This window comes from Pseudomonas sp. LSJ-87 (genome assembly GCF_032971465.1).
Taxonomy (GTDB): domain Bacteria; phylum Pseudomonadota; class Gammaproteobacteria; order Pseudomonadales; family Pseudomonadaceae; genus Aquipseudomonas; species Aquipseudomonas putida_Z.
This window is the reverse complement of record NZ_JAWJYQ010000053.1, coordinates 1-47,773: the sequence shown is the minus strand read 5'-3', so window position 1 is coordinate 47,773 and position 47,773 is coordinate 1. Positions and strand designations below refer to the sequence as shown.

Annotated in this window: 37 protein-coding genes; 14 read left to right on the top strand and 23 right to left on the bottom strand. The window is 64.9% G+C overall.

The window, feature by feature from the left end:
- Nucleotides 1-306 precede the first annotated feature (306 nt).
- The 15 genes from RYH74_RS23750 to tagH all read right to left on the bottom strand — a co-directional run bounded on the left by RYH74_RS23750 (nucleotide 307) and on the right by tagH (nucleotide 19,370).
- On the bottom strand, nucleotides 307-768 hold the full coding sequence (locus RYH74_RS23750) for a hypothetical protein (RefSeq protein WP_317410316.1): 462 nt from the start codon (nucleotides 766-768) through the stop codon (nucleotides 307-309).
- Nucleotides 769-799: 31 nt separating this feature from the next.
- Nucleotides 800-1,240 (bottom strand): hypothetical protein, encoded by a 441-nt coding sequence (locus tag RYH74_RS23745; protein ID WP_317410315.1) that lies wholly within the window; start codon nucleotides 1,238-1,240, stop codon nucleotides 800-802.
- Entirely contained in the window at nucleotides 1,237-2,130 is an 894-nt protein-coding gene (locus tag RYH74_RS23740) for a hypothetical protein (RefSeq protein WP_038408275.1), read from the bottom strand. Before RYH74_RS23740 ends, RYH74_RS23745 begins: the two co-directional genes overlap by 4 nt.
- 125 nt (nucleotides 2,131-2,255) lie before the next feature.
- On the bottom strand, nucleotides 2,256-3,161 hold the full coding sequence (gene tagQ / locus RYH74_RS23735) for a type VI secretion system-associated lipoprotein TagQ (RefSeq protein WP_075046086.1): 906 nt from the start codon (nucleotides 3,159-3,161) through the stop codon (nucleotides 2,256-2,258).
- A gap of 71 nt (nucleotides 3,162-3,232) precedes the next feature.
- Nucleotides 3,233-5,029: a formylglycine-generating enzyme family protein gene (locus RYH74_RS23730; RefSeq protein WP_075046087.1), complete on the bottom strand. Its 1,797-nt coding sequence runs from the start codon at nucleotides 5,027-5,029 to the stop codon at nucleotides 3,233-3,235.
- Nucleotides 5,022-6,224, bottom strand: a complete 1,203-nt coding sequence (locus tag RYH74_RS23725) for an ABC transporter permease (RefSeq protein WP_317410314.1) — start codon at nucleotides 6,222-6,224, stop codon at nucleotides 5,022-5,024. The genes RYH74_RS23730 and RYH74_RS23725 overlap by 8 nt, the downstream gene beginning before the upstream one ends.
- Nucleotides 6,224-6,928 carry an ATP-binding cassette domain-containing protein gene (locus RYH74_RS23720; protein ID WP_075046089.1) on the bottom strand — a complete coding sequence of 235 codons (705 nt, stop codon included), beginning with the start codon at nucleotides 6,926-6,928 and terminating at the stop codon, nucleotides 6,224-6,226. The genes RYH74_RS23725 and RYH74_RS23720 overlap by 1 nt, the downstream gene beginning before the upstream one ends.
- On the bottom strand, nucleotides 6,928-9,927 hold the full coding sequence (locus RYH74_RS23715; protein WP_317410313.1) for a serine/threonine-protein kinase: 3,000 nt from the start codon (nucleotides 9,925-9,927) through the stop codon (nucleotides 6,928-6,930). Before RYH74_RS23715 ends, RYH74_RS23720 begins: the two co-directional genes overlap by 1 nt.
- A gap of 14 nt (nucleotides 9,928-9,941) precedes the next feature.
- Nucleotides 9,942-10,661 (bottom strand): PP2C family protein-serine/threonine phosphatase, encoded by a 720-nt coding sequence (locus tag RYH74_RS23710; protein WP_317410311.1) that lies wholly within the window; start codon nucleotides 10,659-10,661, stop codon nucleotides 9,942-9,944.
- A complete protein-coding gene (gene tagF, locus RYH74_RS23705; RefSeq protein WP_075046092.1) occupies nucleotides 10,658-11,314 on the bottom strand; it encodes a type VI secretion system-associated protein TagF in 657 nt (218 codons plus the stop codon). Before tagF ends, RYH74_RS23710 begins: the two co-directional genes overlap by 4 nt.
- Nucleotides 11,311-14,820, bottom strand: a complete 3,510-nt coding sequence (tssM, locus tag RYH74_RS23700) for a type VI secretion system membrane subunit TssM (protein ID WP_317410308.1) — start codon at nucleotides 14,818-14,820, stop codon at nucleotides 11,311-11,313. The genes tagF and tssM overlap by 4 nt, the downstream gene beginning before the upstream one ends.
- Nucleotides 14,817-16,124 (bottom strand): DotU family type VI secretion system protein, encoded by a 1,308-nt coding sequence (locus RYH74_RS23695; protein ID WP_085619145.1) that lies wholly within the window; start codon nucleotides 16,122-16,124, stop codon nucleotides 14,817-14,819. Before RYH74_RS23695 ends, tssM begins: the two co-directional genes overlap by 4 nt.
- Before the next feature lie 6 nt (nucleotides 16,125-16,130).
- Nucleotides 16,131-17,465 carry a type VI secretion system baseplate subunit TssK gene (gene tssK, locus RYH74_RS23690; RefSeq protein WP_317410306.1) on the bottom strand — a complete coding sequence of 445 codons (1,335 nt, stop codon included), beginning with the start codon at nucleotides 17,463-17,465 and terminating at the stop codon, nucleotides 16,131-16,133.
- Between the two features lie 15 nt (nucleotides 17,466-17,480).
- On the bottom strand, nucleotides 17,481-17,978 hold the full coding sequence (tssJ, locus tag RYH74_RS23685) for a type VI secretion system lipoprotein TssJ (protein WP_317410304.1): 498 nt from the start codon (nucleotides 17,976-17,978) through the stop codon (nucleotides 17,481-17,483).
- Nucleotides 17,979-18,017: 39 nt separating this feature from the next.
- Nucleotides 18,018-19,370: a type VI secretion system-associated FHA domain protein TagH gene (gene tagH, locus RYH74_RS23680; RefSeq protein WP_317410302.1), complete on the bottom strand. Its 1,353-nt coding sequence runs from the start codon at nucleotides 19,368-19,370 to the stop codon at nucleotides 18,018-18,020.
- Nucleotides 19,371-19,766: 396 nt separating this feature from the next.
- On the opposite strand from tagH, the gene tssA reads away from it, so the two are divergent.
- From tssA to RYH74_RS23610, 14 genes are all read left to right on the top strand, one after another.
- Complete coding sequence (gene tssA, locus RYH74_RS23675) at nucleotides 19,767-20,804, top strand: type VI secretion system protein TssA (RefSeq protein WP_075046096.1); 1,038 nt, start codon at nucleotides 19,767-19,769, stop codon at nucleotides 20,802-20,804.
- 72 nt (nucleotides 20,805-20,876) lie between these two features.
- Nucleotides 20,877-21,392, top strand: a complete 516-nt coding sequence (tssB, locus tag RYH74_RS23670) for a type VI secretion system contractile sheath small subunit (protein ID WP_025340314.1) — start codon at nucleotides 20,877-20,879, stop codon at nucleotides 21,390-21,392.
- Nucleotides 21,393-21,403: 11 nt separating this feature from the next.
- Nucleotides 21,404-22,900 carry a type VI secretion system contractile sheath large subunit gene (gene tssC / locus RYH74_RS23665; RefSeq protein ID WP_085706379.1) on the top strand — a complete coding sequence of 499 codons (1,497 nt, stop codon included), beginning with the start codon at nucleotides 21,404-21,406 and terminating at the stop codon, nucleotides 22,898-22,900.
- Between the two features lie 71 nt (nucleotides 22,901-22,971).
- Complete coding sequence (locus RYH74_RS23660) at nucleotides 22,972-23,460, top strand: Hcp family type VI secretion system effector (RefSeq protein WP_025340316.1); 489 nt, start codon at nucleotides 22,972-22,974, stop codon at nucleotides 23,458-23,460.
- Between the two features lie 70 nt (nucleotides 23,461-23,530).
- Nucleotides 23,531-23,971 carry a type VI secretion system amidase effector protein Tae4 gene (locus RYH74_RS23655; protein ID WP_025340317.1) on the top strand — a complete coding sequence of 147 codons (441 nt, stop codon included), beginning with the start codon at nucleotides 23,531-23,533 and terminating at the stop codon, nucleotides 23,969-23,971.
- On the top strand, nucleotides 23,968-24,408 hold the full coding sequence (locus RYH74_RS23650) for a hypothetical protein (protein ID WP_075046098.1): 441 nt from the start codon (nucleotides 23,968-23,970) through the stop codon (nucleotides 24,406-24,408). Before RYH74_RS23655 ends, RYH74_RS23650 begins: the two co-directional genes overlap by 4 nt.
- On the top strand, nucleotides 24,402-24,917 hold the full coding sequence (gene tssE, locus RYH74_RS23645) for a type VI secretion system baseplate subunit TssE (protein WP_317410300.1): 516 nt from the start codon (nucleotides 24,402-24,404) through the stop codon (nucleotides 24,915-24,917). The genes RYH74_RS23650 and tssE overlap by 7 nt, the downstream gene beginning before the upstream one ends.
- Nucleotides 24,914-26,776 carry a type VI secretion system baseplate subunit TssF gene (gene tssF, locus RYH74_RS23640; RefSeq protein ID WP_025340320.1) on the top strand — a complete coding sequence of 621 codons (1,863 nt, stop codon included), beginning with the start codon at nucleotides 24,914-24,916 and terminating at the stop codon, nucleotides 26,774-26,776. The genes tssE and tssF overlap by 4 nt, the downstream gene beginning before the upstream one ends.
- The gene (gene tssG / locus RYH74_RS23635) at nucleotides 26,773-27,789 is read left to right on the top strand and encodes a type VI secretion system baseplate subunit TssG (RefSeq protein ID WP_046616250.1); all 1,017 of its coding nucleotides are present in this window, start codon (nucleotides 26,773-26,775) and stop codon (nucleotides 27,787-27,789) included. Before tssF ends, tssG begins: the two co-directional genes overlap by 4 nt.
- Complete coding sequence (gene tssH, locus RYH74_RS23630; protein WP_317410298.1) at nucleotides 27,782-30,457, top strand: type VI secretion system ATPase TssH; 2,676 nt, start codon at nucleotides 27,782-27,784, stop codon at nucleotides 30,455-30,457. The genes tssG and tssH overlap by 8 nt, the downstream gene beginning before the upstream one ends.
- 11 nt (nucleotides 30,458-30,468) lie before the next feature.
- Entirely contained in the window at nucleotides 30,469-32,406 is a 1,938-nt protein-coding gene (locus RYH74_RS23625) for a type VI secretion system tip protein VgrG (protein WP_025340323.1), read from the top strand.
- Nucleotides 32,407-32,417: 11 nt separating this feature from the next.
- A complete protein-coding gene (locus RYH74_RS23620; RefSeq protein WP_075046100.1) occupies nucleotides 32,418-32,852 on the top strand; it encodes a DcrB-related protein in 435 nt (144 codons plus the stop codon).
- Nucleotides 32,853-32,861: 9 nt separating this feature from the next.
- Nucleotides 32,862-37,262 carry an RHS repeat-associated core domain-containing protein gene (locus tag RYH74_RS23615; protein ID WP_317410297.1) on the top strand — a complete coding sequence of 1,467 codons (4,401 nt, stop codon included), beginning with the start codon at nucleotides 32,862-32,864 and terminating at the stop codon, nucleotides 37,260-37,262.
- Nucleotide 37,263: 1 nt separating this feature from the next.
- Nucleotides 37,264-37,854 carry a hypothetical protein gene (locus tag RYH74_RS23610; RefSeq protein ID WP_317410296.1) on the top strand — a complete coding sequence of 197 codons (591 nt, stop codon included), beginning with the start codon at nucleotides 37,264-37,266 and terminating at the stop codon, nucleotides 37,852-37,854.
- A 1-nt stretch (nucleotide 37,855) separates the two neighbouring features.
- Here the strand turns inward: RYH74_RS23610 and RYH74_RS23605 are convergent, their stop codons facing one another.
- The 8 genes from RYH74_RS23605 to RYH74_RS23570 all read right to left on the bottom strand — a co-directional run bounded on the left by RYH74_RS23605 (nucleotide 37,856) and on the right by RYH74_RS23570 (nucleotide 47,599).
- The gene (locus tag RYH74_RS23605; RefSeq protein ID WP_317410295.1) at nucleotides 37,856-38,752 is read right to left on the bottom strand and encodes a LysR family transcriptional regulator; all 897 of its coding nucleotides are present in this window, start codon (nucleotides 38,750-38,752) and stop codon (nucleotides 37,856-37,858) included.
- A gap of 174 nt (nucleotides 38,753-38,926) precedes the next feature.
- A complete protein-coding gene (locus RYH74_RS23600; RefSeq protein ID WP_317410292.1) occupies nucleotides 38,927-40,963 on the bottom strand; it encodes a pyridoxamine 5'-phosphate oxidase family protein in 2,037 nt (678 codons plus the stop codon).
- 27 nt (nucleotides 40,964-40,990) lie between these two features.
- Nucleotides 40,991-41,620 (bottom strand): glutathione S-transferase family protein, encoded by a 630-nt coding sequence (locus RYH74_RS23595; protein ID WP_075046104.1) that lies wholly within the window; start codon nucleotides 41,618-41,620, stop codon nucleotides 40,991-40,993.
- A gap of 206 nt (nucleotides 41,621-41,826) precedes the next feature.
- Nucleotides 41,827-42,378 carry a UPF0149 family protein gene (locus tag RYH74_RS23590; protein WP_075046105.1) on the bottom strand — a complete coding sequence of 184 codons (552 nt, stop codon included), beginning with the start codon at nucleotides 42,376-42,378 and terminating at the stop codon, nucleotides 41,827-41,829.
- Between the two features lie 91 nt (nucleotides 42,379-42,469).
- On the bottom strand, nucleotides 42,470-43,459 hold the full coding sequence (locus RYH74_RS23585; RefSeq protein ID WP_317410288.1) for an asparaginase: 990 nt from the start codon (nucleotides 43,457-43,459) through the stop codon (nucleotides 42,470-42,472).
- Nucleotides 43,456-44,610, bottom strand: a complete 1,155-nt coding sequence (locus RYH74_RS23580; protein WP_286100401.1) for a hypothetical protein — start codon at nucleotides 44,608-44,610, stop codon at nucleotides 43,456-43,458. The genes RYH74_RS23585 and RYH74_RS23580 overlap by 4 nt, the downstream gene beginning before the upstream one ends.
- Nucleotides 44,611-44,620: 10 nt before the next feature.
- Entirely contained in the window at nucleotides 44,621-45,517 is an 897-nt protein-coding gene (locus tag RYH74_RS23575) for a nitrilase family protein (RefSeq protein ID WP_286100402.1), read from the bottom strand.
- Between the two features lie 144 nt (nucleotides 45,518-45,661).
- Nucleotides 45,662-47,599 carry a flavin monoamine oxidase family protein gene (locus tag RYH74_RS23570; protein WP_317410286.1) on the bottom strand — a complete coding sequence of 646 codons (1,938 nt, stop codon included), beginning with the start codon at nucleotides 47,597-47,599 and terminating at the stop codon, nucleotides 45,662-45,664.
- Nucleotides 47,600-47,773: the final 174 nt, after the last annotated feature.

Genomic DNA, 47,773 nt, shown 5'->3' with positions numbered 1-47,773 from the left:
CTTGCCCGCTCCCACAGGTACTGCGCTGGCTTCAAGTTCATGGTGAACCTGTGGGAGCGGCCGTGGCCGCGAACACCGGCGCAGCCGGTGCCATGCACCGCGTCGCCTGCTTCGCGGGTGAACCCGCTCCCACAGGTACTGCGCTGGCTTCAGGTTAACGCTGTACCTGTGGGAGCGGCTTTAGCCGCGAACACCGGCGCAGCCGGTGCCATCCACCAAGGCGCGCTTCGCGGGCTTGCCCGCTCCCACAAATGCCGGTGACATCCACAGCTAGTTCATTTGCTTGCCTACAACACCACTGCCCTGCTACTTCCCCTCCCCACCCGGCTCCACTCGCTGCACCACGATCTGCATATGGCTCGCCATGTCGCTCAGTATCACCTCCCCTTCCTTGTACTCCGGGGTGATCATCAGCGAGCGGACAAAATGCTCGTTGCCACCTTCGCGCTTTTGCACGTTCTCGAACGCCACGATGATCGTGTCGTTGCGCCAGTTGCTGATGTCGAAACCGCCCGCAGCAACGAACTCACTAATGTCGCGCTCGTCGTTGAACACATTGGCAGGCAGGATCAGCAGGCGGTCCTTGAGAAACACCTGATAATACTGGCGAGGCCCCACCGGCCAGTTCTGCTCCACCACGTGCTCGATGCGCCAGTGATGGACGTTATTCTCATAGACCACGACACGCTCGACCTTATGGCCATTGCAAGCAACGAGCAAGGGCAATAGCAAACCACCGAGCCAGGTACGCTTTCGGCGCAGATTCATCCCGATCCCCTCGTTACATCAGAGAAAGGTGTCATTTAGAGGTTTTAGCCGCGCGACGGTTGAATTTACGGATCTCCCGATACTCCACCAGGCGCACGCGCATCTCGCGGTAACGCTGGCTGTTGATGATCAGCAGAGCCAGCAAACCGAACACCAGGACGGAAATGTACGCCCCCATGTGCGGGCGATAACCGTAGCTGGGCAATGCGGCGAGCAAGGCAACCACGAGGATGCCGATCACACCGCGCACGCCCCAGGCAAAGCCACGCACCATGGCGATATGCGAGGCGGCGCTCACTACACCGGCTGCCGCCAGCACCATCACCGAGAGTTCAGGGTCTGAGCTGCGCATATAGGTGGAGAACACCAGCGAGACGGTGCCGCCCAGCGCCATGCAGGAAAAGAAAAACTCGGCAATGAACACGCCGAAATAACGGGAAAGAAACGCTTGCAGCTCCTGGTCACGGGTCACTCGGTAATCTCCTCGTAAAGCCCAACGGCAACCGATTGCACGAAGCTACTGCTGCCAAAGCCCGACAAGCCGCCTATCGAGTCTTTGATCAAGGTACGCGTGGCATGCTGAATTTCGGTAGGGGTAAAACGTTTGATCGCAGTACCCGCCGCTTGCTTCAGCTTGAGCTGCTTGGCAGTGAGCGACGGATGCTTGATGAGCAGAAGCTCCTCGGCCAGCGCCTTGCGTTGCTGCCGCGACAGGCTATGGAACAGCTCCCTCCAGCCCTTGCCGGTAGCCGCTTTGCGAGCCTGCAGGAACCGCACGGTGTTCAGGCTCGATGCGCCCACACCTGCCAGCGCGACGCCGTCCAGTATGCTCATCACGGTCTGGACCGTGTCGTTACTGTCGAGCCAGTCGTTCTGCCCTGGGTCGAACACTTCGTTGAACACTCGGTACCCGCCCATCATGCACTGCCCGGTACCCGCAGCCGCGGCGGCATAACCGACCGCCGTCAACACCATGCTGGCGCCGCCAGTGAACGGTACGGCAATGGTGCCACTGAACATGACGACCCAACCAAGATAGGCCGAGAGGCAACCCAAACTGGCGTTCACGGCCTCTGCCATCACCTTGCGCTCACGCGCGCCGGTTTGCAGCTGGGTCATGAACTGTTCAGGTGACTTGTAAGGTGCTGCCTCCTGCAGAATCACACGCTTGGGCGCAATGCTGCAGATAGGCTTGAATTCGCGCAGGACGATCACGTTGTACTCGGCATCGATATAGACAACACCAGCACCCACGATACCCGGGTCGGCATCGATGGCCCTGAACAGCTTCTGCTGGTCGACGGTCAGCAGCAGCCGCTGACGCGCCATTTGCTGCCGGTAGCCGCCCAGGGCGCCGGACATCAGATCAGTCACGACAACTCTCCTTGATTCGAAAAGCCGCTGCGCCGGCCCACGCACGCCCCGTGCAGGTCAGGCGACCTGCCAGGGGCTGCACGTGCACCAGCGCGAGCGCAACGGAGCGTGGGTTACACGTTCGGGCAAGGCACCGGCGCCCAGTCACCCATGTCGGGGCTGCGGCACATCTTGTTGACCTGGTCGACGCCAGCATTGGCCACCTGCTGGGCTTCGGCTTTCTTGGTAGTGGCCTTCTGCAGGGTCTTCTCGGTGGCGACCGCCTCTTGCGGCACGTTCTTGTTCACCTTGACGGCCTGCGTTTTCTTCTTGCCAGTGGTGGTCTTTGGCGGCTCAGCCACGGTTGCCACATCGGTACGGGCCACGCCAACCTGCTTGAGGTCCTGCTCGTAGGCCTGGGTGTAGTTGTCGAGGTTTTCCGCAACACGGCCATTGACGGTGGCCAGCAGCTTGTTCGACTCCTGCAGGCCCGAGACGATCTCGGCCAGGCGTTTGCGCCCTTCGGTGTCGTTGATGCGGTTGGCCTTGCGGCCGTCGATCAGGCTGGTGAACTCACGCTGGTAGCAGCTCTGCGAAGCCTTGGCATAGGCCGTGGTGCGGTCCAGGTCGGCAGCGCTCTTGTCGATATCGGTGGCGTACGAGGCAATGCGCTGCTTGTCGTCACTGATCTGCTTCTGGCGCTCGGTGTAGTAACCGGCCGCACCGCCCACCAGGGCACCACCCGCCGCACCGATGGCAGCGTTACGGCCGCGGTTGTCACCGTCGACCAGGGCGCCGGTCAAGGCACCGCCGAGGGCCCCAATGACGGCGCCTGTGGCAACCGAGCGGGTCATGTCACCGTCGGTGGAGCGCAGGTGCTGCACGGGCTCGTAGCAGCTCGGGTAGTACTCGACCTTGGTCGTGGCACCAACCTTGGACACCGGAGAGCTGGAGCAGCCCGCCAGCAGGACAGTGCTGAAACCGGCGGCGAGCAGCAGGGCGGAACGGGCATGAGTAGCCGTGAAGATGGTCTTGAACATGTCACTTTCTCACGTGGGTGGTTAAAACGGGGGGCTTCATGCCACCCCGCGGTTGCGTCAGGCAGAAGCCACTACGAAGGCCGCGCGGCGGCCGATGCCAGGAGCTCCTTGAGGATCGTTGCCGGGTCGGCCCGCCGGTTCTGGCGGTACTCCCCAACATGGCGAACGAACAGGGTCGCGCGGCTCACCAGGCTCTTGCCCAGGACCGGTTTGCGGTTGAGTTCTTCCTTGACCCGCTGGAACTGCGCCTGGATCACCGCATCGGTGTAGCGCGTACCACTGGCCAGGTTGTCGATGTAGATCGCCACGGCGCCATCGAGGGCGGCGCGGCCGTTGGCGATGGCTGCGGCGTACATGCTCACGGTGGTCTGGTCGCCACGCGCCTTGGCCTCGGCCTGGGTGTTGCGCAGGTTGGTCAGGCGAATGTTGTAGTTGTTGATGGTCTCGGCCACCAGCGCGGCAGACTGGATCAGGTTGCCGGCAGCCTCTTCGCGCTGGCGACCGATCAGCGAAACGCTGCGCTTGAGTTCTTCGTTGACCAGCCCCAGCTCGGCCTGCTGGCGCGGGTCGGCGGTGGCGGCGATGATGCTGTCCAGGCGCTTGGTCGGGTCCTGCACGGCATCAATATCGTCGGTCAGGCTGGCCAGGCGCCCTTCCTTTTGCCACTGCTCGAACAGTTCCTGGTAACGCGAACGGGGCGCCGACAGGGCGCCGATGGCCACCCGGAAGCCCGTGGTCTCGTTGCGCTGCTCGGTACCGTCAGCGCCGAACAGCGGGTACTCGCGGCGCATGCCGGTAAACAGCGTGCCCTCGCCTTCCAGGTAGTTGCCGCCCTTGACCACGAAGCCGCCATAGGCGCCTTGCAAGCGGCCGGCATGCACCAGCTGGAACGACTCCTGAACCATTTCGGCGGCATTGCCGATCACATCGAACAGCCCCAGCGGGTTCGGCAGCCGGGTACCGATCGGCATCAGGCGTGCGGCCTGCCCGGTGCCGCCAGCCACCTGGTTGAACACCGCCCAGTCGCCAAGCGGCCCGTCGCTGTCACTGCCCTGGACCTTACGCGGGAACAGCCGCCCTTCCAGTTCCTGGCGGCTTACTGCAGAGCCGCCACGGGCAGCGAACTCCCACTCCACTTCGGTGGGCAGGCGCACAAAACCGACCCCGCCGTCCTCGGCCTTGCTGCCCCGGCCACTGACCGGCAGCAGGTCACGGTGATGCTTGAGCAGCCAGGCACTGTAGACCGCGGCAAAGCGCTCGGCCTCGAAGCGCGACAGCTTGACCTTGGGCAGGCGCCCGGCCGCCGTGGTATCGGGCTGGCAGGCCGGCGCCGCCTCGCCGCTGGCCAGCGACTGGGCCTGAGCCATCACCTGGGCATACTGCCGGGCGCTGACCTCGTACTTGCCGATGAAATACATCATCGGCTTGAGCGGGCCAGCCTGGTCGAGTTCGGGCAGGTTGGGGGCGACAGCCTTCTGCCATGCGGGCGAAAGGTCCTGGAGGCTGAACTGGCCATTGATGAAGTCACGCCGATAACCGGAAATGAACGACTGCTGGTAGCCGGCCTCGCCCTCGCTGAACGGGTAGCCGAGGTTGACCTCGCGGTCGTCCAGGCTGCCCTGGGCCAGCACGTAGACGCTGCGCAGTACCAGTTCGCCGCCGCATGGCAGCGGCAGGCTGACGTCGCCCGGCAAGGGCTTGGGGTTGTCCAGCTTGCTGGTGTCGACCGGCTGTGCCGGGGCGCTGGCGGCAGCGGCGTTGGCCGGCTTGGCCGACTTGGCAGGCGGCTCGTCGGTACCCGGCGAACAGGCCGCCAGGCCCAGCGTGGTCAGAAGCAGGGCCGTAGCCCCGAGGCGAAGTTCAGACATCACGAATTCCTTGGCTGGCATCGATGCGCGCCACCCGCCAGCCACCCAGGGCAGCAGCGGCTGTGCTGGCCAGCAGCACCGCAGACAACGCAACGAAGTAATGCATGGGCAACAGATGGCTGGCGTATTCGCCTGGCACCTGCGTGAAGATCCGGTTGAGGCCCTGCTCGGCCAGCAAATACAGGCCGCCGGCAACTGCGGCCGCCAGCACGCCGCTGTACAGCGCCTGCAGCACCACGAACAGCAGCAGTGCGGCCGTGCCGAACCCCAGCAGGCGCAGCACCGCCAGCTCACGCTGCTTGCGCTGTACCGCCGCCACCGCGCCAGCGGCGATGGCTGCCGCGGCACCGGCCACGGCCAGGCTGGTGATGATCCAGAACACCAGGTCAAGGTTGCGGCTCAGGGCCTGCACCTGGGCGATCTGCGCTGCCTGGGTCGATACCAGCCACTTGCGTTCGGCAAAGTAGGCGCGCAGCTTCTCGACATCAGCCAGCCCACGGGCATACAGGCGAAACGCCGGGTATATCCGCTGCGCATCATTGCCTGCGGCCTCCCCCGGCCAGCCCAGCGCCGGCACGCCGCGCCCGTCGCGGTAGTCCTCGACCGCTTCGAGCAGGGCCAGGGAAGCAAACAGGCCATCGCGCTCGAATGCCGCCAACGGCAGCACGGCAGCTACCTGCAGGCGCGTCTGGCGCCACTGCACCTGGCCGGCCTGCTGCCGGCTGAAGCTGGCCTGCAGCTCATCACCGGCAGCGGCACCGAGCTTCTCGGCAGCGGTAAAGCTCAGTACCACCTGCTGCAGGCCCTGCGGCGGCGGCACCTGTTGCAACAAGGGGTCACCGGCAGCGGTCGGCAGCATCTCGACGGTTACCGCACGCCCCTTGGCAGGCAGCAGCAGCTCTGCAGTGGCGGCGATCTGCCGGGTCCGCGCGATGGCGAAGGCGACGTCTGGTCGCTGCCCCAGGGCATCGATGAAATCGGCGCGGAAACGGCCACCGCCCAAGGGAATGATCTCGCGTACGCTCGGGTCGCGTTGCAGCCGCTCGGTCAGGCTGCCGACCAGGCCGAACTTGAGCCCGAACAGCACCAGCAAGGGCGCGATCACCGCGACCAGCGCCAACACGCTGCACGCCGACAGCCGCGCATCGTTGCGGTAGTCCTGCCAGGCCAGGCCGGCGATCAGCCACGGGCGCATCAGACGGCCTGCGCCAAGGTGGCGGTGACGCCGCCGTCGGCATCGCGCCGGCAGGCCATGCGCAGCACGCTCAACCCGGCCCGGCGCGCCAGCGCTTCATCATGGGTGGCGAGCACGCAGGTCACCTGGCGCGCCTGTGCCTCGCGCAGCAGCAACTGCATGACCCGCTCGGCGTTCACCGGGTCCAGCGCTGCGGTAGGCTCGTCGGCCAGCAACAATGCCGGCGCATGCGCCAGGGCCCGGGCGCAGCTGACCCGCTGACGTTGCCCCAGCGACAACGCGGCAGGTTTTTTGGCCAGCTGGTCATGCACATCCAGCGCCTCGGCCAGGCGTTCGACGCTGCCGTCCTCGCCCAGCCCCAACAGCTGCCGTGGCAGGCTGATATTGCCGCGCACATCGAGGAAACCGAGCAATCCGCCGGCCTGCAGCACATAGCCCAGCTGGCGACTGCGCAGCGCCGCCAACTGGTCGAGGCGGCGCTGGCGCCACAGGCCAGCCACATCGGTGCCGGCGAAGACGAAGCCCTCGGCGGCATCCGGCGCCAGCACCAGCGCCAGCAGGTCGAGCAAGGTACTCTTGCCGCAGCCGCTGGGGCCGACCAGGGCCACCCGTGCCCCTGCCGCCAGCTGCAGCCGGTCGATCTGCAGGCTGTAGCGCTGGGCCCCCTGGCCGCGCGTCTTGTGCACCGCGTGCAGGCTGATCATCACGGCAGCGTCGACAGCGGTACACGGTACAGGGCATCGCCCGGCTCGGCCTTGCCGAAGCGCACCCAGTTGGCCATGTCGTTGTGGAAGGTTTCGTACAGGCGGATCTTCGAGTCCAGCTCGTCGATGAAATCCTCCTGTTCGGCCACCGACAGCGACAGCCACAGGTCCTCGGTCATGCTCAGGGACTTGCTGCGGTACGGCAGGCCTTCGAGGTATTCGCCCAGTACCCCGCCCTGGGCCAGGTTTGCGCCCTTGCGCAGGGCACCCGGATCGCGGCTCATGTAGGCACTCGCGCTGGCGATCTCGTTGAAGAAATCACCCGGTGAACTGCGGGTCTTGCGCGCGGCATCGACGATCAGCTTCAGCGACTGCTGCAGGTCATTGAGCTGCAGCTTGGTCAGCATCACGCACACCTGCAGGCTCGGCAACGCCGGGTTGGCCAGGTCATGGTCGGCGGCCCAGGCGCTGACCAGTTGCGGCGCCTGGCTGGCGCCGTTACGGCCGAGGAAGTCCATGTGCATGGCATAACCGATCGCCTGGGACTTCGCCGCCAGGCTCGCGCCCGAGCCCAACTGGGGCAACGGCTGTGGCTGCTGTTCACGCACCTGGTGCACCAGTTCGGCGAACGTCGAGCCGATCTCGCGTACGCGCTCGCCAAAGGCGCCCACATCACCGCCCGGCACAGCCACGTAAAGGTCACCGATCTGCGGGTTGCTGTCGGCGGTAAGCACGCGGTACTGGCTTTCGGCAGCGCCATGGTTTTTCGCACCGGCCGGGGTGCGCAGGTGCAGGGCGTAGATCCTGATCTGCTTGCTCAACGCAGCCTGGCGAACCTCGGCCTCGTTCATCTGTGTGCTGCTGTAGCGGTCGTTCTTGCGCAGGGCACCGGCATCGCTGACCAGCAGGACGATGCGCCCGCCATAGCCCGACCAGTCCATGCCCTCCACGGCCTGCATCACGCCGGCAAAGGCATCTTCGTTGAACGAATGGCTGGAGACGCTGGTGGCCTTGACCTGCGCGGCAGCCTTGAGGAAGCGCGCCGGGTCGCGGCCCTCCTCCAGGCTGACCAGGGTCTTGCTCAGGTAGTCCAGGCCCGGGGTGCGCTTGACGCTGTTGCGAAAGCCCACCAGGCCGAAGCTGACATTGCCCAGCTCGCCCCGTGCAGCCAGTTGCGCCTGCAGTTCGCTGACCACCTGGCGCACGCGGTCGATGTAGGGTTGCATCGACACCGACGTGTCGACCACCAGGACGATGCCGGTACGGAAGCGGTTGTCCGTTGCCACGGCCGCACCGGCAGCCGTGGCCGCCTGGCTGCGAACGCTGCTGCCGGGGTCGATGGAGGCGACGTTGAGCAACTGCACCGGCTGGCCGTCGGCGCCGAAGCTTTCGCGGTAGTCGAAGATCGGCATCAGGTAGAACTGGTTCTGCGGCACCGCGCTGGCGGCGGGCTCCAGGGCCAGCACCTGGGGCACCTGGTCGGGCTCGTTCTGCGCCTTGAGCAGGTCGGCGCGGGCCTTGCCGGTGTCGTCGAGCAGCTGCTGCAGGTCATCGGCCTGGCGCATGAACATCACCGGTGAACGGCCGGAACGCTCGGTAAACTTCAGCACCAGGCTTTGCTTCCAGTCGCTGGTTTGTGCCGCAGGCAACCAGCCGTCGCGCTGGCCGCTGCTGGAGGCGCCAACTTCCAGCCAGGGCTGGCCGTCGATGTCCTTGCGCTGGTACACGTACAGCACCGAGAACGCCGGCAGCGGTTCACCCGCGCTGTCACCGGGCCGTGCGCGCAGTTGCGCTTCGGGCTTGCTCAGCACGCGTTGGAACAGGGTTTTCTTGCCCGGCATCAACAAAGGCCGGCCGTCTTCGCTGGCCGCTGGCGGTGGAGCGGTTGGCGTCAGCGGTTCGCTCGCGGTTTGCGCCACGGGTGGCTGCACATCCGGTTGGTCGCTGCCACTGCGCAACCAGAACAAGGTCGCGCCCAGGCCCAGTGCCGCGGCTATGGCCACGGCCAGCATGGCCTTGGCCGGCATGGCCGAGGCTGGTTTCGGCGGCGCAGCGGGCCTGGGCCGGGACGGCTCCTTTGCAGGCGTGGGTGAGGCGACCGGCTCGGCCGTGGCCTGCGGAATATCGATGGACACCGGCGTCAGGCCGCCAAGGTCTGCCTTGCCCGGCATCGCGACCGGCAACGGCCGGATCACTGTGCTGTCCTGGTCATCGGCAGGCAAGCGGTCGAGTGCGGCCAGCAACGCGTCGGCATCGGCGAAGCGTTGATCGGGGTCCTTGGCCAGCAGCCCGCGCAGGATGTCCTGGTAGCGCCCGTGCTCGATGGGCAGCTCCGGTAGTGGCTCGGTCAGGTGGGCCAGTGCGGTCGACAACGCATCGGTGCCACGGTAGGGCAGCTCGCCGACAAGGATCTCGTACAGCACCACCCCAAGCGCATACAGGTCGGCGCGGCCGTCGATGTCCATGCCCCGCGCCTGCTCCGGGCTCATGTAGCTCGGGGTGCCGACGGCGAAGCCAGCCTGGGTGAACTGGGTGCGGTCATCCAGCGACTTGGCGATGCCAAAGTCCGAGAGCACCGCCGTGCCGTCGGCGCGGAACAGGATGTTGGCCGGTTTCACGTCGCGGTGCACCAACCCCTGGCCGTGGGCATAACCCAGCGCTTGGGCGATCTGCCGCACGTACAGCAAGCCCTGCTCGGGTGCAAGCCCGGCGGCGATGCGCTCCTTGAGGGTGCCGCTGGGCAGGTACTCCATGGCCATGTAGTACAGCTCGCCGACGTTGCCGATGTCATGGATGGTGGCGATGTGCGGGTGCGCCAGCCGCGCCAGGGTGCGCCCTTCGCGCAGGAAGCGCTCGCAGAAGGTAGGGTCGGCGGCAAGGCTCGCGGCCATCACCTTCAGCGCCACCTTGCGCTGCAGCGAGCGCTGGGTGGCCAGGTAGACGCTGGCCATGGCGCCCTGACCAATCTCGCTGTCGATGTCGAATCCGGGAATCTGCATGTTCGGGGTGCTCTTCATTTCGCCTTCACCACCACGGCGGTGATGTTGTCAGGGGCGCCACGGGTCAGCCCCAGGTGTACCAGGCTGCGGACCACCTGATAGGGGTCGGCGTGGCCGAGCACGTCGGCGATCTCGTGGTCTTCGGCGGTCTTGTTCAAGCCGTCGCTGCACAACAGGTAGGTATCGCCCGGCTGTACCTGCACATCCACCGCCTGGAGTTCGAGCTGGTCCTCGACGCCGATGGCGCGGGTGACGATGTTGCCGCGCGGGTGCACGCGGGCTTCGGCCTCGTTGAGCAGGCCGCTGTCCTGCAGTTCCTGGACATAGCTGTGGTCATGCGACAGGCGCTCGATGCGGCCATCGCGCAGCCGATACAGGCGGCTGTCACCGGCCCACAGGCCTACCGCCCGGTCGCCGCGGGCGGCCAGGATCACCACCGTGCTGCCCATCATCGCCACGCCCCGACGCAAGGTCTCCTCGCGTACGGCGCTGTTGACCTGGGCCAAGGTGTGGCGCAAGGCCTGGGTGAAATCCTCCAACCCATCGATGAGCGGCAACTGGCGCAGGCTGTCCACGGCCAGGCTGCTCACATAGTCGCCGGCGGCATGCCCACCCATGCCGTCGGCAACGGCCCACAGGCCGTCCCAGGTCAGCTCCAGGCAGGCGTCTTCGTTGATCTTGCGGACCATGCCTACATGGCTGTAGCTGGCCGCGCTGTAGTGCACGCAGCTCATGCTGGTCTCGCCTCGCTGCCCAGCAGGAACGCGGCGAACTGCTCGCTGCGCGGCAGGCCCTGGCTACGCAGCAGGCCAGGTGCGATCCGCTCGCTGCCCAGGCCCCACCACAGGCTCATGCCTTCGCAGGCACATTCGGCCAGGGCCAGCGCCCTGCCCTGCGGCGTGCTGCCGTCCAGCCGCTGCAACCCGCCCACGGCTACACGTGGCCCCTGCAGCAGCGGCCGGGGTTGGTCGAAAGGCTGCAAGGCTGCCTCGAAATGCTCGAAAGCCGCATCCGCTTCAAGCGTGCCCAGCAACGCCGCCTCGACACCTTCGAACCACTCATCGGCCCCACCAACGATGCCTGCGATCGCCACCCCGGGCTCCAGCACCTGCGCCACGCTCAGCGGAAAATACCGCCCCACCCGGTCGATGCTCGGCATCAGCACGCCGACCACCGCGTCCGGGCCACACACCCCAGGCGCCAGGGCAAAGCGCCACAACGGGCTGACCAGGTAGGCCTGCAGCCAGGCCTCGCCAAGCGCCTGCTGGCTGGCCTGGATACCGGCGGCCAGCCACTGGTCCCAGGGCTGGATGAAGGTCTGTGGCAAGCCACGGCTGACGAAGTCGCCGCGGCAGGCCAGTTTTCCGTAGAAACCCACGTCGTTCACAGATGCTCCGGCAGGCTGAAACCGCTGACCACTCGGCTGCGGAACGGGTTGAAGGCGCTGCTGGCACGCAGCTCGTACGACACGCTGGCGCCATCCACGCGCAAACGCAGGTTGAAACGCTCCGGCGAGCTGCCAGCCACCAGGTCGCCCTGGTCGAGCAGGCGGAACCACGCCCATGGGCCCTCCACGGTCAGCCCTGAACGGCCGCTGGCCGATGGCGGCGCGATCGACAGGCGAACCACGCCGATGCTGTTCGGGTTGGGCCACTGCAACGCCACCGGGCGGCTCGGGCCGTGGTCGTAGCTGACTTGCTGGCCGTCGAGATCGAGCAGGAACTGGGTGATGCTCGCGTCCATCGCCACCGGCTTGAGCTCGAAACGCACGCTTGGCTGCAGGCCGTTACCGCTGCGGAAGAACGCATCGCGGATGGTCGCCGCGCGCTGGAAGGTGTACAGCACATTGCCGCTGATCCCGAGCTTTTGCGCAGCGCCCGGCTGCCAGCTCCAGGGCGTGCTGGAAGTATTGACGTAGGGCTGCAGGTACTTGCGGAAGTAGTTGTCCATCACCCCACCGACCCCGAAGAACTGGCCGAAGTCTTCCAGGGTGGCGTCGCGCGAACTGCCGGCCACCAGCGGGTAGCGGCCGCTGAGCGACTGGCGGTAGACATTCAGCACTTCGCTGGCCCAGGCGGCATTGAGCTGGTTGCGCACCCCGCCCATGACGATGCCATGGGTCGAGCCGAGTACCGAACTGACCAGGTTCTGCACCACCCTGGGCTGGCGCGCCGCGCCCAGGGCTACCCGTTGCGCCGCAGCCTGGGCCTGGTTCTTGGCCTCGCCGAGCAAGGCGTCGCCGCTTGCACCGACCATGGCGCTGACCTGCACGTAGAGCGCATTGAGGTCGGTGAGCAAGCCGTCGATGGCGGCGGGCTGGCCTTCACCGCTGCCGACCAGCGTGGCCAGCTCGGCGAAGTGCGCGGTTACCGGGTCCTGCGTGCGGGCTGCGGGGCTGTCGACGGGCAGCGGCGCGTCGCCGAGCAGCCCGCCAAGGCGCTGGCGCAGCTGGTCGACACCGGCCTGCTCGGCCCTGTCCTGGACCTTGTCGAGCGTGGTCGGCTGCGCCAGGTTGGTTTCACGGGCCACCGCCTGCAGCAGCTGCTTCATCGGCGAGGTCGGCCCGGACAGCACCCGCAGCACGTCGGCGGCTTGGCCAACGCTGGTGACAGGCACGACGTCCAGGTCGTCGAGCAGGGCATCCCAGTGACGGATGTAATCCTGGTAGTAGAGTTGCTGCACATCGTCGGCCAGGCGTTTGGCATCGCCCGCTTCGCCCGGCGCGCGGCCCAGTACCCAGCGTTCCTCGGCCAGCGTGGTGCTTTGCGCCAGGCTTGCGGCGAGAAATGCCTGGCGGTAGCCCTGCACGGTGAACAGCCCCGGCAGTGGCTCGCTCAGCGGCTTGCCGCTCTTGAAGCGAAACACCAGAGCGGCATCACGCCCGGCAGCGTCGCTGACGCGGAAGTCTTCGACCCCGCGTGGCAGCTTCTGGCGCTTGACCCGGTCGTAAACACGCTGGGCCACCGGCAACTGCTGCAGCTGGCGACGGGTGTCGTCGATCAGGCGCTGGTCCAGGCGTGCGTTCGGCGGACGTTTCTCGAACAGCGCCGCCAGGTGCTGCCCCAGGGCTTGACGCAGGTCGGGCGCAAGGTCGCGGGGTAACTGACGCTCCCAGTCGAGGGTGATCCAGGCCTTGATGAAGTCTGGGTCGTAGTGCTCGGCATCGGCCAGCATCAGGTAGGCCTTGAGCCCTTCGTAGAGGTAATCGGATGGCCCCCCGGCATACAGCTGTTCCTCGATGCGGGTGACCAGGCGCGGGGCGAAAATGGCGATCAGCAGCTTGCGGTACAGGCTCTGCGATTCGCTTTCGAGCATGTCGCCCTGGTACAGGCCCAGGCCCTCGGCCCAATTAGGAGGGTCGTCGGCCAGGTGGCGGACGGCGTTCAGCAGCGGCAGCACGTCGACCACGTTGCGCTGCGCAGGGCTCAGGCCTTGCACGCTTTTGCCCAGTGGCTGAAGGCGGCTGTCGACTTCGGCGATGTATTGCTGGTTGGCCCGATAACTGAGGGCCCACAAGGTCCCGACCAGCAGCACCAAGGCCACGCTCAGGGCCAGCGCACCACGGGCGATCCACCGGCGCCGCCGCTCCACCTTGGGGTTGCTGCCAACCAGGCCGCGCTCGGCGAAGGCCACGGCAGTGAACAACCGCTCGATGAAATAGCTGCGCCCGCTACCGCTCTGGCGTGCCAGGTGCGCCCGGTCCAGGCCCATGCTCTGGGCCATGCTGCCGATCAGCCGGTCGATGGGGCTGCCTTCCTGGGTGCCGCTGGTGAAGTACACACCACGCAGCAACGCCCGTGCCTCGAAGGCATTGGGCTTGAAGATGCCGTCGAGGAAGGTTTTAAGGTTGCCACGCAGGGCGGCGAACTGTTGCACGAAGCCGTAGATCAGGTCGCGCCGGGCCGGGTCGCGCTCCTGTTGCAGGCGCTCGACCAGGCGCTCGCCGAGCCGCCGTTCGAGCAATGCGAACTCGTTGTCGAACTGCGCCAACGGGCCGTCAGCGCCCTGCTCCAAGGTATCCAGCGGGAAGGTCATGCCCCACACCTGGGCGCGTTCGTCCTTGCCCAGGTTGTCGAAGAACTCCATGAAGCCCGGCACCAGGTCGAGCTTGGTCAGCATCAGGTACACCGGGAAGCGCACGCCCAGCTGGCTGTACAGTTCCTGGATGCGCGCACGGATCGCCACGGCGTGGGCGGCGCGCTCGGCGTCGCTGCCCAGCAGCAGGTCGGACAGGCTGATGGCGATGAATGCACCGTCGATGGGGCGGCGCGAGCGCTGGGTTTTGAGCAGGTCGAGAAAGCCCAGCCAGGCCGCCTTGTCGACCTGGGCGTGGCTGTCCTGGGTGGTGTAGCGGCCGGCAGTGTCGAGCAGTACCGCCTGGTCGGTGAACCACCAGTCGCAGTTGCGCGTGCCGCCCACACCGCGGATGGCGCCCTCGCCCAGTTGCGCGGCCAGCGGGAAGTGCAGGCCGGAGTTGACCAGCGCGGTGGTCTTGCCAGAGCCGGGCGGGCCGATGATCACGTACCACGGCAGCTCGTAAAGATTGCGACGCTCGTCACCGCCCAGGCGGGCCTTCTTCAACAGGGCCAGGGCCTCGTCCATGCGCTGGCGCAGCGCCGCCAGCTCTTCGGTGGTGGCCACGCTGGCAGGGTCCGGGGCGGTTTCTGCGGCCAGGCTCTGCATGACCTTGGCCGCCTGCCGGCGCGCCTGCACGATGCGCCAGGCGCGGTAGCCGCCCCACAGGGCGAACAGCAGGACGATCAGCAGCCAGCGTGGCGTGGGCGACGCCAGCATTTCCAGCAACGGCCCGACGAACCAGATGATCAGGCTCAGGGCGATCAGGCCCAGCAGCGGGATCACCCAGCGAATGACAAAACTGAAAAACGCCTTCACTCGACGCCCTCCGCCAGAACGGTAATTTCAACCCGGCGATTCTTCGCCCGGCCCTGCGCGGTGTCGTTCGACGCCAGTGGTTCGGTGTCGCTCAGCCCTTGGGCGCTGAAGCGCTCGGGTTGCCCGGTGCGCGCGGCGAGGATGCCCTTGACCTCTTCGGCGCGCGCTTGCGACAACGCCCAGTTGGACGGGAAGCGCAACGTCGCGATGCGCTGGTTGTCGCTGTGCCCGGTGACCCGGACATTGCCCTTGACCTTGGCCACTGCCTCGGCGATGCGCAGCATCAGCGGCTGGAAATCGCCCTTGATGCTGGCGCTGGCGCTGGCGAACAGCTCGTCACCGCGAATGGTCACCACCGAGCGGTCGACCGCGTCTTCGACGGAAACCCGGCCGGCCTTGATGTCATCGGCGAGGAACCCGGCCAGGCGCGGGCGCTCCACGGGCTTGGGCTGCAGCACCGGGCGGTCCATGGCTTGCACCGGGATTTCGCCCAGCGCGTGGATACCCCGGAACACCGGCTCGGCATCGGCGGCCAGCTTCAGGCGCAGGCCGAACAACAGCAGCAACAGCAATGCCGCGGCCACCGCCAGGCCCACCCATGGCGGCACGAACTGGGCCAGGCGGTCACGGCTGACAGCCACCCCACGCCAGTGTGGCGAGAGTTCGCGCTCACGCTCGCCACGGGCACTGCGAATTGCCGCAGCGGTACGCTCGCGCAGCGCTTCGAGCTGGGCGCGGCCATCGTTCATGACCCGGTAGCGGCCCTCGAAGCCGAGGCTGGTGCACAGGTACAACAGCTCCAGCAGGTTGAGGCGTTCGCGCGGGCTCTGCAGGCAATGCTCCATCAGCTGGAACACCTTCTCACCGCCCCAGGCCTCGTTGTGCACCGTGATCAGCAAGCTCTGGCGGCTCCAGTCGCTGGCACTGCCCCACGGCGTGCTGAGCACTGCTTCGTCCAGCGCGGTGCACAGCGCATAGCGCGCCAGCAGCACCTCGTTGCGCACCACACCGGCGGCTTCGGCACGGGTCTCGAACTGGCGCAGATAGGCCAGCAACTGCGCCCGCAGGCTGGCCGGCGCCGAATGAGCGATGGTGTTGCGCAGGCGGGTAAGCAAGGCCAGCAACGGCCCGGCCGCCTGCTCGAGCGGGTTGACACCCACGCCCTGGCCAGGCGCCAGGGGCTCGGCCGGTACCTGCAACGGCGGCGGCTGCGGCGCTGGCGCGGCGGGTTGCGGGGCAGCACGGCCACCGGGGCGCGGCATGAACTGGGTACGGTCGTTGGCCTGCGGATCTTCCGGGTGCATCGCGGGTTATCCTCGAATGGCCCAGAAGGCCAGGCTCAGGCCGGGGAACTCGCCGGCGACGTAGAAGGCAAAGCCACCGGAGTGTTGCAACTGCTTCCAGTGCTCGCTGCCCCGGTCGAGCTCGAAGTAGGTGGAGCCGGCATGGAACGGGATCTGCCGGGGCGCCACCGGCAACGGCAGCAGGCCGATGCCCGGCAGTTGCAGGTTGACCAGGTCGCGGATGTGCTCCACCGAGCCGATCTTGCTCTGTTGGCCAAAGCGGCTACGCAGCGTCTCGCTGGGCACATCGGCACGCACCACCAGGACGAAACTGGCGCTGTCGAGCAGGCTGCGGTCGGCAAGCATGCCAACGTGGATGCCGTAGGCCTTCTCGACGATGGGAATGGCCACCGCCTTGCTGTCGATCAGCGTCGACAAGGCCTCGCGCAAGGCGGCCATCACTGGCGCGAAGGTCGCCGCCAGGTCGTCGTGCTGATAGACCGGGAAGCTGTGCGGGCGGCGGCCATCGCGGGTGAAGGTGGCGAACTCGCCAGCCAGGGCCACCAGTTCGCTGTACAGCCGCTCGGGGTGCAGCGGGCTCAGCTGGTTGAGGTGTTCGACCAGCGGCTGGGCGCGGTTGACCAGTTGCAGCAGCATGAAGTCGGCAATCTCCGACGCCCCGCCATTGGCCGAGGCGACCACCCTGCCCGCCAGCGCTTCGCCACGTTGGTGCAGCAGGCCCAGCAGCTCGCCGCAAAAGCCGGACAGTTGCTGGCTGGCCGCCACGTCGAGTACCGGCGGGATGTAGCTGTCATCCATCACCAGCGCGCGGTCGGCGCGCTTTTCGCGGATGCGCAGCATGCCGAGGGCGGCGTAGTCGCTCAGGCCGTCCTCGCTGCGCAGCAGGCGCAGGGCGCGGCTGCCGAGGGCCAGCGGGGCACGGTTTTCGAACGGCGCGTTGTCGTCGCGCACCTCGCTGACACGGCTGACATAGCGGGCGCCAGCGACGGCTTCGCCCTCGTCGACGGTGTCGCGGGCCCCCGCCCGCTTGAGTGGCAGCCCCAGGTGGACAACGCCATCGCGCAGATCGTCGGGTACTTCCAGCGGCGCAGGTGGCAGGTCGTCGCGGGGGATGTCGAACGGCGTGCCGTCGGGCAGCAAGCCGCGAGCGCTGAGAATCGCCACCTTGCCCTGGGCAAGCAGGCCCTGGTCGAGCAGCAGCTCGGAGAAACCCCACGCGGCCACGCTCAGCGGCCGGTTGCGGGCGTCGACCAGGTGTTCGAGGTAGCGATCATGCTGTTGGAAATGCTGGGTCGTGATGAACATGCCTTCCGACCACACCACGCGATTGTTCCAGGACATGGGGACTCCGATTGCCTAGCGGGCAGGTTCAGGTTGTGGGGTGGCCACGGCGCTGCGCACGGCACGCACATCGAGGCTGATCTGATAGTCCCGCGGCGGCACCGGCAGCACGCTGCGCCACTGGGCCTGGTCGATCTCGCGGTAACCGACCACCAGGCCGATGTGGCGAGTGGCAGGGTCGAGCGGACGTTCCAGGCGCAACTGGCCGCCGGGCTGCAACAGCACTTCGTCCTGGTCGATCAGGTCGGCGCCGAGCGTGGCCTGGGCGCGCTCGGCCAGGGCGAAGTAGTCGGCGCGGGCAAATGCGGCGCTGTTCTTCAGCTCGTACAGGCGCACCCGTACCGGCGCAGGCGTGCCGCCAGGGCCCGGGTTCAGCCCCTCGGCGGCACTGAAATACAGGGTCACGGCTGCGCTGTCCGGTGCACTGTCGGCAGCGGGGGCAACCGGCATGTCCTTGCTGCAGGCAGCCAGCAGCACCAGGCTCAGGGCTGCGACCAGTCGTATTGCTTTCATCCTTGTCCTCTTGACGTACCGTGGTCTTCCTGGGTGCGCTCAACTACGTTGCAAACGGCTGCTATGGGCCTCGTAGGCGCGGCTGAATTCGCGGCCGAACAGTTCCTGGAAATCGTCTTCGGCTTCACGGGAGATCTGCCCGTAAAGCTCGGTGAACTGCTGCCAGCAATGGGCCTGGCGCGAGCCACCGAACAACTTGGCCAGCCCCGCCGCAGGTGCCAGGCGCTGCTCCAGGCGCGCCGGCTGGAAACACGCGAGCAGGTGCTTGATTGCGGCCTGCACGCCCGCCATCACCGCCAGCTGGTGGGCGCGCACATCATCGAAGCTTTCGCGCACGGCCTGGTCCGGCGCCATGAACGCCTGGTTACCGTGACGCAGCAACAGCAGCAACGCCTCGTCGGCATTGGGGGCGAACTTCAGCGGGTTGTTCTGCACCGGGGCGATGGTGGTCTGCTGCATGCGGAACTCGCCCTTCAGGCTGCTGCGTGCACGCAACACGTCGATCAGGCCCTCCACCATCAAGCGGTAGCTTTGGCCGATGGCCTCCATTTGCGCGGCGGCGTCGGCGGCGTCGATGCGCAGGTGCTCGATACCGGCGCCGCGCAGGAACGCCTGCAGCAACGCATCGCTGCTTGCAGCTGGCGCAGGTGCGGCGACTGGTGCGCCTGCAGCAGGCTGTACAGGCGCTGCCGGAACGGCTGGCGCAGGCGGCGCAGTCGGGGTCGGGGCCGGGGCCGGGGCCGGGGCCGAGCCGAACAGGTTCCAGTCTTCCGGGATCATCCCCGGCGCAGCCGGTTCGGCGGCCGGGGCAGGCGCCACCACCGGGGTTGGCGGGCGGAAGTCGTGCTGCTGAGCCGGCACATGGTCGGGCTGGCTGACCGGCGGCACGCTCGAGGGGCCGAGGAAGTCGAACAGGTCAGGCAGCGTGTCGTGGTTCGACGCACCTTGCAGGAACGCAGCCGGCGCACCGGAAATCGGGGGAGCGGGAACGACCGGGGCCGCCACCTGGTTGGCCATCAGCGCCTCGAAACTGTGTACCTGGGGTTCGCCCTCCAGGGCGCCAGGCAGGTTCGCGTCGATGCGCGCCTGTATCTCGTATTCCCCAATACGGATAACTTCGCCATCCAGCAACTGCTCACTGTTACCGCGACGCAAGCGAATACCGGCACGAACTAATTCCACACCGTTCGTACTGTCATCGGTCAAAAAATATCGCCCTTCCTTGAACTGGATCACACAATGCCGGGCCGATACCAACCGCTCGGGGTCAGGAAGTACCCAGTCATTTTCCGCCGCACGGCCAAGCGTGATGGCACCGGTTTCCAGTCGCATCTCCGGGCATTGCCCGGGAGTAATCTTGTGGTAACTAGTGATAGTTAGGCAAAGTGCCATCACGCCTCCATGCATCCATTTAAAACATCGATCCATCCATTTGAGTTGTTTTCCCACAACCACTCAAATACAGCTGTACCCCTTGATTCACGGGGGCTTCGTGCAAACAACCGACCGTACGACGGCTATTCAACGCTAATGCCGAGGCTAACCGAATGGAATCGGACGAGTGGTGCTCGGTAACTGCCAACGAATTCACAGCTGGCACTCGGGGGCGCGTAGCTTACCTTGACACTCGCGAATAAATAAACCATAAATGCGCAACTTCGAAGTGCCAAAATAATATCACCATGATATCACCCCGGCACTCTTTGGAAAGTTTGTGCGCCAGTTCACACTTGCAACTTCGCACAACAACACGCCCTCACCAAGGGCCGATATGGAGATCGAATTCTGGTGAACGCATCGCCGCTGCTCGCCGCTGTTTCCGCTGACTTTCCCTGCGGCGATGACCTCGAATATGACGCCGAGTTTCTGCAACTGGAGCGTGACGCCCAGGGCCGCCCCGAGCGCGTCATGGGCGACGCCGTCCAGCCTGCCGAGCCACCACAGTGGCGCGATATCGAGCAGGCAAGCACGACCTTGCTGCAACGCAGCAAGGACCTGCGCATCACCCATTTCCTGCTTCAGGCCAACCTGGCCCTGCACGGCCTCCCAGGGCTTGCCGCCAGCCTGGAACTGATCCGCGATCTGCTCGGCGAGTACTGGCTGCACCTGCACCCACAACTGGACGCCGCCGACGACAACGACCCTACGGTACGGGTCAACGCCCTGGCCGGCCTGGCCTGCGACACCAACATCGCGCTGCTGCGTGACGCCGTGCTGGTGCGCTCCCGTGCCTTTGGCCCGGTCACCCTGCGCGCGGCACTGCACGCCGCAGGCGTGCAGCATTTCGCCAGCGAACAGCTCAGCGCCGAGGAACTGGCCGCCGCCCTGCGTGACGCCGACCCCGACCAGCTGCAGCAATGCCAAGAGGCGCTGCGGCTGGCCCGCGAGGCGGTGGACGCCATCGAGAGCCGGGTCAACGACCAGGTCGGGTCGGCCAGCGGTATCGATTTGTCAGCCTTGCGCCAGCCGCTGCGCCAGGTGCAGCAGGTACTGGCTGACTACTGCCCGGACGGGGCGGGCCCAGCCCCGCAAGCCGATGACACGCCGGCTGCCGAGCGCGATGACGAGCGGCAGGCAACCGCCAGTGCCGCCCCGGGCACACGGCCGGCTGCCCGCCCTGGTGAAGTCAACAGCCGCGAAGACGTGCAGCAGAGCCTTGACCGCCTGCTGCAGTACTACGCCCGCCACGAACCATCAAGCCCGCTGCCGGTACTGCTGCACCGGGCGAAGAAGCTGGTCCATGCCGATTTCGCAACCATTGTGCGCGACCTGATCCCCGATGGCTGGTCGCAATTCGAGAACCTGCGCGGCCCCGAGGACAACTGACGTCCTCGGCCCGCATCAACACCGACGCCCGCAACGAACAGCGCCGCCGTACCGGCGACCAGGAGGAACAACGTGGCGAAAGACAGCTCCCAGAAATTCATCGCGCGCAACCGTGCGCCGCGGGTGCAGATCGAATATGACGTCGAGCTCTACGGCGCCGAAAAGAAAGTCCAATTGCCGTTCGTCATGGGCGTGCTGTCGGACCTTGCCGGCAAGCCAGCCGAGCCGCTGCCAGCGGTGGCCGAGCGCAAGTTCCTGGAAATCGACGTCGACAACTTCGACTCGCGCCTGAAGGCGATGAAGCCACGCGTGGCCTTCAACGTGCCCAACGAACTGACCGGCGAAGGCAACCTGAGCCTGGACATCACCTTCGAGAGCATGGACGACTTCAGCCCGGCCGCCGTGGCGCGCAAGGTCGACGCCCTCAACCAGCTGCTCGAGGCCCGCACCCAATTGGCCAACCTGCTGACCTACATGGACGGCAAGACCGGTGCCGAGGACATCATCCTCAAGGCCATCAAGGACCCGGCCCTGCTGCAAGCCCTGGCCAGCGCACCGAAACCCGTCGACAACGAGCCCAAGGCCTGAGGAGACAGCCCATGAACGATCCATTGCGCGACGCCCAGGCCCAGCCGGGAGCTGCCACCCAGGACCCGAGCGAGTTCGCCGCCCTGCTGCTGCAGGAGTTCAAGCCCAAGACCGAACGTGCCAAGGAAGCGGTCGAAAGCGCCGTGCGTACCTTGGCCGAGCAGGCCCTGGCGCAGACCAGCCTGGTGTCCAACGATGCCATTGGCTCGATCGAGCAGATCATTGCCGCCATCGACGCCAAGCTGACCGCACAGGTCAACCAGATCATCCATCACAACGACTTCCAGCAGCTGGAAAGCGCCTGGCGTGGCCTGCACTACCTGGTCAACAACACCGAGAGCGACGAGCAGCTGAAGATCCGCGTGCTCAACGTCTCGAAGACCGAGCTGCACAAGACCTTGAAGAAATTCAAGGGCACTGCCTGGGACCAGAGCCCGGTGTTCAAGAAGCTGTACGAGGAAGAGTACGGCCAGTTCGGCGGCGAACCTTATGGCTGCCTGGTCGGCGACTACTACTTCGACCAGTCGCCACCCGACGTCGAGCTGCTGGGCGAAATGTCGAAGGTCTGCGCCTCGATGCACGCGCCTTTCATTGCCGCCGCCTCGCCGACCGTGATGGGCATGGGCTCCTGGCAGGAGCTGAGCAACCCGCGCGACCTGACCAAGATCTTTACCACCCCGGAATACGCTGGCTGGCGCTCGCTGCGTGAGTCCGAAGACTCGCGCTACATCGGCCTGACCATGCCGCGCTTCCTGGCGCGTCTGCCTTATGGCGCCAAGACCGACCCGGTCGAGGCATTTGCCTTCGAAGAAGACACCGACGGCGCCGACAGCAGCAAGTACACCTGGGCCAACGCCGCCTATGCCATGGCCGTGAACATCAACCGCTCGTTCAAGTACTACGGCTGGTGCTCGCGCATTCGTGGCGTGGAGTCGGGTGGCGAAGTGCAGGGCCTGCCGGCGCACACCTTCCCCACCGACGACGGTGGCGTGGACATGAAGTGCCCGACCGAAATCGCCATTTCCGACCGCCGCGAAGCGGAGCTGGCCAAGAACGGGTTCATGCCGCTGTTGCACAAGAAGAACACCGATTTCGCTGCCTTCATTGGTGCCCAGTCGCTGCAGAAGCCGGCCGAATACGACGACCCGGACGCCACCGCCAACGCCAACCTGGCCGCGCGCCTGCCGTACCTGTTCGCCACCTGCCGCTTCGCTCACTACCTCAAGTGCATCGTTCGCGACAAGATCGGCTCGTTCAAGGAGAAGGACGAGATGCAGCGCTGGCTGCAGGACTGGATCCTCAACTACGTCGACGGCGACCCGGCGCACTCCACCGAGACCACCAAGGCCCAGCACCCGCTGGCAGCAGCCGAGGTTGTGGTCGAGGACGTCGAAGGCAACCCGGGTTACTACAACTCGCGCTTCTACCTGCGCCCGCACTACCAGCTCGAAGGGCTGACCGTGTCGCTGCGCCTGGTATCGAAGCTGCCTTCGGCCAAAGGGGCCTGACAGCCCCGGGGGCTGCCTGACAGCCCCAACTGCACCCAACCGCCAACCTGACACGTAATACCGAGGACACCATGGCTGTAGATATTTTCATCAAGATCGGCGACATCAAGGGCGAGTCCCACGACAAGGCCCACAAGGACGAAATCGACGTGCTCAACTGGAGCTGGGGCATGTCCCAGTCCGGCAACATGCACATGGGCAGCGGCGGCGGCTCGGGCAAGGTCAACATCCAGGACCTGTCGATCACCAAGTACATCGACAAGGCCAGCCCCAACCTGATGGCCCACTGCTCCAGCGGCAAGCACATCGACAAGGTCAAGCTGACCGTGCGCAAGGCCGGGGGCGAGAGCCAGGTCGAGTACCTGATCATCAACCTTGAAGAAGTCATCATCAGCTCGCTGAGCACTGGTGGCTCGGGCAGCGACGACCGCCTGACCGAGCACGTGACCCTGAACTTCGCCAAGGTCACCGTCGACTATCAGCCGCAGAAAGCCGACGGCACCAAGGAAGGCGGCCCGATCAAGTACGGCTGGAACATCCGCTCCAACGTCAAGATCTGACCGACCGCGCCCGCGCCGCCTTGGCTGGCGCGGGCGCCTTCCCCCACCTCACCCGCTCACGGTGAACCTCATGGCCAAGCCTTCTTTCATCAACCTCTGGAATGCCTACCCGACCGACTCCTCGCCTTGCGACGGCGGCTGGGACAACCAGTGCGCCATCCGCATGAGTATCGCGCTCAACGGCGAGCACACCATCAAGGTGAACGCCGGTACCTACAGCGAACCACGTTGTGCCCATGGCCATGCCCGGGGTGCCGAATCGCTGGCCAACTGGCTGTGGAAGCACCATCTCGGCGCCCCGCTGCAACTGAGCGGCAGCGCAAGCGACCGCCTCAAGCTCGGCGAAAAGCGCGGCATCATCTTCTTCAAGGACTGCTTCGCCCGTGCCGGGCAGGCATTCGAAAACCGTACTGGCGATCACATCGATTTGTGGGATAGAGGCCGGGTCACGGGCTATTTCGCCGACCAGGCCCATCGTTCCAAGGCCGTCTGGTTCTGGGAGCTGAAATGAAACGTGCACCCAAAGCCATGCCGGCCCTGCTGGTCGCGTTCGCCCTGAATGCCTGTGCACAGCCCCCCGCTCCGTCGTCGAACGCGGCGCCTGAGGTCAGCCTTGCCGGGAAAAAGCTCGTGCTGGTGAACCACGAAGGCCGCTGCGCGCTGCGCAAGGCCGATGCCTCGCTGTTGCAGCTGGAGATGCCCTGGCCTTGCCAGCTCAGCCCGGAGCGAGATGGCGGCAAGCCTCGCGTGGAGCAGTTCAATGGCGCGCAGATCATCATTGTCAGCCATGTGCAGCCAGACCCGTCACAACCCGGCCGTTGCGAAAGCCAGTACCAGGCTGTTCGCCAGCTGGGCGAGCGCCTGGAGCCTTCCATCCTGGCACGTGGCGCCAGCTGCTCGAACGGCCCTGTAGACCAGAAAAACTTCGTGGGGCTGTTCGAGTGGTAGCCGAAATCGCCGCCCGCGACCGCCTGCAGCCCTCGCTGCTGGACCGCCTGACCGACGACGACCCGGGCAACCCGCAGGAAGCGCCGGACAAGCGCGTGCTCAGCCTGCACCAGCTCAAGGCCTCGGTACTGCGCGACCTCGCCTGGTTGCTCAACACCACTTCGCTGCTCGACAGCGCCGCGACCCTGGGCACCCCGGCCGGGGCTTCGGTGATCAACTACGGCCTGCCGGCCCTGGCCGGCAACAGCGCCTCGAACATCGACCTGGCCGCCCTGGAGCGCATCATCCACAAGGCCATCGCCACCTACGAGCCACGCATCCTCGCCCATACCCTGAAGGTGCGTGCCCAGGCCGCACCCGGCGAGATGAATGCCAACGCCCTGAGTTTCGAAATCGAAGGTGACCTGTGGGCCCAGCCGGCGGCCTTGCCGTTGCTGCTGCAGACCGAGGTGGACCTTGAGTCTGGCCATGTGCGCGTGGCCCCTGCCGAACGCCGGAGGCGTGCATGAACCCGCGCCTGCTCGAGCTGTACAACCAGGAGCTGCAGCACATCCGCGAAAGTGCGGCGGAGTTCGCCCGGGAATACCCGAAAATCGCCGGGCGCCTGACGCTGTCCGGGATCGAGTGTGCCGACCCCTATGTCGAGCGCCTGCTCGAAGGCTTCGCCTACCTCACCGCGCGGGTGCAACTGAAGCTGGATGCCGAGTACCCGACCTTCACCCATAACCTGCTGGAGATCGCCTACCCGCACTACCTGGCGCCGACCCCGTCGATGACCGTGGTGCAACTGCAGACCGACCCCGACGAGGGTTCACTGGCCGCCGGGTTCCGCCTGCCGCGTGACAGCGTGCTGCGCGCCAACCTGGGGCGCAACTCGCAAACCCCGTGCGAGTTCCGCAGCACCCAGGACGTCACCCTCTGGCCCTTGCAGGTAGCCCGCGCCGAGTACTTCGGCAACCCTGGCGCGGTGCTCGGGCGCCTGGCCAGCAGCGTGCCGCAAGCCCGCGCCGGCCTGCGCCTGACCCTGCGCAGCGGCGCCGAGGTGCCGTTCGCCAGCTTGCCGCTCAGCCATCTGCCGCTGTACCTCAACGGCGCCGACGAAACCCCGTTCCGCCTCTACGAGCAACTGCTGGGCAGCGCCTGTGCGGTGTTCGTGCGCCAACCCGGCGCTGATTGGGTGGAACGTATTCCGGTCGAACAGGCCCTGCGCCCGTGTGGCTTCGATGACCGTGAAGCGGCGTTGCCGGTGGTGCCCCAGGCCTTCCAGGGCTACCGCCTGCTGCAGGAGTACTTCGCCCTGCCGCAGCGCTTCCTGTTCGTCGATTTTGCCGGGCTGGAGCAGGCCGTACAGCGCTGCACCGGCCAAACGCTGGAAGTGCTGGTATTGTTCGAACGCTTCGACCAGAGCCTGGAGAGCAGCGTCGGCGCGAGCCAGTTCGTGCCGTTCTGCACCCCGGCGATCAACCTGTTCCCGCGCCGTGTCGACCGCCTGCACCTTTCCGATCGAGTGCATGAGCACCACGTGATCGCCGACCGCACCCGGCCCACCGATTTCGAGATCCATTCCCTGCAGCGGGTCACCGGCCACGGCACCGGGCCGGATCAGGAATTCCTGCCGTTCTACGCGGTGCGCGACCCGTCGCGCTACGGCCGCGACCAGGCCTACTACATCGTGCGCCGGGAGCCGCGGGTGCTGTCCAGCGACCAGCGACGCAATGGCACCCGCTCCAGCTACATGGGCAGCGAAACGTTCATCAGCCTGGTCGACGGCCAGCAGGCACCCTACCGTCACGACCTGCGCCAGCTGGGTATCAGCGCCCTGTGCAGCAACCGCGACCTGCCACTGTTCATGAGTGTTGGCGACGGGCGCAGCGACTTCAGCCTGGCCGACAGCGCACCGGTTGCCGGCGTGCGCTGCCTGGCCGGCCCGAGCCGGCCCAAGGCCAGCCATGCCCACGACAACCGCGCCTGGCGCCTGATCAGCCAGCTGTCGCTGAACTACCTTTCGCTGGCCGAGCACGGCCAGGGCGCCGCCGCCCTGCGCGAACTGCTGCGCCTGTATGGCGACCCGCAGGACAGCGCCCTGAACCTGCAGATCGACGGCCTGCGCGACGTCAGCAGCAAGCCCTGCACCCGACGCCTGCCGATGCCCGGGCCGATCGTTTTCGGGCGTGGCCTGGAGATCACCCTGACCTTCGACGAAAACGCCTTCCGCGGGACCGGCGTGTTCCTGCTCGGCGCGGTGTTCGAGCGTTTCCTGACCCGCTACGTGTCGATCAACAGCTTCACCGAAACGGTACTGCGCACCAGCGAACGCGGCGAGATCATGCGCTGGTCGGCCAAACCGGGGCGCAGGCCGACCTTATGAACACCTTGCAGGCCATGCAGGACGAGCCCTGGGCGTACGACTTCTTCCAGGCGCTGCGCCGCCTCGAAGCGCAATACCCCGAGCTGCCACGCTTCGGTCATTCCCTGCGCCTGGCCGACGAGCCTGTGCGCCTGGGCCAGCGCCTGGACTGCGGGTTCGCCCCATCGACCCTGGCCTCGGTCAGCGCCGACGGCAACCAGCCGGCGCGCCTGGAGCAGTTTTTCTTCGGCCTCGGAGGCCCCAACGGGCCGCTGCCACTGCACCTGACCGAATACATGCGCGAGCGCCAGCGCAACCATGCCGATTCGACCAGCAAGGCGTTCCTCGACGTCTTCCATCACCGCCTGCTGAGCCTGTTCTACCGTGCCTGGGCCGAAGCCCGACCGACCGTCAGCCACGATCGCCCGGGTGATGACTACTGGGCCGCGCGCCTGGCGGCGCTCAGTGGCCGTGGCCAACCCGAACTGCAAGGCCAGGGCGCGCTGGCCGACACCGCCAAACTGCACTGGTCCGGCCACCTGAGCGCGCAAACGCGCTACCCGGACGGCCTGTGCAGCATCCTCAGCGGGTATTTCGGCGTGCCTGTGACACTGGAAGAGTACGTCGGCCAGTGGCTTGAGCTGCCCGAACGCAGCCAGCTCGGCGTGCGCGCCAACCGCCTGGGCGTGGACCTGTGCCTGGGCCGCTACGCCTGGGACCGCCAGCACAAGTTCCGGCTGTGCCTCGGCCCGCTCAGCCTCGACCAGTACCACGCCCTGCTGCCTGGCGGACAGGCCTTCGTCGAACTGGCGGCATGGGTCGCCGAATACCTGGGCCAGGAACTGGACTGGGACCTCAACCTGATCCTCGCGCAGGACCAGGTGCCTGCGCTGCAACTCAATGCCGGCCAACGCCTGGGCTTCGATACCTGGCTCGGCCGCCCTCCGCACGATGCACGCGACCTGAAGCTGGCCCGGTACTACGCCGACCAGCCGGCCGCCGCCCACCATACAAGGAACCAGGACCATGGGTGAAATCAGCCGCGCCGCGCTGTTCGGCAAACTCAACAGCGTCGCCTACAAGGCCATCGAGGCCGCAACGGTGTTCTGCAAGCTGCGGGGCAACCCCTATGTCGAACTGGTGCACTGGCTGCACCAGTTGCTGCAACTGCAGGACAGCGACCTGCACCGTATCGTGCGCCAGTTCGATATCGAGCCGGCGCGCCTGGCCCGCGACCTGACCGATGCGCTGGACCGGCTGCCACGCGGTTCGACCTCGATCACCGACCTTTCCTCGCAGGTGGAAGAAGCCGTCGAGCGCGGCTGGGTATACGGCAGCCTGATGTTCGGCGAGAGCCAGGTGCGCAGCGGCTACCTGCTGGTCGGCATCCTCAAGACACCTGGCCTGCGCCATGCCCTGCTGGGGCTGTCGAACGAGTTCGCCAAGCTGAAGATCGAGGCGTTGAGCGAACGCTTCGACGAGTACGTGGGAGACTCACCGGAAAACCACCTGGCCGCCACCGACGGCTTCAGCGCTGGGCAGCCTGGCGAGGCCAGCGGCGCCGTCGCGCCTGCGGCGATGGGCAAGCAGGAGGCGCTCAAGCGCTTTACCGTCGACCTTACCGAACAGGCCCGAAGCGGCAAGCTCGACCCTATCGTCGGCCGTGACGAAGAAATCCGTCAGCTGGTCGATATCCTCATGCGACGCCGGCAAAACAACCCGATCCTTACCGGTGAAGCCGGTGTCGGCAAGACCGCCGTGGTCGAAGGGTTCGCCTTGCGCATCGTCGCTGGCGACGTGCCGCCGGCGCTCAAGGACGTCGAACTGCGCAGCCTGGACGTCGGCCTGCTGCAGGCCGGCGCCAGCATGAAAGGCGAGTTCGAACAGCGCCTGCGCCAGGTGATCGAGGATGTGCAGGCCTCGCCCAAACCGATCATCCTGTTCATCGATGAAGCCCATACCCTGGTCGGTGCCGGTGGCGCCGCCGGCACCGGCGATGCCGCCAACCTGCTCAAGCCGGCACTGGCCCGTGGCAGCCTGCGCACGGTGGCGGCTACCACCTGGGCCGAGTACAAGAAGCACATCGAGAAGGACCCGGCCCTGACCCGCCGCTTCCAGGTGGTGCAGGTGGACGAGCCGAGCGAAGCCAAGGCGCTGCTGATGATGCGTGGGGTGGCATCGACCATGGAGCAGCACCACCAGGTGCAGATCCTCGACGAAGCACTCGAAGCCGCGGTCAAGCTGTCGCACCGCTACATCCCGGCGCGCCAGCTGCCGGACAAGTCAGTGAGCCTGCTCGATACCGCCTGCGCGCGCGTGGCCATCAGCCTGCACGCGGTGCCGGCCGAGGTCGACGACAGCCGCCGGCGTATCGAGGCGCTGGAGGTCGAGCAGGCGATCATCGCCCGTGAAGCCGCCATCGGTGTGCCTACCGGGCAGCGCCAGGCCCAGGCCGACACCCTGCTGGCCGAAGAGCGCCAACGCCTGGCCACGCTGGAAAGCCGCTGGGCCGAAGAAAAGGCCCTGGTCGACCAATTGCTGGCCACCCGCGCCCAGCTGCGCGACCAGGCCGGGGTGGTCGACCAGGACGCGCAGGTGCCAGGCAACCCTGAACTGCGCGAAACGCTGGCCGACCTGCAACGGCGCCTGAGCGCCCTGCAAGGCGAGAGCCCGTTGATCCTGCCGACCGTGGATTACCAGGCAGTCGCCTCGGTGGTGGCCGACTGGACCGGGATTCCGGTGGGACGCATGGCGCGCAACGAGATCGAGACCGTGCTCAACCTCGACAGCCTGCTGGCCAGGCGCATCATTGGCCAGGACCACGCGCTTGAAATGATCGCCAAGCGCATCCAGACCTCCCGCGCCGGCCTCGACAACCCGAACAAGCCGATTGGCGTGTTCATGCTCGCCGGTACCTCTGGCGTGGGCAAGACCGAGACCGCACTGGCCCTGGCCGAGGCGCTGTACGGCGGTGAACAGAACCTGATCACCATCAACATGAGCGAGTTCCAGGAGGCCCATACCGTCTCGACCCTCAAGGGCGCCCCGCCTGGCTACGTCGGCTACGGCGAAGGCGGTGTGCTGACCGAGGCCGTGCGCCGCCGGCCGTACAGCGTGGTGCTGTTGGACGAGGTGGAAAAAGCCCACCCGGACGTGCACGAGATCTTCTTCCAGGTGTTCGACAAGGGCGTGATGGAGGACGGCGAAGGCCGCCAGATCGATTTCCGCAACACGCTGATTCTGCTCACCACCAACGCCGGTACCGAGCTCATTGCGCGCACTTGCAGCGACCCACAGGCCCTGCCCGACCCGGACGCGGTGGCCAGCCAGCTGCGCAAGCCGCTGCTGGAAATCTTCCCGCCGGCGCTGCTCGGCCGCCTGGTGACCATCCCCTACTACCCGCTCAGCGACGCCATGCTCAAGGCCATCACCCGCCTGCAACTGGAGCGCATCCGCAAGCGCGTCGAAGGCACGCACAAGGTCGGCTTCGCCTACGACGAAGGGGTGGTGGAGCTGATCGTCTCGCGCTGTACCGAAACCGAAAGCGGTGGCCGCATGATCGACGCCATCCTCACCAACGGCCTGCTGCCGGACATGAGCCGCGAGTTCCTCACCCGCATGCTCGAAGGCAAGCCGCTGGCCAGCGTGCGCATCAGCCGCCGCGACAACGACTTGCACTATGACTTCGGCGCAGCCGACTGACAGGACGAACCATGCTGTTCACGCAGTTCACGCGCCTGGCGCAGATCAACAGCCCGTTGGGGCCGGACAAGCTGATCCTGGCCGAAATGGGTGGCAGCGACGAGCTCGGCCGCCTGTTCGACTATGAGCTGCAGCTGACCAGCGACGACCCGGCCATCGACCTCAATGCCCTGCTGGGCAAGCCGATGAGCCTGAGCGTGCAGCAGGGCCTCGGCACGTCACGTTACTTCCATGGCATCGTCGCCCGCTGCAGCCAGTCGGTGGACCAGGGCCAGTTCGCCAGCTACCGGGTCACCCTGCGCCCGTGGCTGTGGCTGCTGACCCGCACCAGCGACTGCCGCATCTTCCAGCACCTGAGCGCGCCACAGATCATCAAGCAGGTGTTTCGCGACCTGGGCTTTTCCGACTTCGAGGATGCCCTGAGCCGCAGCTACCGCGAACGCGAATACTGCGTGCAGTACCGCGAGACCAGCTTCGACTTCGTCAGCCGGTTGATGGAAGAGGAAGGCATCTACTACTTCTTCCGCCACGAAGCGCAGCGCCACGTGCTGGTGCTGGCCGACGCCTATGGCGCGCACCCGCAGGTGCCTGGCTACGAAAGCGTGCCCTTCTACCCGCCGGACGGGCAGCACCGCGAGCGTGACCACATCAACGACTGGCACCTGGCCCAGGAAGTCCAGCCAGGTTCCCTGGAGCTCAACGACTACGACTTCCAGCGCCCCAGCGCGCGCATCGACGTGCGCTCGGCCATGCCACGCCCGCACCAGGCCGGTGACTACCCACTGTACGACTACCCCGGCGCCTACCAGCAAAGCCAGGATGGCGAACACTACGCGCGTACTCGCCTGGAGTCGCTGCAGAGCCAGCACGAGCGGGTCGAGCTGCGCGGCAACGCCCGCGGCCTGGGCAGTGGCCACCTGTTCAGCCTCAGCGGTTTCACCCGCCAGGACCAGAACCGCGAGTACCTGATCGTCGGCGCACGCTACTACGTGCATCAGGAGCGCCTGGAAAGCGGCACCGGCAGCAGCGCAGCGCAGTTCGAAAGCAACCTCAGCTGCATCGACGCACAGCAGAGCTTCCGCCCGCAGGGCAGCACCGTGCGGCCGATCGTCAAGGGCCCGCAAACCGCCGTGGTGGTCGGGCCCGCTGGCGAGGAAATCTGGACCGACCAATATGGCCGGGTGAAGGTGCACTTCCACTGGGACCGCCACGACCAGTCCAACGAGAACAGCTCCTGCTGGATCCGGGTATCGCAGGCCTGGGCCGGCAAGAACTGGGGCTCGATGCAGATCCCGCGCATCGGCCAGGAGGTGATCGTCAGCTTCCTCGAAGGCGACCCCGACCGGCCCATCATCACTGGCCGCGTCTACAACGCCGAACAGAGCGTGCCCTACGACTTGCCCGCCAATGCTACGCAAAGCGGCATGAAGAGCCGCTCGAGCAAAGGCGGCAGCCCGGCCAATTTCAATGAAATCCGCATGGAGGACAAAAAGGGCGCCGAGCAGATCTACGTGCATGCCGAGCGCAACATGGACACCGTGGTCGAGCAGAGCGAGACGCTGGCGGTCGGCATCAACCGTACCCAGACGGTGGGCATGCTGGAAACCATCACCATCGGCCAGGACCGCATCCGCGCCGTGCGCCGTGACGACATGTTGCTGGTCGGCGCCAGCAAGACCGATAGCGTCAGCACCAGCTACCTGATCGAAGTGGGCGAAAACCTGCGCCTGGTGTGCGGCAAGAGTGTGATCGAGCTCAACGCCAGCGGCCAGATCAATATCAGCTGCGAGCAGTTCAGCTTCCATGCCAGACAGAACGGCGAGATCAACACCGACGGCACCCTCGACTTGAACGTCGGCAGCGGTGCGCAGACCGCGCCCGACAACCAGGGTGTGAAAAAGACCATCGACGACTCGGTGAAGGCGATCTTCTCCGGCTCCGACCAGTAACGAGACCTGTCATGAGTTATCGCGTCAACGAATTCCGCCTGGCCCTGCCCGATGCCGCCGTGCAGGACAGCAGTATCAACATCCTGCGCTTCGAGGCGCTGGCCACCTCGCTGATCATCAGCCGCAGCCTGCTGGCCGAAGGCGAGACCTTGCAGAGCAATTTCGACGGCCAGTTGCAGCGCCTGCAGCAGCAGGTCAAGGACCTGCGCATGCAGCCCGCCCAGGCGGTGCAGGTAGGCGCCGGGCAGGCGATCGCCGCCATCGAGCTGAGCAGCCAGTTCAGCAAGGGCCAGGAGAAGGTCTATCAGTACCAGCTGGCCCTGGTGCTGCCTGGCACGCGCAAGATGTTTGCCCTGAGCTACGTCAAGGCCAGCCCGCTGGGCGCGGCCGAAGCGGCGCACTGGGCAAGCATCAAGCAGTCGCTCGACTTCGACAGCCTGGGCTGATCGCGCACCATGTCCGACGCACTGTGGGCCGCCCGCGAAGGCGACGCGCTGATGCACACCTCGATGCTGGCCGACATCGTCGGGGGTGTGCTGGAAATCGCCGCCACGGTGGCCATCGGCGCCCTGGCCACTGCCGCAGTGGCGGCGGCATTCGGCCTGACCGTGGCCACTGGCGGCCTGGGCTGCTTCGTGCTGGGCGCGGTGGTCGGCCTGGTGGTCGGTGTGGTCATGGCCAAGACCGGCGCCGATACAGGCCTGAGCCGATTATGCGAGGGCATCGGCAATTTCCTGTTCCCGCCGTCGGTTCAGGCCAACATCATCAGTGGCTCGTCGAACACTCGCACCAACGGCAAGCGCGCGGCACGTGCTGCCGGCGTCGTCACCGGCCCGCCGGCACCGTTGGCGCAGGCCGGGGCCGAGGCTGGCGAGGCGAAGGAAGAAACCTTCCTCGACATGGCCAAGGGCTTTTTCTCGCAAATGTGGCGGCCGACCGTGGCCACGCCCGCCGCCAATACCTTGCCGGCACCGGACGACAAGGTGCTGTGCAGCAAGCACCCGCCGATGCCACCGCAGTACCTGGCCGAGGGGTCCAGCAAGGTGCTGATCAATGGCCACCCGGCCTGCCGCAGCGGTGACCGCAGCACCTGCGAAGCGGTGATCGTCGATGGCGGCCTGGTGTCGAACAACGTGCGCATCGGCGGCGAGCCGATCGTGGTGCGCGAGATTCGCAGCGGCAAGACGCCGGGCATCGGCCTGGCGGTGACCGCATTGATGCTGCTGCGCGGGCGTGGCGGCAAGTTCTATAGCAAGTTCGGCTGCATGCTGCTGGGTGGGGTGAGCAGTTTCATCTCCGGGCAGGTTACCAATGCCATCGTTCAGGCAACGTCCGGCTCACCCAACCCAGTGCACGCGTCTACCGGGGCAAAGATCCTGTGCGGGCCCGACGAGCTGGATTTCAGCCTGCAGGCGCTGCTGCCCCTGGACTGGCAACGGCTCTACAACAGCCGCGACGAGCGCCATGAAGGGCTGTTCGGCGCAGGTTGGAGCATCGAGTACGAGGTGTTCGTGCAACTGCACCTGGACGCCGATGGCAGCGAGCGCTTGTCGTTTACCGATGAACAGGCTCGGGTCATCGACATGGGCTACATTGCCCGCGCCGATGCCGTATTCAGCGCCGGTGAAGGGTTGAGCGTACGCCGCTCGCAACAGGACGAAATCCTGATCGAGGATATCGACAAAGGGCTGTACCGCCTGTTCCAGCCCTCCCCTGGAAAACCGGGCCACTGGCGCCTGAGCGCCATGGGTGACCGCAACGACAACCGCATCTATCTGGACTATGACGAAAGCGGGCGCCTGATCCGGCTGCGTGACACGTTCGACCTTGTACAGGTCGAGTTGCACTATGCGCCACAGTGGCCACAACGGGTCGCCCGCCTGGAACGTCGCCATGCCGAGGGCGACCTGCAGTTGCTGGTCAGTTACCAGTACGACGCCTGTGGCGACCTGGCGGCAGTGTACGACAGCCAGGGCAGGCTGCGCCGCCGCTTTGTCTACGACGAACAACGGCGCCTGGTCGAGCATGAGAACGCTGCTGGTCTGCGCTGCTTCTACGAATGGGCATTGACCGAAGACGACTGGCGGGTGGTGCATTACAGGAGCAGTGGCGGTGATGAGTACCAGTTCGAGTACGACATCCCTGCGCGCACGACCCGGATCACCGATGGCTTGCAACGTGTCAGCACGCGACGCTGGAATGCCCAGTACCAGATCACCGAATACATTGATGCAGTCGGCGCGACCTGGCGGTTTGAATGGGACGACGAGCGTCAGTTGCTCGCAGCGGTCGATCCGATGGAAGGGCGCTGGCAGTACTTTTACGATGCTTCGGGCAACCTGACCCAGACCGTCGACCCGCTGGGGCGCAGCGAATCGACGCAGTGGCTGGAGCATTGGTCGCTGCCGCGCTCGACGATGGACCCGGCCGGCAACAGCTGGCAGTACCGCTATGATCCGCGCGGCAACTGTATCGGCGAAACCGACCCGCAAGGTAACGTCACGCAGTACCGCTACGACCACCGTGGCCAGCCGACCGAGATCATCGACCCCGCAGGGCATTCGCGAACCCTGCGCTGGAGCGACCTGGGACTGCTGCTGCAGGAAACCGACTGCTCCGGCCACATCACACGCTACCGTTATGACCGCAACGGCCATTTGCTGTCAGTGACCGATGCGTTGAGCGAACGTACCGAGTTCGAGTACGACAGCGATGGCCTTCTGCTTGGCGTGACACGACCAGACGGTACCCGTGAAGGTTATCGCTACGACGAGGCAGGAAGGCTGACGCAAGCGATCGACCCCGCTGGTGGTATCACCGCGTACCGCTTCGATGCCCGTGGTGTCCTGCTCCAGTCCATCGACCCGCAAGGACGCACGCTTGGCTACCAGGTCGACCCCTACGGTCGACTGCTGTCGCTGACCAACGAAAACGGCGAGCACTTTTACTTCCGGTGGGATGCCGCCAATCGCCTGGTCCGCGAGCAGTTTCTCGATGGAACCGCCAGGGAGTACCGTCACGACCCGTTGCACAATGTGGTGCAGGTGGCCTACACCCCGACGCCCGGTAACAGCTCGGTCGAGCCGATCGTCCACCGCCTGGAACGTGATGCCCTGGGTCGTCTGATTACCAAGACGACCGCGGATGGCGTTACCACCTATGGCTACGATGAGCTCGACAACCTTACCGAGGTTCATTTCGACGACGCTGCCGGCAACAGCGAAACCCTGCAATTGTGCTTTGACGCGCTGGGACAGCTGGTCGAGGAGCACAGTGGCAACGGCGTACTGCGCCATCGCTACGATGAGTTGGGCAACCTGTGCCGCACCCAGTTGTTCGATGGCCGCTGGATCAACCGCATGTACTACGGAAGCGGTCACCTGCACCAGATCAACCTGGACGGACATGTCATCAACGACTACGAACGCGATCGCCTGCACCGGGAGGTGCAGCGTACCCAGGGCGCGCTGCTCACACACCAGGAATATGACCGCAACGGACGTTTGCGCACCCGCAGATGCAGGCCCGCCAGCCAACCCGTGCAATTACCCGCACCTTTCCAGCAACGCTTCGAATACGACCCGCGCGATGACCTGAACCGGCGCGTGCGGCAGGTAGCCGGCCAGGTGCAGCATGACCAGATCATCCAGCTTGATGCGGGTGGGCGCCTGATGGGCAGTCATGACATTGCCAACGGCAATCATGAAACCTACCGCTACGATGCCGCCGGCAACCTGCTGGATGCCACGGCCAATGCCCCAGTTCTGCACGACAGGTTGCTGGCGTACCAGGACAAGCGCTACCGCTACGACGCCTTTGGCCGCCTGGTGGAAAAGCGCAGCAGCCAGCGCGGCATACAGCATTTCAGCTACGACGCAGAGCACCGCCTGGTAGAGGTACGCACTCGCCAGGCAGGGCGGGAACGCAGTGTACGCATGCGTTACGATCCGCTCGGGCGGCGGGTGGAAAAAAGCGAACATGATGGTGCCGGGCAGCTGCTCGGCCAGACGCGCTTTGCCTGGGACGGATTACGCCTGTTGCAGGAACAGCGCCATGGCCAGGTAAGCCTGTACCTGTACGAGGGTGACGGCTATGAGCCGCTGGCGCGCATCGACGGCAGCGGGCCGAACCAGCAGGTGCTGCACTTCCATAATGACCTCGGGGGGCTCCCGGAGTGGCTGACCGATGAACAGGGACGCGTGGTATGGCAGGCCAGCTATCTGGGCTGGGGTTCTACCCTCGATGAGTCCCGCCAGGCCAGTTGCCTGCAGGAACAGAATCTGCGCTTCCAGGGGCAATACCTGGATCGGGAGACCGGGTTGCATTACAACACCTTCAGGTTCTATGACCCGGAGGTAGGCCGCTTTACCCAGCCTGACCCGATTGGCCTGTCTGGTGGTCACCAACTGTACCGGTATGCGCCAAACCCGGTGACATGGGTCGATCCACTAGGTTGGCTGACCTTGACCGGTTATACCAAGGGCGGTATCAAGCGAACCACCGAAGCCTGGCGCAGCAGGCATGGTCCGGCGTCAATGCGTGACCACCACATGATCCCGCAAGAAATGTGGCGGGAAGACCGCGATTTCCGTAACCAGATGAAAGCTGCCGGAATTCGCAACCCCAAACGCTACATCGACCAGCAGATCTCGCGCATTCCGAATGCATTCCACGCCGACATTCACGCCAAAGGTTGGAACGAGGACTGGAAGAAGTGGTTCAACAACAACGCGAACTTCACCAAGAAGGACCTGCAAAAGCAGATCAAGGTGATGATGCGCCAATACAATGTGCCCAAGGCGACGAGGAACCATGTGCGTCGCTACGGCAAGAATGGCAAGGGCTGCGGAGGCTGACATGAACATCTATCACTTGGACAACGCGCCGACTCCCTGGGGAGACTGGGGCGCGGCACTGCTCCAGGGCATGATCGCCTGGGACGAAGATACCGATGTAGACAGCATCGAGCGGGCCGGCCCGTATACCCCGGCCGCCTACATACGTTCGGGTTCGCTGGTGCTCACCCAGCCGGTCAAGGAAGCCCTGGAAAAAAGCGGCCTGAAGGGGATCGGGCGTTACGAGCATCTGGAGAAGACCCATATCGTTCACATCGACTGGCTGCACTGGGACACCAGCAAGCCCATTACCGATTACCTCGATCTGGAAGGCGGGCCGAGCTCGATCATCGACTCCCTGCCGCATGACCCTGAGCTTGCCGCGCGTATGCCGGAGTACTGGCAGGCATTCGTGATGGGCAAGCTCAACCTGCTCAAGGACCCGCAGCATGACCCTGCCGACCTCGGCCAGTATCTCAAGGTGCTCAAGGCCGACGAGCAAGCCGACTTCTTCAAAGGGGATGTCTATCGTGGGTACTTCCTGAGCGAACGGGCCAAGGAGTGGCTGGAACAGCAGTGCCCAGGTTGCTTTACATTCACCCTGCTCGGTTGAATCAGTCCAGCTGCCGAGCCCTCAGCGCCTGCGCCAGCATGTCAATGAAGGCGCGGACCTTGGCTGAACCATACTTGCTCTCCCGGTGCAGTATATGGATTGGCCAAGGCGCCTCTTCATAATCGGCAAGGATCACCTGCAACTGCCCACTGGCCAGTTCATCCGCAACTTGATACGACAGCAGGCGGGCAATGCCCAACCCGCCGCTGGCCGCAGCGATGGCGCCGTCATTGCTGGTCACCGTCAAGCGAGGCTTCATGCGCACCAGAGTCGGCTCATCGGTCACCCCAAAGCGCCAACCGGCTCGCGGCGACAGGTTGGTGGTGCCGATCACCGCATGCTCCGCCAGGTCGGACGGGTGCTTCGGCACGCCATGGCGCGCCAGGTACTCGGGAGAGGCGCACAGCATGCGCCGGACCCTGCCCACCCGCAGTGCTTTGAGCCCGGAGTCGGGCAAGGGGCCGATACGAACGGCCACATCCATGCCCTCCTCGACCATGTTGACGATGCGGTCGAGGAAGTAGGCGGAAACGTCAACCTCGGGGTACTGCTGCAGGTAGTGGACGATGCACGGCATGACGAACTTCTTGCCGAACAGGATGGGCGCAGTGACGGCCAGGTCGCCCTTGGGCGTGGCGTTGATGCCGGCGGCGGCTTCGTTGGCCTCGTGGATGCTGGCGAGGATATGCCGGGTGTCTTCCAGGTAGCGGCCACCGGCTTCGGTCAGGCGTACGCTACGGGTGGTGCGCAGCAGCAGCTTGACCCCCAGCTGATCTTCCAGGGCGCTGACGGCACGGGTGACCGCGGCTGGGGAGATGTCCAGGCGGCGGGCAGCAGCGGCGAAGCTTTCCAGCTCGCCTACGGCGACGAACACCTTCATCAGGTGGATCTGGTCCATGCGGGCTCCTGAGGTCCATGAGGTGCGGGGATTATCTTTCATCCGAGCGTTTTGTGTTGCCTGTGCCGGCCTTTTCGCGGGCTTGCCCGCTCCCACAGGTTATTCACCATCCCTGAGGGAAGTGAAGTACCTGTGGGAGCGGGCGAGCCCGCGAAAGGTCCGGGACAAGCTACCTTACAGATCCAGCACCAACGCCTGCGCGCCCTCCTCCGACCGGGCCGGCACGGCACAGCAGATCAACACCGACCCCGCCTCCGGCAGCTCGGCCGGCGCATTCGGGTAATGTACCTGACCACTGACCAAGCGGGTCTTGCAGGTACCACACGACCCACCTCGGCAACTGAACTCCGGCGACAATCCGCGAGCCTCGGCCAGCTCCAGCAGCGTCCCGCCACCCGGCGCCCAGCGCGCCTCCTTGGCTGAAGCCGCAAAGTACACCGGTACCGGCTCGCTGGCAGCGGGTGGCTGTTGCAGGGTGGGCTGGTCATCGTCGGTGTGCCGCCGGAGCGTCGACGGGCCAAAGGCTTCGGCATGGATCCGCGCATCCGGCACATGCACCCCGCGCAGCCCTTCATACAGGTCCTGGGTTAAACTGCCCGGGCCGCACAGATAGAAATCGTAGTCGTCCAGCGCCAGCGTCGCCTTGACCTGCTCGATACCCAGCCGACCGGCAAACTCGTAATCACGCCCCGCCAGCGCATGCGCTTCCGGCTGGCTCAGGGCGCGGTGCACGTGCAGCAGGCCGCCAGCCTGTTGCCGCAAGCTTGCCAGCTCCTCACGGAACGGCAGGTCGGCCAGGCTGCGCGCCCCATGGAACAGATGAATGCGCCGTGCCTGCCCCTTGCTCAACTGCTCGCGCAGCATGGCCAGTAACGGCGTGATACCCACACCCGCGCCAATCAGCACCAGCGGCCGTGTGCTCTGCTGGTCCAGCGTGAAGCTGCCCATTGGCGGGCGCACGTTCAGCATATCGCCTGCGACGACGTGCTCATGCAGGTGCCGCGAGGCCGGGCCCTGAGCTTTGACGCTGATGCGCAGGTAACCGTCGGAAGGCGCGCTGGACAGGCTGAAGGTGCGGATCAGCGCCGCCTCACCGTCGAGCTGGACTTGCACCGGAACATGCTGCCCCGGCGCGAAGGCCATCGCACTGCCAGCAGGAGGCTCAAGGTAGAACGAGCGGATATCACGGCTTTCCTGCTCCACCCGCAGCACACGCCAGGCTTGCCATTGGCGCTGCCGCTGGCGTTGCTGCAAGCGTATGTCGGCCTCGGCCCAGGTGCCGGTCATCAGGCTGGTCGGCGCGTACTCCTTGAAGGCCCAACGCAGGGAAACGGCAGCCGGGCGCCACACCACCTGCTCGACCTCCAGCGTCCACAAGCGCTCGGCACCTTCGAACGCCTGGATGGCGGGGCTGTCCAGCAGCAACTCGACATGCCCGTATAGCTGCAACACGTTGCCGTTGCTGAAGTCGATGAACAGCAACCCTGCTTGCGGGTTCACCAGCAGGTTGCCCAAGGTGTTGAAGTGCAGGTTGCCAGCGTAGTCGGGAATGGTAAGGCGGTTGCCTTCGACCTTGACGAACCCGGGCCGCCCGCCACGGTGGGAGACATCCACCGAGCGCTGGCCGTCGTCATGCTCGACATAGCTGGCGACAAAGAAGGTGTCGGCTGCCTGGATCATGCTGACAGCCGAGGCATCGAGTGTCGTCGCATCGACACGCCCTTGGGCGGGTTCCGCGACGCGGGTGTAGTCACGCAGCTGGATGTACTGCGGGCAGTTGCCGAACGACTGCTCCACAGTCACCTGCAGTTGCCCGTCGCCGGCCTGGTGGATCTGGCCGTTGAGGCGGTTGCGCCGGCGGGTGTGCAGTTCGATACCCAGCAGGCCGACCGCCTGCCCGGCAGCCAGCCCCGGGGTAGCGGGATCGTCTGCTGGCAGTTGAGTGTCGATCGTCAGCTGGCGCGGGTCCGGCGAGCTGACGAAACCTTCCGGCCCTTCCAACAGCGTTGCCCAAGGCCGCCCCAGTGCGTCCACGCTGGCGGCGACCATGAACGGCAACTGGTGATAGAAAATACGATGCTGGTCGGGCATGTAGTCACGAATGACCTTCTGCCCGAACGCCTCCATGCGCTCCGCGACACCGGCTTTTTCCTGCAGGGTCTTCTCCCCCGCATGCCAGGGCGAGGAATGGTGGTCCGGGTGCTGTTGCATGGCGGCGTTCCTCGCAGTGGCGGGATGTCAGGCGCTGGTCTGCAGGCCGATCACGGTGCGTGGCATGGGCACGAAGCCCGGCAGCGCCTCGATCCGCGCCAGCCAGCTGCGCACGTTGGCATAGGGCTCCAGCGACACATTGCCCTCCGGTGCGTGGGCGATGTAGGAGTAGTTGGCGATATCCGCGATGGTGGGTGTGCTACCGGCCAGGAAGGGCGTGTTGGCCAGCTCGGCGTCGATCACCTTCAGCAGGGTATGGGCGCGGGTAATCACTTCATCGGTGTTGAACGAGGCACCGAACACCGTGACCAGACGCGCGGCAGCAGGGCCGAAGGCCAATGGGCCGGCAGCGACCGACAGCCAGCGCTGGACGCGAGCGGCGGCAGCGGGTTCCTCGGGGAGCCAGGTGCCGTTGTCGTACTTCTTGGCCAGGTACACCAGAATGGCGTTGGAGTCGGCGACCACCGTGCCGTTGTCGTCGATGACCGGGACCTGGCCGAACGGGTTGAGGGCCAGGAAGTCCGGCTGCTTGTGCGCGCCTTTGGCCAGGTCGACGAACACCAACTCGGTGGGCAGGTTCAGCAGCGAAAGCATCAGCTCGATGCGATGGGCGTGGCCGGACTTGGGGAAGTTGTAAAGCTTGATCGGGTTCGACATGGGCTTGGCTCCTGATCAGCACCGGGGTGGGCTGGTGGAGCACATGCTGCACCGGTTCGGCTGGCAGCAGAATCCGTGTGGCGGGGAAACCATAATTTCGCGGGGCGGAATAATGGAAATATCCAGATCCGCGTATCCCCTGTGTTAGGAGCGGCCTTGCGGCCCGATCGCGACACAAGGCCGCTCCTACAAAGGCAGGTGCAAGATCAGTGCAGCTTGTTGAAATACCGGAACAACCCACGCGCAGCCTCGATCACCTGTGGCACACAAGCCTGGATGTCCTCTTCGCTCATCTGGTCCAGCAACTCGAAGTTGTCCTCGAGCCCATGCAGCGAAATGGCCTTGAGCAGTTGGTCCTGCTCCGGCGGCAGCTCGGCCCAACCAGCGACCTGAGTGCCGCGCATGTAGCCAAAGCACCACTCCTCCATGATGATCACACTGCCCTCTTCGCCTTCGCTTTCTTCGAACAGCGGCTCAAAGTGGTCGACATCGTCGCCCAACTCCTCCGCCACCTGGCTGGCATAGCGCAGCATCAATGCCGTATACGCCTCTTCATGTGCCGGCTTCTTGAATTTCGGCACCTTGCCACCAGCCACCGCGGGCAGCCACTGTTCCGGAGTGACAGTGGTCGGTGAGCTGGCCAGTGCAGTGAAAAAGCCATTGAGCTCGGCCAGGTTAAGTACCGAGTAGTCATTGCCGTAGGTGATCAGCAGGTCTTCGAGGCGGTCGAGTTCTTTTTCGCTGAGTGCGGGGAGCATGGGTGAACATCCTGGGAAGCAAAAGTGTGTGCACCCTAGCACAGCAACGCCCGAAGGGCTGCCCGCGCTTACAGCTTTGCGGGCAGATTGCTTAACGTGGCAACCAGCCATGCAGCTGCTGCTGCCTGCCAATACCGATCAACAGCCATAGCAGAATGCGACACTTGCGCGGACACAACTGCCCCGCCATGTGTACCCCCTTGCTCTGCAGATCGATCTCGGCACCGGCAAATCCGTAAGAGGCCGTGGCTGTTGGGCCACTGCCTGTGCGGGTAGCAACAATCACCGGCAAGGTGGGCGTGAGATGACCAAGCACTTCGGACCAGCTACCGGAAACGTGGCCTGCACCAAAACCGGCGATGACCAGCCCCTCGTAGCCCAGTGTCGCTGTAGCCTTCAACAACGCCGTATCTGCGTCCAGGCACGCTTCCAGCATTGCAACCCGATGCTCGGTGCGATGCGGTAACGGCAGCACCTCCCGTGGGCCAGGCGGCTGACGATACATCACGGTACCTTCCACAACATCACCCAGCGCTCCGTACCCGGGTGATTCAAATGCAGCCATTGCAAGGCTTGCCGTCTTGCGAACCCTTGCAGCACAGTGAACCTGATCATTCATCAGCACCAAAACGCCGCGCCCACGGCTGCCCGGCGCCAGTGCAACCTGCGCCGCAGCCAGCAGGTTGGCCGGGCCGTCATTGCCCGGCTGGCTGGCCGCGCGCATGGCACCGGTCATTACCAATGGCGCATCGAACGGCCAGAGCAGATCGAGGAAATACGCCGTTTCCTCGAGGCTGTCGGTACCTTGGGTCAGTATCACCGCGTGTGCTCCGCGAGACACTTCGCCCCGGGCCCAGGCCAGCACCTCGAGCATCGCCGCAAAGCCCAGCGAGGCACTAGGGAGCAGACCCAGAGTGGCAGCTTCAAGATTGGCCATCTCACGCAGTTGTGGCAACTCAGCCAGTTGCTCAGCGCAGTCAACCTTGGGCATCACCCCGCATTCGCTTGCACTTGCCCGCATGCTCACCGTCCCTCCCAGGCTGGCGATCGACAACCTGGGCAGGTTTGCATGCGCTTTCATACGCCACCTCCAGCAAGCAGCCCGACCAGTGGAACGATCGCCAGTGTGCTGATGGCCATCGACACTACATTGCCGATGTAACCATGCATGCAGGTCGGCAAGCGCTGACTGATGGCCACCGCCAACGGTGGCGCTACCAGCGCGCCCAGCACTGCACTGGCTACGACCACTTGCCAGCCTCCACCGTGGGTGAGCACAGCGGCAGGTACGATAGAGACGATGGGAATGTAAGTGGGGTACCAGCCTCGCGCCTGCCATTGACGACGCCATAGCACGACTCCCACCAGTGATGCCAGCGCCTGCCCGGCAACCATCGGTATCAGCAGCAGCGAACCGTAGACTGGCGCAGCGGGGGCCAGCATGTATGCCAGGAACACCCCCAACAGCAGCCCTAGGCTGGCCAGTTCATTACCAAAGAATGGCGCTTCGCTGAAATCGGCCAGTACACGCCGCAAGGTCCAGGCCACACCGTAATCGGCTTGGGCCGCAACGGGCTCAGGTGCGGCGGGCGGTTGGCTGGGCCGTACCCATGATGGAAAACGCCAGCACAGCATGAACGCCACCACGCTTGCCAGCGCCATGCCGCTTACGTTGCCGACTACCACCGGCAACTGCAGGGGGTAGCACAGGTAATTGACCATGAACAGGCTGGCTGGCGTTACCAACAGCGCTCCCAGCAGTGCGCCGCTGATGGTCACCTGCCAACCCGCACCAAAAAACAGCACCATGGCTGCTGGCAACGATACGAAAGCAACGAAGGTTGGTTGCCAGGTGCCACTGGCCAAGGTCCATCCCCACAACGCGTGACTGAGCAACAAGCCCAGCAGCGAACTGGTGAACACCCACGGCCATAATCCGCTGCCGTAGCAGATGGCAAAGCCGTGCCAGCGATACCCATGCACATGGGCCCAGTGCGCCAGGCAAGCTCCCAGCAGCAAGCCCAGGGCGGGCAACTCATGCTTGTAGAAGGCCACTTCGCTGATATCACCAACTATCCAGCGCAGGCGGCTTAACGGTTGATCGAGCGTCGCGGCCAGTTGCGTGTAGTCCGGCCATTGGCCCTGTACGAGGCTGGCTGCCAGCAGCACCAGCAGGCAGGCAAGGATCAACACCGACGAACGCTGCCGGTTGGGGAAGAGTAGCGTTTTCATGTGCAACTCCTCAGCGGGGCATAGGTGCATGAAGGCGATAGCCAAGCGTCGCATCGTAAAGGTCGGTGCGCCTGTCTCGCGGCAAGTCGTTGAGGCTGTTCCAGATCGGCGCAGAGCGGGCGCTGCTGAGGTCGACATCGGCGTAGAGAATGCCCTCCTCGTCTGCACTGGCCACCTCGCCAATGGGCCAGCCATTGGTACCGGCAATCAGTGAACAGCCCAGGAAGCGACCGCCCCGCTCGCTACCTATGCGATTGGCGGCAGCGATGTAGACGTTGTTGGTGTGTGCCGCCGTCATGGTCAGGTACGACGCCATGCAGCGCCCTGTTTCATCGAACAGTGGTGGTGGCGTCCATACCCAGTTGTTCAGGCTGCAGATGATGTCGGCGCCTTGCGCAGCCATCAGCCGCGGCACTTCCGGGAACCAGATATCCCAGCAGATCATCAGGCCGATACGGCCGATCGGTGTCTCGAACACAGGGAAGCCCAGGTCGCCAGGGGTGAACCAGAGCTTTTCCTGGTTCCACAGATGGGCCTTGCGGTAATGCCCGAGCAAGCCCTGCGGACCGAACAGAACGGCACTGTCGAAAAGTTTCAGTCCCTCGCGTTCGGCAAAACCCGCAGCCAGATATACCTGGTACTCCTTGGCGAAATCCGCCCAGGCTTTCAGGCTGCGCCCCTCCTCCAGCGTTTCGGCGTGGGCATAGGCCTCTGCACGCGTGTGGAAGGTGTAGCCGGTGTTGGCCAGCTCGGGTAGCACGATCAGGTTGGCGCCTTCACGCGCCGCGCACCGGGCCAATGCCAGGCCCTTGCTCAGGTTGCCATCGCAATGCTCCAGCCCGACCTGAGGGTCGTACTGGATGACAGCGATACGTACGGGGCTGACGGGCGTGCAGTGATCAGACATGGCGGCTTCCTTTTATGGTTGTTTTGGAAGGGCGCCAGTAAAGCGGGGTTGGGCGGGGGAGTGACAGTCGGGGAGTTCCTATGGGATCGAAGGACAAGAGAAGTGTTCCAGTAGGAAATTCCCCACAAAAACTCCCGGATGCAGCTATTTCCCAGCTTGATAATGTGGGTAGTGGTTCAGGTTAAAGCCCCCATTGAACGATGCCGATGTTCTGTTGCACAGGTTGATGACCACATCAAGCGCCGTGCGTAAACACGGCTCGGTCCAGCCGGCGTCAACAGAGAAGGACTCTCCAGCCAGATACAACCCTGAACTGGCACTCAGATCACGGTTGTACTTCATCAGGCTCACTGCATCGTAATAGGTCCCAGCCCGATACAACTTTGCGCAGCCAAGCGCGTTTCGATCAGTCATCCAACGCTGTATGCGAATGTTTCGGGTATCGATATAAGGCGATATGGGTTCAGCCACGTTGCTGCAGCGAAGGAGGATCCGATCGAGTTCCTTCACGCACTTGTCACCCAGTTCTTCATCTGAGAACGCGGCCAGTTTCGTTGCATCGTCTTCCCAGGTGTAACTGAGCAGGATGCAGTCATCAGCGTAATGGTCGTTGTAGCGATAGGCATAGACATCGTGAACGAAACTGTCAGTGACCAGGATTTGCGGAAAAGCTGGGTTGCGATCCAGGAAGCTCTTATTCAGCGGGGCATAGACCTTGCAGCTTGTCTCCCAATGAGCATGCTTCCAGGCATCCATGATCGTCTGCGGCAATATCTGACGGCTGAAACCGTCGAGGCGGATGTTGGTTTCGATCAGCCAGGAAGGGATGGTCAAGATCACGCTGTCGAAGTCTTCGTATTGGAAGTTCCCCTGCACCGGATCACTGCAATGCCAACGGTATCCGACCCGTACGCGACCATCCTCCAGCTTTTGTAGGGAACAGACCGAAGTGTCGGTCAGTAACCCATCATCTCGTTGCAGCAGGTGGTCATACAGCGAGGAACCGCCCATCCCGACGTCCAGAAACATGAGGCTTTCATCCATCGCCGCAAGCCCGATATAGGCTGGCCCCTGAAACATCAATCCTTTACTGTCAGGGACGCTGCTGGCTTCAAGATGGGGCGCAGCGTAAGGCACACCGTCCTGGTCAACACGCCCATGTACCAACTGCAAGTGACTGCTGAAGCCAAAGATTGCTGTACGCAGCGGGTAAAGGCAGCAGACGTCATAAAACGCTCCCCAGCTACCATCTCCAATACCGATTGCATAGAAGATGGCCGACTCGTCGCCACTCATGCCTAGCCCGCCAAAATCACCAGGGTTTGCAGGGTCCCAAGCCGTAACAGCGGATAAATGCACCAGATCTCTAAACGATAATCGATGATAGCGCTCGACGATCGCCGACCACATCGACTCCCAACCATAAGTGCCATAAACCGCAGCAATACGCTCGGCGAACTGCTCCGCGAAATGGCGCCATTTATCGTAGACCTGCTGAAGCATCGCAGTAGGTGGTGGTGTCTTTCCTTCGGGATTGCGCCAGATCAACAGCGCAGGGTCTCCGTCACCCGCTAATTGCCCGTCACGAAGATATATTCCAGTGGCATTCACCCAAGGTGTCCCGGGATTTGGAAAATCGGAAATTCTTAGCTCGAACAGCTTGGCGTAATAGGCCATAAGCGAACGCCCATCTTTTGGGGGCTCACCAGTCCTGTTGAAGAACGGCATGCGCATGGCCCCCATTTCAAAAGGGGTTACAGGCTGCTTGTGATTGCCTGCGTTATTCACCAGCGTAAGGTGACGCCCACCCACTCGTCGGGACTGCTCGATCAAGGTGATACGGGTAAAGCCGCAACGTAGCAATTCTCGGGCTGCAGTTAGCCCGGTAACACCAGCACCGACAATACAGATCCGGTGATCCGGCTGAGTGGCGTATGCAACTCCGCCCTCTTGTTCGAGTAGACGGCGATAATCAAAGCAAAGATCAGGAGGGTTAGGGTAACGCGCAGCCCACGGCTTTACGGACAGGGATGGCACGATAGCCAGATCAGCAGGATGGTTGTGTGTTGAGCCGATGGTCATGGTCTCGTGTTCTCAATGAGTTGGGAACATGAGAATGATCAATCAAGAGATGCGTGAGGAGGTTGTTAATTAGCACCAACCGGCCACCACAGGATCGTGAGATATCTATGGTGGCCGCGTTGATGTCAATAAAGCCGTTACGCCTTACACCGCCAGCGCGCGCTCACGCAGCTC

What these genes read in the sequence shown, in the direction of transcription:
- RYH74_RS23595 (WP_075046104.1), bottom strand. Translation starts at nt 41,620, where the DNA reads ATGTCGAACCCGATCAAGCTTTACAACTTCCCCAAGTCCGGCCACGCC.
- tssH (WP_317410298.1), top strand. Translation starts at nt 27,782, where the DNA reads ATGGGTGAAATCAGCCGCGCCGCGCTGTTCGGCAAACTCAACAGCGTC.
- RYH74_RS23570 (WP_317410286.1), bottom strand. Translation starts at nt 47,599, where the DNA reads ATGACCATCGGCTCAACACACAACCATCCTGCTGATCTGGCTATCGTG.
- RYH74_RS23740 (WP_038408275.1), bottom strand. Translation starts at nt 2,130, where the DNA reads ATGTCCGGCGCCCTGGGCGGCTACCGGCAGCAAATGGCGCGTCAGCGG.
- RYH74_RS23610 (WP_317410296.1), top strand. Translation starts at nt 37,264, where the DNA reads ATGAACATCTATCACTTGGACAACGCGCCGACTCCCTGGGGAGACTGG.
- RYH74_RS23720 (WP_075046089.1), bottom strand. Translation starts at nt 6,928, where the DNA reads ATGATCAGCCTGCACGCGGTGCACAAGACGCGCGGCCAGGGGGCCCAG.
- RYH74_RS23580 (WP_286100401.1), bottom strand. Translation starts at nt 44,610, where the DNA reads ATGAAAACGCTACTCTTCCCCAACCGGCAGCGTTCGTCGGTGTTGATC.
- RYH74_RS23575 (WP_286100402.1), bottom strand. Translation starts at nt 45,517, where the DNA reads ATGTCTGATCACTGCACGCCCGTCAGCCCCGTACGTATCGCTGTCATC.
- RYH74_RS23620 (WP_075046100.1), top strand. Translation starts at nt 32,418, where the DNA reads ATGAGTTATCGCGTCAACGAATTCCGCCTGGCCCTGCCCGATGCCGCC.
- RYH74_RS23750 (WP_317410316.1), bottom strand. Translation starts at nt 768, where the DNA reads ATGAATCTGCGCCGAAAGCGTACCTGGCTCGGTGGTTTGCTATTGCCC.
- RYH74_RS23660 (WP_025340316.1), top strand. Translation starts at nt 22,972, where the DNA reads ATGGCTGTAGATATTTTCATCAAGATCGGCGACATCAAGGGCGAGTCC.
- RYH74_RS23625 (WP_025340323.1), top strand. Translation starts at nt 30,469, where the DNA reads ATGCTGTTCACGCAGTTCACGCGCCTGGCGCAGATCAACAGCCCGTTG.
- tssF (WP_025340320.1), top strand. Translation starts at nt 24,914, where the DNA reads ATGAACCCGCGCCTGCTCGAGCTGTACAACCAGGAGCTGCAGCACATC.
- RYH74_RS23585 (WP_317410288.1), bottom strand. Translation starts at nt 43,459, where the DNA reads ATGAAAGCGCATGCAAACCTGCCCAGGTTGTCGATCGCCAGCCTGGGA.
- RYH74_RS23725 (WP_317410314.1), bottom strand. Translation starts at nt 6,224, where the DNA reads ATGCGCCCGTGGCTGATCGCCGGCCTGGCCTGGCAGGACTACCGCAAC.
- tssG (WP_046616250.1), top strand. Translation starts at nt 26,773, where the DNA reads ATGAACACCTTGCAGGCCATGCAGGACGAGCCCTGGGCGTACGACTTC.
- RYH74_RS23655 (WP_025340317.1), top strand. Translation starts at nt 23,531, where the DNA reads ATGGCCAAGCCTTCTTTCATCAACCTCTGGAATGCCTACCCGACCGAC.
- RYH74_RS23695 (WP_085619145.1), bottom strand. Translation starts at nt 16,124, where the DNA reads ATGCACCCGGAAGATCCGCAGGCCAACGACCGTACCCAGTTCATGCCG.
- RYH74_RS23605 (WP_317410295.1), bottom strand. Translation starts at nt 38,752, where the DNA reads ATGGACCAGATCCACCTGATGAAGGTGTTCGTCGCCGTAGGCGAGCTG.
- tagH (WP_317410302.1), bottom strand. Translation starts at nt 19,370, where the DNA reads ATGGCACTTTGCCTAACTATCACTAGTTACCACAAGATTACTCCCGGG.
- tssK (WP_317410306.1), bottom strand. Translation starts at nt 17,465, where the DNA reads ATGTCCTGGAACAATCGCGTGGTGTGGTCGGAAGGCATGTTCATCACG.
- RYH74_RS23710 (WP_317410311.1), bottom strand. Translation starts at nt 10,661, where the DNA reads ATGAGCTGCGTGCACTACAGCGCGGCCAGCTACAGCCATGTAGGCATG.
- RYH74_RS23650 (WP_075046098.1), top strand. Translation starts at nt 23,968, where the DNA reads ATGAAACGTGCACCCAAAGCCATGCCGGCCCTGCTGGTCGCGTTCGCC.
- RYH74_RS23715 (WP_317410313.1), bottom strand. Translation starts at nt 9,927, where the DNA reads ATGCAGATTCCCGGATTCGACATCGACAGCGAGATTGGTCAGGGCGCC.
- tssC (WP_085706379.1), top strand. Translation starts at nt 21,404, where the DNA reads ATGAACGATCCATTGCGCGACGCCCAGGCCCAGCCGGGAGCTGCCACC.
- RYH74_RS23615 (WP_317410297.1), top strand. Translation starts at nt 32,862, where the DNA reads ATGTCCGACGCACTGTGGGCCGCCCGCGAAGGCGACGCGCTGATGCAC.
- RYH74_RS23590 (WP_075046105.1), bottom strand. Translation starts at nt 42,378, where the DNA reads ATGCTCCCCGCACTCAGCGAAAAAGAACTCGACCGCCTCGAAGACCTG.
- RYH74_RS23600 (WP_317410292.1), bottom strand. Translation starts at nt 40,963, where the DNA reads ATGCAACAGCACCCGGACCACCATTCCTCGCCCTGGCATGCGGGGGAG.
- tssJ (WP_317410304.1), bottom strand. Translation starts at nt 17,978, where the DNA reads ATGAAAGCAATACGACTGGTCGCAGCCCTGAGCCTGGTGCTGCTGGCT.
- tagQ (WP_075046086.1), bottom strand. Translation starts at nt 3,161, where the DNA reads ATGTTCAAGACCATCTTCACGGCTACTCATGCCCGTTCCGCCCTGCTG.
- RYH74_RS23730 (WP_075046087.1), bottom strand. Translation starts at nt 5,029, where the DNA reads ATGTCTGAACTTCGCCTCGGGGCTACGGCCCTGCTTCTGACCACGCTG.